Below are 57,671 nucleotides of genomic sequence, written 5' to 3'. Positions count from 1 at the left end.
CCGCTCACTCACCGCCACGCCCTCCCCTGCGCACCGATTTCACGCGGGGTGCAGTCTGTCACGTGAGTGCCGTCTCGCACACGTGCCCGAGGCAAGGATCCTTCAACCCGCGTGGGTGTGCAGGTACTTGGCGGTCGCCGGGTCCGCCGGCAGGAACGTCTCGATGGCGAGCTCGGCGACCGTGACGTCCATCGGGGTGTTGAACGTGGAGATCGAGGACACGAACGACAGGGTCCGCCCGGCGTGCTCGATGCGCAGCGGCAGCGCGAAGTACGGCACCGGCTCGGCCGGTTCGCCGCCGGCCGGCTCCTCGGGCACCGGATAGGCCGCCACCTCCTCGTACAGGGCGCGGAGCCGGTCCGAGCGGTGCAGGGCGATCTCCCGCTCCATCTGGGCCAGCAGATGCCCGCGCCACTCCCGCAGGTTCCGGATGCGCGGCGCCAGCCCCCGCGGGTGCAGGGTCAGCCGCATCGCGTTCGGCGCCGGGACCATCAGCTCCTCCGGCACGCCGTCCAGCAGCAGGGCGATGCCCCGGTTCGCGGCGACCACCGTGTACCCGGCGTCGACCACCAGCGCCGGATACGGCTCGTAGCCCCGGATGAGCCGCTCCATGCCGTCGCGCAGCGCGTCCAGCGCCGGGTCGTCCAGCGGGGTCTCCGGATAGCGTGGCGCGTAACCGGCCGCCAGCAGCAGGGCGTTGCGCTCCCGCACCGGCACGTCGAGCTGCTCGGCGAGCCGCAGCACCATCTCCTCGCTGGGCCGGGACCGGCCGGTCTCGACGAAGCTGATGTGCCGCGCGGAGGAGTCGGCGCGCAGCGCCAGGTCCAGCTGGGAGATCCGCCGCCGCTCCCGCCAGGCGCGCAACAGCGGGCCGACGCCCTTGCCCGTGACGGTGGAAGCGGTGGGGGCGGTGGGAGCGGACGCGGGGAGAGGCATGCCGCCGACCCTAGTCGAGCCCGGGGCGGGGGAACGAGCCGATCGCGCCCCGGACCGCGCCGGTGTGCCGGGCCCCGCGCCGGCGTGGCAGGCTGAACCCGTACCCGCCACGCCCCCGCAAGGGCACGCAGCGAAGGGAGCCCCGGCCATGGCCGTCGAACCGCTGTCGCAGAAGGAGATCGAGGACCGGCTGGCCGAACTGCCCGGCTGGTCGGTGGACGGCGACCGTCTCACCCGCTCCTACCGGCTGGGCTCCCACTTCGCGGCGGCGGCCCTCGTCGTGCACATCGCCGGCATCCAGGACGAGCTGGACCACCACTCCGACCTGACTCTCGCCTACAACACCGTCTCCCTCAGCGTGCACACCCACAGCGCGGGCGGCGCCGTCACCGCGAAGGACTTCGCCCTCGCCCGCAAGGTGGAGGACATCGCCCCAGGCCACGGAGCACACTGAACGATGTGCTCGACTACGACAAGGAAGCCGGCGCCTACGACGCCTCGCGCGGCGGCGAAGCCCGCGCCCACGAGGCCGCACAGGCCGTCCTCGGCCTGATACCCGAAGGTGCGGGCCGTCTCCTCGACGTCGCCTGCGGCACCGGGATCGTCACCCGGCGGCTCGCCGCCGCACGCCCGGGGCTGCGGGTGACCGGCGCGGACCTCAGCCCCGCCATGGTCCACAGGGCGTCGGCCCGGCTGCCCGGCGCGGTCGTACGGGCCGACAGCCGCCGACTGCCCTTCCGCAGCGCCGCGTTCGACGCGGTCACCAGCGTCTGGCTGCTGCACCTGCTGGACGATCCCGAGGACGTGAGCGCGGTCGTCGGCGAGTGCGCCCGCGTGCTGCGGCCCGGCGGGGTGTACGTCACCACGGTCGACAAGGCCGCCGCGCACGACGTCGGCAGCGACATCGACACCGTCCTCGCCGCCCGCCCGCGCCGTCCCGCCGCCGACGCCCCGCGAGCCGTCACCGCCCACGCCACCCGGCACGGACTCGCACCCGCCGGACACGGCTCCTTCCGCGGCGCCGGGCAGGGCCGCAGCCCCCGCACCACCATCGCGGACCTGCGCCGCGGCTGGTTCACCCTGCTGCCGCCCGGGGAGCCGCGCACCGAGGAGTTCGCCGCCCGCCTGGCCGCACTCCCCGACCAGGACCGCCCGCGCCCCGACCCGCGCTTCAGCCTGAGAGCCTTCCGCAAGCCGGCGCCGGCTTCTCCCGGGACACCGTGAACCGGACGCGCGTCCTGCCAACCTCAGCGCAACGAGCGCCCCTCGGAGCCCGGTTGACCCAGCTGCGAGGCGAGGACCGCGGCCTGGACCCGGCGCTGCACGCCCAGTTTGGCCAGCAGGCGCGAGATGTGGTTCTTGACGGTCTTCTCCGACAGGTAGAGCCGCTTGCCGATCTCACGGTTGGTCAGCCCGTCCCCGATCAGCGCCAGGATGTCCCGTTCGCGCGGTGACAGGCCCGCCAACTCGGGCGGCAGCGACGGGTTGCCGGCCGGACCGGCCCGCAGGGAGCGCATCAGCCGGGCCGTGGTCGCCGGGTCCAGCATCGACTGGCCGGAGGCCACGGTGCGGACCGCCGACACCAGGTCGGAGCCCTTGATCTGTTTGAGGACGTAACCGGAGGCCCCGGCCATGATGGCGTCCAGCAGGGCGTCCTCGTCGTCGAACGAGGTGAGCATCAGGCAGGCCAGTCCCGGCATCCGGTCGCGCAGCTCCCGGCAGACCGAGATGCCGTCGCCGTCGGGCAGACGTACGTCGAGCACGGCGACGTGCGGGCGCAGGGCGGGACCGCGGGCGAGCGCGTGCCCGGCGGTGCCCGCGTCACCGACCACACGGATGTCCGGCTCGGTGCCGAGCAGGTCGGCCAGACCGCGCCGGACCACCTCGTGGTCGTCCACCAGGAAGACCCGGATCGGGTCCTGCTCCGTGAAGGTGCGTTTCTCGGGCATGGTGACCTCTTCTTCCCGGGGCGGGCGGGCTGCGGACCGTCCCTGAGCCCGATCATGACCCGCCGGTGCCGTACGCACCAGGGCCGACCGGCCCCACTCGCCCCGGCGCGCCGTGCGGGCCCCGGAGCCGGGGCCCCACCTCGAAGACGCCCGCGAGGCCCGTCACGCGCAGCATGCGCAGGAAGCGGGCGCTGTCCGTGACCAGGCGCAGCCGGCCGCCCCGGGTGAGGACGCGGTTGCGCGCCCGGCACAGCACACCCAGCCCGGCGCAGTCGATGAACTCGGTCGGCCGCAGGTCCAGGACCAGATCGGGGCGCGGACGGGCGGTGAGCGCGTCGAGCCGTGCCGCCAGGGCGGGCGCGGTCAGCAGGTCGATCTCCCCGCGCAGGGCCACCACCGTGGGGCCGTCCTCGTGCGCCGGTGCCGCGGCGGGCCCGGCGAGGAGTGCCGGCGCGGGCGGCTCGTGGTTCTCGGGCATGACACCCAGCGAACCGGCCGCACCCGCGCCCCGGAAGGGCCGAACGGCCCTGACCCCGGCCCCCGTACCGGCCGCCACTCTCGCCGAGGGCCGTCCGTGCCGCCAGGGCCGTACGGCCCCCGACCGGCGGCCGTCGGTCCTGGTCGCGGCCGGTGGGCGGGGGCCGGAACCGCGCGCCGCCCCCGGTGCCGGACCGGATACCGTGGAGACGACCCGTCGGCGCCGGGCCGGCGCGGCGAGGGGGACCTGGAGGCATGTGGTGGACCGCCCGGAGGAGCCCCGCGTACGCCTGCCGCAGCTGAGGCTGGACGAACTGCTGGAGGAACTTCAGGCCCGGATCGACGCGGCACGGGGCACCCGCGACCGGGTGCACAGCCTCCTGGAGGCGGTCCTCTCCGTCGGCCGCGAGCTGGAGCTGGAACAGGCGCTCCGCTCCATCGTGGAGGCCGCGGCCGTGCTCGTGGACGCCGAGTACGCCGCCCTCGGCGTCATCGGACCCGACGGCAGGACCCTGTCGGCGTTCCACACCGTCGGCGTGTCCGAGGCGGAGATCGCCGTGATCGGCCCGTACCCGCAGGGCCACGGCATCCTCGGCGAGCTGATCCGCCACCCCGCACCACTGCGCCTGCCGAAGCTCTCCGAGCACCCCGCCTCGTACGGCTTCCCGCCCGGCCATCCGCCGATGAACAGCTTCCTCGGCGTCCCGATCCGCGTGCGTGACCAGGTCTTCGGCAATCTCTACCTGACCGAGAAGCGCGGGGGCGCGGACTTCGACGAGGAGGACGAGTCGGTGCTGTCGACGCTCGCCGTCGCCGCCGGCGTGGCGATCGACAACGCCCGCCTGTACGAGGAGTCCCGGCTGCGCGAGCGCTGGCTGCTGGCGCAGGCGGAGATCGGCCACCGTCTGATGTCCGGCAGCGAGCGCGCGGAGGCGCTGGAACTGATCGCGGAGCGCGCCCGGGAGATCACGGGGTCGGCCCTGGCGGCGGTGGCGCTGCCCATGGCGGGCACCGGCTCGCTCTCCGTGGAGATCGCCGTGGGCGCGGAGGCGGAGGCACACCGCGGGCTCGTGCTGCCCCCGCAGGACGGCCTGATGGGCCTGGCCTTCTCCGCCGCGGCCCCGGTCACCAGCGACCACGTCGGCCACGACACCCGGATCGCGTCCGAACCCCCGCGCTTCGGCGGTCTCGGCCCCGCCGTGGCGGTTCCCATCGGCACGGGGGAGGGCGGGGTGCGCGGGGTGGTCCTGGTGGCCCGCGAGGCGGGGCGGCCGGTCTTCCTGGCGAAGGAGACCGAGATGCTCCAGGGGTTCGCCGCCCAGGCCGCGATCGCCATGGAACTGGCCGAGCGCCGGCGGGACGCCCAGCAGATCGCGGTGCTGGAGGACCGCGACCGGATCGCCCGGGACCTGCACGACCTCGCCATCCAGCGGCTGTTCGCGACCGGGATGACCCTGCAGAGCGCGGGCCGCTTCATCGAGCACCCCGAGGCCGCCGAGCGGGTCCTGCGGGCCGTGGACGACCTCGACGAGACCATCAAGATCATCAGATCGACGATCTTCGGGCTGCGGACCCGTTCGGGCGCCGCGAGCGGCGGCGGGCTGCGGGCCAGGGTCGTGCGCACGGTGGGCGAGGCGGCCCCCGTCCTGGGCCTCACGCCCAGCCTGCGCATGGAGGGCCTGGTGGACACGGACGTACCGCCCGAGGTCGCCGACCACGTCATGGCGGTGCTCTCCGAGGCCCTCACCAACATCGCCCGGCACGCGCGCGCCGACCGCGCCCGGGTGGTCCTGACGACCGACGGCCGCGAGGTGTGCCTGACCGTCTCGGACAACGGCGTGGGCATCGCACCCGACGGCCGCCGCAGCGGGCTGCGCAACATGGCCGAGCGCGCGGCGGAGCTCGGCGGCAGCCTGGAACTGGCCCGCCCCGACGCCGGCGGCACCACGCTGAGCTGGCGGGTCCCGCTGCCCGGCCGGTGACGGCCCGCGGCCCGCGGACAGGACACCCGGGCCGTTCTCGGCCGTCCCCCGCCCCGGACGGAACGGCGGGGGTACGGCGGTCAGGCCGGACCACCGCTGCCGTACGGGGCGTAGAGATCGAGCAGCCGGACCCGGGAGGCGTGCAGCCGCTGAGCGGCCACCCGCCCCACCCAGGTCGCGATCGCCCGGCCGAACGCGGGGTCCGCCGCGCACAGCGCGCGCACGGCGCAGGCGTCGAACTCCCACGCCCGCACCGGGCTCGTCGCCTCGGCGCCGAGGTGCCAGAGGTACGGCGGGAAGTGCCAGGACCAGCCGATCAGTTCCCCGTGCCCGAGGGTCTCGATGACGGCGGGCCGGCGGCCGGGCACACGCAGGTCCAGGGCGACGGTGCCGGTGCGCACGATCCAGAAGCGGTCGGCGCGCCGGCCCTCCTCGAACAGGCGGGTGCCGGCCTCGAAGGCGGCCTCGCGGGCGAGGCGCATCAGCGGGGGGCGCTGCTCGGCCGGCAGCGCTCGGGACATGACGGTGGCGGAGGTCATCGCGGAGGCTCCCTTCCTCGCTCCCGCCTCCAGGCTGGCCGCGCCCGCCGCCCGTCACCAGGGGCCGCACGGACCCGGACGGGGGCCGTCAGGCCCCGGCACGACAGGACGGGAAGGGCGTCACCCGCTTCTCGCGGATCAGGATTGCGCGGTGCGCGGCTGCCGGCCGCTTCCCCGCGTCTGCAACGCGTCCTTCCCGTCACCACCAGGACACCACGGGAACCACCGTCGCACCAGTGCCGCGGGGTCAGCCGGTCGCGCAGGCCCGGCCGTCCAGGGTGAACGCCGTTGGACCGGTGTTCGCGCCCGACCAGTTGCCTGTGAAGCCGAAGGCGACCGAGGAGCCCGCCGTCACGGTGCCGTTCCAGCTCACGTTCTTCGCCGTCACCGCCGGCCCCGACTGCGTGTGGTCGGCGTTCCACAGGTGCGTGATCCTCTGGCCGTCCGGGAACGTCCAGCCGAGGGACCAGCCGTTCCAGGCCGTCGTGCCGGTGTTGGTCAGCCGTACGTCGGCCTGGAAGCCGCCGGCCCACTGGCCGGTGATCTCGTAGGTGACCGTGCAGGCGCCGGACGGAGGCGGATGCGTACCGCCGCCGCTCCCGCCGTCGCCGGGGCCGGAGGTGTCGCCGTAGACGACGCCCCGGCCGTTGGTCGCGACGTACACCCGGCCGAACACCCGCGGGTCGCCGGTGATCGCCGCGCCCGTCCGGCCCCACTGGTGGGCGTCGTCGTTGACGCGGGTCCAGCTCGCCCCCTGGTCCGTGGAGCGGAAGATGCCGCGCACTCCGGCGATCTTCGCGCTGGTGTAGAGCGTCTGGTACGACGCTCCCGGCGCGGCCTTGCCGAAGCCGATCGTGTCGGCCTGCTCGACGTTCGGCAGCCGGGCGAAGCTCGCGCCGCCGTCCGTGGAGTGCCACAGGCCGTACGCGCCGTCCGTCGCCCCGCCGGCCAGCCAGATGTCGCCCTTCGTGCCGGGCAGCGCCTTGAAGCGCACGCTGTCCCCGGCCGGCAGGCCCGCCGCTGAGGACGCCGTGAAGGTCGCGCCGCCGTCCGTGCTGACGTAGAACGTGCCGGACCTGAAGCCGTAGAAGGTCCTGGGGTCGACGCGGTCCGACTCGACGAGCGCGCCCGCCGGGATGCCGCTCGACGCCGACCAGGAGGTGCCGAAGCCCGTCGCGTACCGCACGCCCGTACCGGCCGGGCTCCACACGAACCGGCTGCCGTCCGCCGCCGCGGCCACCGTGCCGCCGCCCGAGACGCCCGGGGGGTCGGTCCCCGCGAACCAGTGGGCGCCGTTGTCCGTGGAGAACGCGATGTGCGGGCCCGGGGCCAGGTCACCTGCCCGGACCACCGTCGCGGGGTCCGTCTCGGCGAAGTCCAGGCTCGTGGTCGTCGTGAAGGTGGGGGAGGTGTACATCATCGACGGCACCTCGGTGAGGTCCGTGTGCCGGAAACCGCCGATGTCGCCGAGCGCGCTGAACAGCCGGGCGTCACCGGAGGGCGGCGCCGCGAGGTCGTTGACCGCCGTCTCCTCCAGGCCCCGCACCATCGGCTTCACCGTGAACCGGCCGCCGCTGTCCCATTCGGTGAGGTTCTCGGTGCCGTAGAGCGTGGCGCCCGTCCCGTACATCATCCGGGAGGAGTCGAACGGGTCGATCTCCAGGGCCTCCGTCATCCACCCCAGTTTCGGCGTCTGTTCGGGCGGGGAGGGGTTCGCACCGAAGGTCAGCCAGGGGGAGGAGGACACGTCGATGGTGTACCGGTTCGAGCGGTCCGGGTACGACGTGTAGTCCCAGGCCTTCGTCCAGGTGGCGCCGCTGTCGGTGGAGCGGAAGAGCTGGGTGTCCGGCCACCAGGAGCTGTACGCGGTCGCCATCACGGTGGACGGGTGCCGGCGGTCGACCGTCAGCCCGCTGAAGCCGTAGGAGGTGTCCGCCTCCGCGACCGGGCTGATGTCCGTCCAGGTGCCGGTGGCCGTCGCGTACCGCCACAGCCGCCCCTTGCCGCCGTCGTAGGGACCGCCCTTGTCGCTGTAGGCGAGGTACAGGAACCCGTTCTCCGCGTCCAGCACGCCCTTGTGCGCGAGGTACCCGGTCGGCTGGCCGGCCAGCCGCGTCCAGGTGGCGCCCGCGTCCGTCGAGCGGTAGACCGCGTTGTCCTGGTCGGCTACCCCGACGTAGACGGTCTTCGTCGCGCTCCCGGAGGTCCCCGTGGACTCGTCGAAGGTGACCCAGACGATGCCCTGGTTGTCGCTCGCGTACCCGCTCGTGTCGCTCGGGTCCTGCCGGTAGGTGCCGGGGTTGGGGAAGCTGGTCACCTGCGACCAGGTCGCCCCCGAGTCCGTCGACCGCCACAGGCCCCTGCCGCTGGGCGCGCCCAGGTACAGCACGCTGTCGCGGTTCGGGTCGACCGCCAGCCGCTCGCCCATGCCCCGGCCGGGCATGTTGCCGCCCAGCTTGAAGGGCAGGTCGGCCTTGCGCCAGCTCGCGCCCCGGTCGGCGGAGCGCAGCACCGCGCCGTTCGTCGGGTCCCAGCTGTTGGTGTACGTCCCGACGGCCGCGTACACCTTGTCGGGGTCGACCGGGTCGGAGGCCAGGCTCACCACGCCGGTGTGGCCCCATGCGTTCCAGCCGACCGAGTCCAGCAGCGGCGTCCACGTCTTCGTCCGCTCCTGCCAGCGGTAGGCGCCGCCGATGTCGGTGCGGGCGTAGACCAGGTCCTTCTCGGAGCGGTTGAAGACGATCCCGGGGACGAAGCCGCCGCCGTCGATCCGGGCGTTCTTCCAGGTGTAGGTGTCCGCCGCGAGGGCCGTGCGCGGGGCGGGGCCGGCGAGTGCGGGCGGGGTGCCGGACAGCAGGCCGGCGGCGAGGGCCAGCACGGCGGTGAGGATGCGGGTTCTCCGCATGGCGGGGGTCCTCTCATGACAGGGGGGCGGCCCCCGGTGCGCGTGGGGGCCGCCCCAGAAGAGGTGCCGGTCTATTCCAGGAGCTCCGCGTACGAGCCCATGGCCAGGGCGATGTCCGCCTGGGCCCAGAAGCGGTGGTACGTGAACACGGGCGCGGCGCCGCCCTTGAGGTAGGCCTCGACCTTCGACCAGTTCGGGTCGCTCTTGTAGAAGGACCGCAGCGAGGCGAACGTGGACGACGCGTTGATCGCGTCGCCGTTCGGCATCGTGCCGGTCCAGCCGTTCGGCACGTAGACGCTGTCGCCGAACCGGCTGTAGTCGGTGCGGGTCTCCGGGACGGCGATGCCGAGGCTGTCCTGGTAGTTGTTCCACATGCCGTCCAGCAGCGCCTTCGCCGTGGACTTGGCGGTGGCGTCACCGGACTTGGCGGCGTAGTACGTCAGCGTCTTGGCGTAGGCGGCGGCCACGCCCACGTCGTCGGTGTAGTCCGCGACGGTGACGTGCAGTGAGCTGTTGCTGCCGGGACTCGACGCGTTCCAGGTGTCGGGCTGTCCCGACCACTGGAGGGTGGAGGGGATGCGGTAGGTGCCGTCCGGGTTGATCGTGGTCTTGGACAGCGCCCACTTGACCCACTTGTCGAGGATCGCCTTCGCCGAGGCGTTCCCGGTCTGCTGGTAGTACTCGGCGACCCGTTCCATCGACCACGCCTGGAACCCGAACCACTGGTTGGACGGCGGGTCGTGATAGACGGGCTGCCAGTCGTAGTACATGCCGTAGAAGGTGGACGCGCCGGCCGGCGGGGCGGCGTACCGGCCCTGCCAGCTGTTGGTCGCTCCGCCCGCGATGGCGCCCTCGGACGACTGGAGCCACTGGTAGAACTCCAGCTGCCGCTGGAGGGACTTGCCCCAGTCCGTCGCGCCCGTCGCCGACTTGGGCTTCAGATCGGCGACCGAGCTGAGCGCGTACGCGGCGAGGGGGTTCTGGTAGCCCCCGTGGACATGGCTGGAGCCGATCCGCCAGGCCCAGCCGGCGGAGGTGTCGGTGGCGCCGCCCCAGGCGTAGTACCAGGACAGCAGGTAGTGCGAGGCGTCCTTGCCGGTGCCGGCCGGGCAGGACGGGCTCGTGCAGTTGCCGATCTTCTTGAAGTACTTGTCGTACATCGCGTACCGCAGGTAGTCGCCCATCTTGGCGGCCTTGGCGACCGTCGCGGACACGTCGGCGCTCCTGCCCTGCGCCTTCGCCCACACGTCCGCCCAGTACGCGGCCTGCACGGCGCGGGAGTCCGCGTCCGGGGCGTCGGTGTACTTCCACTGCCTGGCGTAGGAGGAGTCGCCGGTGAACAGGTCCAGGTAGCCGTTCTTGCCGCCGTACTTGAAGGCGTCGCAGGTCGGCTGCGGGACCGTCTCCCAGACGGACTCCTGGGAGCCGCGCTGGAAGGTGTTGATGTACGACGGCCCGGTGGCCGTCGGACCGGCCTCGCACTTGCCGGGCTCGTTGCCGTAGCCGTAGACGTTGTCCACGTCCTGGATCCAGTGCATGCCGTAGACGTCGTCCGTGCCGTACGCCGACTTCAGCTCACCGGCGATCGGGTCCGGGCCGACCGGCACCGACGAGTCGAGTTTCGCCGGGTACTCGTTCGGGGTGTCCAGCTCGGGCGCGTACGTGGCCGGCTTGGAGGCGTTGTAGGAGGAGTTCGTCGGCTGGTCGGCGTGGGTGGGGATCATGTACTTCTCCATGATGTCCCACGCGCCGTTGAACTTCGACCAGTCGCCGGTCACCTTGCCGTACATCGCCTGGAGCCACAGCAGATAGCTGTACGCCTCCGAGGTGGTCTCGTGACCCTGGTCCGGGGCCTCGACGATCAGCGTCTCCACCGAGTGGTACGGGATGCCCTCGGGGGAGAAGTAGCCGTTCGCCGGGCTGGTGATCTTCCCGTACAGGTCGAGGAAGCGGGCGTCGTACGCCTTCGACGCCGGCAGCTCCGTGACCGTGACCGTCGCCTTGGTGTGGCCGGTGGCCGACGCGGTGAAGGTCGCGCTGCCGGTGCCGGAGGAGTCCGCCGTCACGGTCACCGTCTGCGCGGTGTTCCAGTTCGACGGGGTGAAGGTCAGCGAGGAGCCACCCGTCACGGACAGGCCGGTGTTGCCGCTCGTGCGGCTCGTGCTCACCGTGACGTTCGCGCTCGGCTGCGTCGACAGCTTCACCGAGAACGTACCCGACTTGCCTTGCTGGACGCCGAGTTGGGACGGCGAGGCGACGACGGCGGGCCCGGAGGCGACCGTGATGCCGACCGGGGTGGAGGCGGCGGACGCGCCCAGGCTGTCGTACGCCTTCGCCACCAGGGAATGACTGCCCACGGTCAAACTGGAGGTCGAGAGCGAGTACGGCGCGCTGGTGTCCGTGCCCAGCAGCGTGGTGTCGTCGTAGAACTCCACCTTGTCGATGGCCGCGTTGTCGGCCGCCGCCGCGGTCGCGGCCAGCGGCACCGTCTCGCCCTGCGAGTACACCGCGCCCGCGCTCGGGCTGGTCAGCACGGTCACCGGCGGCTGGTGCGCGCCGGCGCAGGTGGTGCCGTTGACGGCGAAGGAGGTGGGGGCGGCGTTGGAGCCGCTGTAGGTGAACTGGGCGCCGGTGGAGACGGCGGCCCCCGTCGCGATCGTGCCGTTGTACGAGGCGTTCTTCACGGTGACCGTCTGGCCCGACTGGGACCAGGTGCCGTTCCAGCCGTTGGAGAGCTTCTGGTTGCCGGTGTAGGCGTACGTCAGCGTCCAGCCGTTGATGGCGTCGGTACCGCGGTTGGTGATCGTGAGGTCGGCGGTGAAGCCGGAACCCCAGTCGTTGGTCTTGTAGTCGACGCTGCACTGCACGGACGCCGCGTGCGCGGCCGGGGTGCCGGTGGCGAGCATCGTCAAAGGCAGGGCGAACGCGGCGGCCGCCGCGGTCCACAGCCGGCGCACGGCTCTTCTCTTACGTCCGGGATCCATGTGCTGGTTCCTCCTTGCGGGCGTGCGGCTCGGGGGAGGTCAAGGCTTGAACCAGTGGGAGCGCTCCCATAGTGGGGACGGGGCCCGGAGCGGTCAAGGTGTTCGAAGAGTCGAAAAGATTCGAGGGGGCCGGTCGAGGAAAAGTCGAGCGGCTCCTCTGGGCAGACCGGCCGCTTGGCGCTACCTTCACTCGCACCAGTGGGAGCGGTTCCGTTCAGTCGACGCGTCCGTCACGGCGCGCCAAGCTGCAAGGAGTCGCTCATGCGACACCCCCCGCGTTCAGTACTTTTAGCCGCCACCGGTGCGGTCGCGCTCGTCGGGAGCGTGGTCGTGCCGGTGGCGGCGGCCCAGGGAGCCACGCCCGCCTGCACGGTGGAGTACACCGTGACCAGCCAGTGGGACAGCGGCTTCCAGGGCTCGGTGAAGGTCACCAACAACCGCACCGCGCTGAGCGGTTGGAAGCTCACCTTCGACTTCGCCGGCGGTCAGAAGGTCGGCCAGGGCTGGAACGCCAGGTGGTCCCAGTCCGGCAGCACCGTCACCGCGGCCGGCGAGGACTGGAACGGCACGCTCGGCACCGGCGCGAGCGTCAGCGCCGGCTTCCTCGCCTCCTGGTCGGGGAGCAACCCCGCGCCGGCCGTGTTCCAGCTCAACGGCACGACCTGCAACGTCGACTCGGAGCCGACCACACCGCCGCCGACGACCCCGCCGCCGTCCGGCGGTACCCCGCCCGCGCTGCGGGTCCTGGGCAACAAGCTCGTGGACGCCGGCGGCAGCACCCGCCGTCTGCTCGGCGTCAACCGCTCCGGCGGCGAGCTCATGTGCGTGCAGGGCCACGGCATCTGGGACGGACCGGTGGACGACGCGGCGGTCGAGGCGATCGCCGACTGGAAGGCCGACGCGGTCCGCATCCCGCTCAACGAGGAGTGCTGGCTGGGCCTGTCCAACGTCAAGCCCGAGTACGGCGGCGCCCACTACATCGCCGCCGTCAAGGAACTGGTGGACCGCGTCGAGGCGCACGGCATGACCCCGGTCCTCGAACTGCACTGGTCCTACGGCCAGTACACCGGGAACTCGGCCGGCTGCACCGACGTGCACGCCACCTGCCAGAAGCCGATGCCCGACATGCGGTACTCCCCGTCGTTCTGGTCGTCGGTGGCCGGCACCTTCAAGGACGACCAGGCGGCGGTGTTCGACCTGTTCAACGAGCCGTATCCGGACCGGGCGGCCTCCAGTGCCACGGACGCCTGGACGTGCTGGCGGGACGGGGGCACCTGCCCCGGCATCCCCTACGAGGTCGCCGGCATGCAGGACCTCGTGGACAGCGTCCGGGCCACCGGCGCCAGGAACGTCATCATGGCCGGCGGCCTGGCGTACTCGAACGACCTCAGCCAGTGGAACGCGTACAGGCCCACCGATCCGGCGGGCAATCTCGCCGCCGCGTACCACGTCTACAACTTCAACTCCTGCGCGAGCGAGAGCTGCTGGAACTCCACCCTCGCCCCGGTGGCCGCCCAGGTGCCCCTGGTGGCCGGGGAGATCGGCGAGAACACCTGCTCGCACGGGTTCACCGACCGGGTCGTGAAGTGGTTCGACGACCACGACCTGTCCTACCTCGGCTGGACCTGGAACACCTGGGACTGCTCCTCCGGGCCGTCCCTGATCTCCGCCTACGACGGCACTCCCACCGCGTACGGCGCCGGGCTGCGCGACCACCTGCGCGCCCTCAACCCGTAGATCCCACCCGTAGATCCCACGGAACCCCGAAGGAACCCGCACTCATGAGTCGTACCAAGACAACACTGCTGGTGGCCCTGGGCCTGCTCGCCGGAGCCTCCGGAACGGCGTTCGCGGCCCTGCCCGGCGGCTCGGGCGCCGCCGTCGCCGCCGCGCCCTGCGCCGTCGACTACAAGATCCAGAGCCAGTGGGACACCGGCTTCACCGCCGCCGTGACCCTCACCAACAACGGCGCCGCCAAGTCGGCCTGGTCGCTGAAGTGGTCGTACGGCGGCACCCAGAAGGTCACGAACGGCTGGAACGCGAAGATCAGCCAGAGCGGTACCGCGGTCACCGCGGCCAACGAGAGCTACAACGGCGCGCTCGCGACCGGCGGCACGGTCAGCTTCGGCTTCAACGGCACGTTCAGCGGCACCAACTCCGTCCCCGCCACCTTCACGCTCGACGGCGTCACCTGCAACGTGGACGGCGGCAGTGGCGGCGGCACCGGCGGGGGAACCGGCGGTGACACCGGTGGCGGCACCGGTGGCGGCACCGGCGGAGACACCGGCGGGAGCACGGGCGGCGGAGGCGGTGGCGGGGACACCGGCAACCGCGTCGACAACCCCTACGCCGGGGCCAAGGGCTACGTGAACCCGGAGTGGTCGGCGCACGCCGCCGCCGAACCGGGCGGCAGCCGCGTCGCCAACCAGCCCACCGCCGTGTGGCTCGACCGGATCGCCGCCATCAACGGCGTCAACGGCGGGATGGGCCTGCGCGCCCACCTGGACGAGGCGCTGAAGCAGAAGGGTTCGGGCGAACTCGTCGTCCAGCTGGTCATCTACGACCTGCCCGGCCGCGACTGCTCCGCCCTGGCCTCCAACGGCGAACTGGGCCCGAACGACATCGACAAGTACAAGAGCCAGTACATCGACCCGATCGCGTCGATCCTCTCCGACGCCAAGTACGCGGGCCTGCGCATCGCCACCGTCATCGAACCCGACTCCCTGCCCAACCTGGTCACCAACGCGGGCGGCACCGCGGGCAGCACCGACGCCTGCGCGACCATGAAGGCCAACGGCAACTACGAGAAGGGCGTCAGCTACGCCCTCGACAAGCTGGGCGCCATCCCGAACGTCTACAACTACATCGACGCCGGCCACCACGCCTGGCTCGGCTGGGACTCCAACCTCGGGCCCACCGTCCAGGAGTTCTACAAGGTCGCCACCACCAACGGCGCGAGCGTGAACGACGTGACGGGCTTCATCGTCAACACCGCCAACTACAGCGCCACCAAGGAGCCGTACTTCAAGGTCACCGACAGCGTCAACGGGCAGACCGTGCGCCAGTCGAAGTGGGTCGACTGGAACCAGTACGTGGACGAGCAGTCCTTCGCCCAGGCACTGCACGACAAGCTCGTCGCGTCCGGGTTCAACAGCAACCTCGGCATGCTGATCGACACCTCCCGCAACGGCTGGGGCGGCTCCGCCCGGCCCACCAAGTCCGGCCCGCTGACCTCCGTCGACGACTACGTCAACGGCAGCCGTGTCGACCGGCGGCTCCACGCCGGCAACTGGTGCAACCAGAGCGGTGCCGGCCTCGGCGAACGGCCGACCGCCGCCCCGGCGGCCGGGATCGACGCCTACGTCTGGGTCAAGCCCCCGGGGGAGTCCGACGGAGCCAGCTCCGCCATCTCCAACGACGAGGGCAAGGGCTTCGACCGGATGTGCGACCCGACCTACGGCGGCAACGCCCGCAACGGCAACAACCCCACCGGCGCGCTGCCGAACTCGCCGCTGGCCGGGCACTGGTTCTCCGCCCAGTTCCAGCAGCTGATGCAGAACGCCTACCCGCCGCTGCCGTAACGGCGTGAGCGTCCGCCGGGGCCGGACCGCAGCGGTTCAGACCGCACCGGCCAGGCCCCGGCGGATCGCGCGCTCCACCGGTGAGTACGCCCCGTCCGGCCGGTCCAGTTCGTAGGGCACGGCCGGCAGCAGCGGGGGCTGCGCCAGGAAGCGGGGCCGGGTGCCGTGGTGCGGCTGGGCCGCGTGCACCAGGAACGGGTGACAGAGGTAGACGTCACCGGGGCGGCCCGTGGCGTGGGCCAGGGGGCGGTGGGCCGAGGCCGCCGCCACCCGGGGGCCCAGCTCGAGGAAGGACGCCCCCGCCTCGCCGTACGGCCGCAGCACCGCGGGCACGTCCAGATGCGACCCCACCCGGATCCGGGTCGGGGCGTCGTCCTGCGTGACCTCGCTGAACAGGAACAGCATCAGCAGCGCGCGGTCCCGGGAGCGCAGGTTCGTGTGGTAGTGCTCCTGGCCCTCGGGGAGGTAGCTGCCCTCGATGTGCCACCCGGCGTCGTCCGGTTCGCCAGGGTGCGGGAAGCGCAGCGGGAAGGTGCCCAGCGAGTAGCGCGGCTCCCAGCGCCCCGCGCCCACCAGCGCGTCGAACGCGTCGTGCAGCACCGGGGAGTTGGCCGCCGCCGCGAACGGTCCCTGGGCCATGCCGCCCACCCACACCACCGGGTCCTTCCAGGTGGCGCGGTCCTCCGGGTCGTAGCCCGTCTCCCGCCACAGCAACCGCGCGCAGTCCGCGGCGACCCTGGGCGGGACGGCTCCCTCGATCTTCACGAACCCGTCCTCGACGAAGCGCGCTGTGAGGTTGTCGTCCATGGGGCCATGGTCGTCGGTGACCTTGCCAGGACGCACCCGGTTTTTGCCGCATCGGCAACACCGCTGGCCTCCGTCCCGCGTGCCGTCGCACCCTGACCGCATCCGGAAGAGAGGCTGACCACCATGGCGCACGACCACCACCACGACACCGGGCACCGGCACGGCCACGGGCACGGCCACGGGCACCGGCACCACGGCACGGACATCGACTGGAACGGGATGGGTCCCCTGCTGGAGGCGCAGGCGGAGCTGTTCGCCCCGGTGTACGAGCGGGCCATGGCGTGGCTCGCGCGGGAGGTGACCGAGCCGGGGCTGATCGTGGACGCGGGCAGCGGGCCCGGAGTGGTCTCCTGCCTGTTCGCCGAGGCGTTCCCCGGGGCCCGGGTCGTCGCCGTCGACGCCACCGAGCCCCTGCTGGAGCGCGCCCGCGCCCGGGCCGTCCGGCGGGGCGTCGCCGACCGTTTCGACACCCTCTCCGGTGACCTGCCCGGTGTACTCGACAAGCTGGAGTACCCGGCCGACCTGCTGTGGGCCGGCCGCAGTCTGCACCACCTCGGTGACCAGCGTTCGGCGCTCGCCGCGTTCGCCGAGCGGCTCGCCCCCGGCGGCACCCTCGCCCTCCAGGAGGGCGGTCTGCCCTCCCGCTTCCTGCCCCGGGACATCGGCATCGGCCGCCCCGGACTGCAGGCACGGCTGGACGCCCTGGAGGAGGAGTGGTTCGGCCGGATGCGCGCCGGTCTGCCGGGCTCCGTCGCCGAGACCGAGGACTGGCCCGCCCTGCTGACCGCAGCCGGCCTCGAGCACGCCGGGACCCGCACCTTCCTGCTCGACCTGCCGGCCCCCGTCACCGACCGGGGCCGCGCCTACGTCGTCGCGCACCTGTCCCGGCTGCGCGAGGGCTTCGGCGACGCGCTGGACGCCGAGGACCGCGCCACCCTGGACCGGCTGCTCGACCCGTCCGACCCGGCGAGCGTGCACGTACGGCCGGACGTGTTCGTCCTTGCCGCGCACACCGTGCACACGGCGGTCCGCCGGGGATAGGGCCTTGTGGCGGGGCTTGACTTCGAGTGGTCTCCAAGTGATGGACTCCGGGCGTCTTCGACACCGCGGGACACACACGACACAGGGGGACCTCATGAACGACGCTCCGGTCGCGCTCATCACGGGCGGGGGCAGCGGTATCGGCGCCGCCGTGGCGCGGCAGCTGCTGGACGCCGGGCACCGGGTCACCGTCACCGGGCGCACAGAGCGGCGGCTGCGGGAATTCGCCGGGAGCCTGGGCGACCCCGAGGGACTGCTGACGGTCGCCGGGGACGCGTCGGCGTACGACGACGTGCGGCACGCGGTCGACCGCACGCTCACGGCGTTCGGCCGGCTGGACACCGTCGTCGCCAACGCCGGCGTCGCCACCCATGACTCCGTGGCGCAGGGCGACCCCTCCGGCTGGACCGAGATGGTCCTCACCAACGTCCTCGGCCCCGCACTCCTCGTCCGCGCCTGCGTCGAGGCGCTGAAGGAGACCCGCGGCCGAATCGTCCTCGTCGGCAGCGTCGCCGGGTTCGTGAACACCCCGGGCAATCTCTACGGCGCCACCAAGTGGGCGGTGACCGGTCTCGCCGAGAACACCCGGCGCCAGGTCACGGAGTTCGGGATCGGTGTCACCCTGGTCGCCCCCGGCCGGGTGGAGACCCCCTTCTGGGACGGCTACGGCAGCCTGCCCCCGGGGCACCTCCTCACCGCCGGCCAGATCGCCGACTCGGTGGTCTGGGCGATCCGGCAGCCGGCCGGGGTCGACGTCAACACCGTCGTCATCCGTCCGCTGGGCCAGCCCAACTGACGGATGCCCCGCCTCAGTTGTTGGCGATGAACTGCTTGGCCAGCTGGTCGCCGAGGGAGACCGCCGCGCTGTGGCTCTCGATGGGGGAGACCTTGGAGTTCTTGAACAGGATGTAGGTCACGCCCGAGTCGGCGCCGCCGGTGGCGGGGTCCGGGTCGATGCCGAGCGCCTTGGCGGTGGCGTACGACGCCTCGCCGATGATCTGCGTGGGACCGGTGTCGCCGACGACGGCGTACTCGACCTTGTTGTTGTAGATGACGGCGACCACACCGCCGCCCTTGATGCCGGCGTTCGAGTAGTTCCAGATGCTGCTGGTGCTGGGCACGACGACGTACGGCAGCGTCTCCGCCTTCAGCGGCTTGCCGTCGGACTGGTGGAAGGCGGTGTCGTCCTGGTACCAGGGGTCGCGGTCCTCGTTGCAGTTGGTGGTGCGCTGGCCGTCGCAGTCGATGTCCATGTCGGCCTTCCAGAACACCGCGCCGTTCTTGCCGCACACCGGGACCGTGGCCGACGTCTCCTCGTCCGTGCGGTACTTGCCGCTGGAGATCTGCGAACAGGACGTCACCTTGGCGAGCAGGTCGGCGGCGCTGACCGTGCCCTCCTGCGCGGACTTGGGGGAGGCGGCTGCGGAGGCGTGCGCGGGCAGGAGGCCGGCGGCGAGCAGGGCGGTGCCGGAGGCCACGGCGAGGCCGAGGGTACGGGAACGCATGTGGGGGACCCTTCTGTTAGGAAAGTTTCCTTACCGGGTGCCGTACACGGTGACCTGTTCGCCATGCCCCCGTCAACCCTGGTGTTGCGAACGGCCGAAACCTGTGCGTATTGCGGTGAGTTCCCTCGGAGGTGAGACTGGACGAGACGGATATGTCCTGCTCTGTCCGGCGCTGTCCGAGGTCCCTTCCCCGGAGGTGAGGCTCATGTTCGTCCGTGCGGTGTACGCGACCGGTGATCCGGCACTGCTGGACGCGGCCATCCGGTCGGTGAACAGCGAGGGGCGGGACCTGCTGGAGGAGCGCCCCGGATACCGGGGCGCGGGCGTGTTCGCGGACCGGGAACTCGGCAAGCTCCTCACGGTGAGCTGGTGGGAGACCGAGGAGGCGCGACGCAACAGCGACGAAGTCATGCGCGAGCGGCGCAAGGGGCTCCTGGAGCCCTTCGCCGGCACGATGGCGGTCGCCAACTACGAGGCCGCCGTGCTCCACGAGGTCAGGCACCCGCGGCACGGCGGCGGAGTGCGCGTCACCAGCATGGAGTTCGATCCGCGCGACGCCGATCTGGTCGTCGACACCTTCCGGGCCACGGTGGTGCCGAGGTCCGAGTCGCTGCCCGGACTCGCCGAGACGACCCTGTTGATCGACCGGGAACGGGGACGGGGCCTGACCGGCTCCCTGTTCGTCGACCGCGCCTCCATGGCCGCCTCGCGCGCGGCCGTCGCGGGCCTGCGGCACGCCGCGGCGGCCAAGGCGCACGTGGACGTGGTCGCCCTGGAGGAGTTCGAGGTCGTGCACGCGGACGTGCGCTACGGCTGAGCGCCAGGTCGCCGCCGGGTGCCGGGCGGCACACGGCCGTGCACCCCGCCGCGGTGCGGGGCGCACGGCCGTGCCGGGTGGTGCGGGGCGTCCGTTCGCGCCCGGTGGTCAGCCCACGTCGAAGACGGCCGGGTCGGGACCCAGGCGCCGGTCCTCGTTGAGCGCGCTGATCGCGGCGAGGTCCTCGTCGTCCAGGCTGAAGTCGAACACCTCGATGTTCTCCTTGATCCGGGACGGCGTCACGGACTTGGGGATCACGATGTTGCCGAGCTGGATGTGCCAGCGCAGCACGACCTGGGCCGGGGTGCGGCCGTGCTTCTGCGCGATGGCGACGATCGCCGGCACCTCCAGCAGGCCCTGGCCCTGGCCGAGCGGCGACCAGGCCTCGGTGGCGATGCCCTGCTCCGCGTGGAACTCGCGCGCCTCGCGCTGCTGCAGGTGCGGGTGGAGCTCGATCTGGTTCACGGCGGGGATGACCGAGGTCTCCTCGATGAGCCGCCGCAGGTGCTCGGGGAGGAAGTTGGAGACGCCGATGGCGCGGACGCGGCCGTCGGCGTGCAGCTTCTCGAACGCCTTGTAGGTGTCGATGTACGTACCCCGGGACGGCAGCGGCCAGTGGATCAGGTAGAGGTCGACGTAGTCGAGCCCCAGCTTCTCCAGCGACGTGTCGAAGGCGCGCAGGGTGGAGTCGTAACCGTGGTCGCCGTTCCAGAGCTTGGTGGTGACGAAGACGTCCTCGCGGGCCAGGCCGGAGGCGGCGATGGCCTTGCCGGTGCCCTCTTCGTTGCCGTAGATCGCAGCGGTGTCGATGCTGCGGTACCCGGCCTCCAGCGCCGTGGCGACGGCCCGCTCGGCCTCGTCGTCCGGCACCTGCCAGACGCCGAAGCCCAGCTGGGGCATCTCGACGCCGTTGTTGAGGATGATCGGGGGGACCTTGCTGCTCACGAGCCTCTTGATCCTTCGGTTGTCGACAAGGTGGTACGCATATGGTCAACGATCACGGGCCGCTCCGCATTCCTGACCGCGGAATCCGCCGCGACCGGCCGGCGCACCGCCCCGCTCAGCTGCGGTAGAGCGCCTCGACCTCGTTCGCGTACGCCTTCTCGATGGCCTTCCGCTTCAGTTTCAGCGACGGGGTCAGCAGGCCGTGCTCCTCGGTGAACGGCTGGGCCAGGATCCGGAAGGTGCGGATCGACTCGGCCTGGGAGACGAGGGTGTTGGCGGCGACCACCGCCCGCCGCACCTCCGTCTCCAGGTCCGGGTCGTGCACCAGTTCGGCCGGGGTCATCCTCGGCTTGCCGCGCATCTGGAGCCAGTGCTCGACCGCCTCCTGGTCGAGGGTGACCAGGGCCGCGATGTACGGGCGGTCGTTGCCGACGACGATGCACTGGTTGACCAGCGGGTGTTCGCGCACCCGCTCCTCCAGCACGCCCGGGGAGACGCTCTTGCCGCCGGAGGTCACCAGGATCTCCTTCTTGCGGCCGGTGATGGTCAGATAGCCGTCCTCGTCCAGGGAGCCGAGGTCGCCGGTGGCGAGCCAGCCGTCGTGCAGGGTCTGGTCGGTGGCCTTCGGGTTGTTCAGGTACCCCTGGAAGACGTTCGCGCCGCGCAGCCAGATCTCCCCGTCGTCGGCGATGTGCACGGTCATGCCGGGGATGGCCTGGCCCACGGTGCCGTAGCGGGTGCGCTCGGGCGGGTTGGCGGTCGCCGCGGCCGTCGACTCGGTCAGCCCGTACCCCTCGTAGATCTGCACGCCGGCGCCCGCGAAGAACAGCCCCAGCCGGCGGTCCATCGCCGATCCGCCCGACATCGCGTTCCGGATCCGGCCGCCCATCGCGGCCCGGACCTTCGCGTACACCAGCTTGTCGAAGAGCTGGTGCTGCATCCGCAGTCCCGCCGACGGGCCGGGCCCGGTGCCCCACGCCTTCGCCTCGACCGCCTCCGCGTACCTGACAGCGATGTCGACGGCCTTCTCGAACGGCCCCGCCTTGCCCTCCTTCTCGGCCTTGCGGCGGGCCGCGTTGAACACCTTCTCGAAGATGTACGGCACCGCGAGCACGAACGTCGGCTGGAAGGCGGCCAGGTCGGGCAGGAGGGCGGCGGCGTGCAGCTGCGGCTGGTGCCCGAAGCGGACCCGGCCGCGGATCGCGGCGACCTCCACCATCCGGCCGAAGACGTGCGCCAGCGGCAGGAACAGCAGCGTCGACGCCTCGTCGCCCTTCTTCGAGTGGAACACCGGCTCCCAGCGCTGGATCACCGTGTCCGCCTCGAACATGAAGTTGCCGTGGGAGATCACGCAGCCCTTGGGCCGGCCGGTGGTGCCGGAGGTGTAGATGACGGTGGCCACCGAGTCCGGGGTGACCGCCTCGCGGTGCCGGTGCACCACGTCGTCGTCCAGGTGCGCCCCGGCGTCGTACAGCTCCTGCACACAGCCCGCGTCCAGCTGCCACAGCCGGCGCAGCCGCGGCAGCCGGTCGATGACGGTGGCGATGGTCATCGCGTGGTCCTCGTGCTCCACGATCGCCGCGGCCACCTCGGCGTCGTAGAGCATCCAGAAGCACTGCTCGGCCGAGGACGTGGGGTAGACGGGCACCACCTGGGCGCCGATGGTCCACAGGGCGAAGTCGAACAGGGTCCACTCGTAGCGCGTGCGGGACATGATCGCGACCCGGTCGCCGAAGCGGATGCCGGACGCCAGCAGCCCCTTGGCGAGGGCCATGACCTCGTCGCGGAACTCGGCGGCCGTGACGTCCCGCCACTGCCCCGAGGCGTCCTTGCGGCCGAGCGCGATGTGCAGCGGGTCGGTCCGGGCATGGTCGAAGACGACGTCTGCCAGACCGCCCACCGGCGACGGCGACGCCAACGGAGGGTTGGTGAACTCGCGCAACCTCGCTCCCCGTGTTAGCGCCTCAGTGACGTTGGTCCACGCACCGCACAGCGCCGTGAAAGCTACCCCACCCGGTCGGTGCGCGGGAGGGGTGCGGAAACCGAGCAAACCTCACGTTCCGCCTGGGCGGCGGCCCTGAAATGCCCGCACATGGGGAAGGGCCGGACACAACTACTGACCAGTCAGTAAGTTTCGGTGCCGTAATCTCCACCGAATCTGTACGCGCCGATTACGGCCCCGCGCACGTGCCACGGCCCCGGACACGCCTCGGCCGGGGGCCGCCACGACGTGCCCTCCCGCGTCCCTGCCGGCCTGGCCGCGTGCCGGCCGGGGCCGGGCCGTGGGTCAGTCGCTCCTGCGGCGCAGTCGCTCGCCGCCCGCCAGGACCGCCGCCGCCAGGGCGTCCGCGGCGGCCTCGGCCGGGCCGCGGCGGTGGCCGTGGACGAGGACGAAGTCGACCTTGCCCAGTTCGGGCAGGCCGGCCCGGTCGGGCAGCCGGAACAGGCCGGGCGGTATCAGCCGCCGGGAGTGGGCCATCACCCCGAGACCGGCGCGGGCCGCCGCGATCAGCCCGCTGAGGCTGCCGCTCGTGCACACGATCCGCCAGTCACGGCCCTGCCGCTCCAGCACCTCCAGCGCGCGGGCCCGGGTGATGCCCGGCGGCGGGTACACGATCAGCGGAACGGGCCGGTCGGGATCCAGCCGCAGCCGCTCGGCGCCGATCCACACCAGGTCGTCCCGCCAGACCAGCTCGCCGCGCGGATCCCGTGGGAGCCGCTTGGCCAGCACCAGGTCGAGCTTCCCGGCGGCCAGCCGCTCGTGCAGGGTGCCGGACAGCTCGACCGTGAGCTCCAGGTCGACCTCCGGATGGTCGTAGCGGAACGCCTCCAGGATCTCCGGCAGCCGGGTCAGGACGAAGTCCTCCGAGGCCCCGAAGCGCAGCCGGCCACGCACGCGCGTGCCCGTGAAGAACGCCGTCGCCTGCTCGTGCACCTCCAGGATGCGGCGGGCGAACCCCAGCATCGCCTCGCCGTCCTCGGTCAGCTCCACCGCGTGGGTGTCCCGCGAGAACAGCTGCCGTCCGGCCGCGTCCTCCAGCCGCCGCACGTGCTGGCTGACCGTGGACTGGCGCAGCCCCAGCCGCCGGGCGGCCTGCGTGAAGCTCAGCGTCTGGGCGACCGCCAGGAAGGTGCGCAGGTGGGTCGGTTCGTACACGACGCCGAGCCTAGCGCGGTCATCGCGGAACATGATGACAGTCAGAGCGGTATCCGGGATTCCCGATCAACGTCCCGAGGAGGACAATCGAGAGGGGCCCCACGGGCCCGCGACCGCACGTCACCCACAGCAATCGGAGCACCGTGAAACGCCTGCGCCGGCCGACCTGGATGCCGATCGACCCGTACATCGTGCTGCTGCTCGGCACGGTCGGTCTCGCCGCGCTCCTGCCGGCCCGGGGCACCGCGGCCGACGTGACCTCGGGTGCCTCCACGGCCGCGATCGGGTTCCTCTTCTTCCTCTACGGCGCCCGGCTGTCCACCCGCGAGGCGCTGGACGGGCTCAAGCACTGGCGGCTGCACGTCACCGTGCTGACCTGCACCTTCGTCGTCTTCCCGGTGTTCGGGCTGGCCGCACGCGGACTGGTGCCGGTCCTGCTGACCCAGCCCCTCTACCAGGGCCTGCTGTTCCTGACGCTGGTGCCGTCGACCATCCAGTCGTCCATCGCGTTCACCTCGATCGCCCGGGGCAACGTGCCCGCCGCGATCTGCGCCGGCTCCTTCTCCTCCCTCGCCGGCATCGTCCTCACGCCGCTGCTCGCGGCGGGGCTGCTCGGCGGTGAGGCGGTCGGGTTCTCCGCGGACTCGGTGGTGAAGATCGTGCTCCAGCTGCTGGTGCCGTTCCTCGCCGGGCAACTGCTGCGGCGCTGGATCGGCGGGTTCGTCACCCGGCACAAGAAGGTCCTCGGGCTGGTCGACCGCGGCTCGATCCTGCTGGTCGTCTACACCGCGTTCAGCGAGGGCATGAACCAGGGCATCTGGCACCAGGTCAGCCCCGTGCGGCTGGCCGGACTGCTCGGCGTCGAGGCCGTCCTGCTGGCCGTGATGCTCGTACTGACCTGGTACGGCGCCAAGGCGCTCGGCTTCGGCCGGGAGGACCGGATCGCCATCCAGTTCGCCGGGTCGAAGAAGTCCCTCGCCTCCGGGCTGCCGATGGCGAGCGTCCTGTTCGGCAGCCACGCCTCGCTGGCCGTCCTGCCGCTGATGCTCTTCCACCAGATGCAGCTGATGGTGTGCGCGGTCATCGCCAAGCGGCGCGCCCGTGACCCGGAGGCCGCGGACACGGCCGGCGCGTCAGCCGCGGACGCGGTCGAGGGGCAGCCACAGGACCGTGTCCTGCGGTGAGCGCAGCACCTTGGGGTCGGCGAGTTCGGCGTCGGTGAGTGCCCGGTCCCAGACGCGCGCCTCGTCCAGCGCGCCGGTGAGGAAGGCCCGGCTGTCCATGCGCTGACCGAGGTGCACCCCGAAGGGGGAGTTGCGGCTGACGGAGCCCGGCACGTCGGCGGCGGACGACAGCGCACCGTCGACGGACAGCGACAGCCGGCCCCCGCCGCGGCGGAGCACGGCGTGGTGCCACCGGCCGTCGTTGTACGCGGTGTCCGTGCGCACGGCCACGGTCTGCGGCGCGGCGGCCCCGTTCCGCACGGTGATCAGCCCCCGCACCCGGTGGTCCGCCGGCTCCCCGCGCAACCACACCTGCGGCTGGCTGGTGCCGGTCCCGCCCATCCACAGCAGCGGCTGCTCCCCGGCCGTCGCCGCGTACCGGAACCACAGCGACACCGTGAAGTCCTTCGTGCCGAGCGGGAGCCCGGTGCGGTACGGCAGCCGTACGGCGTCGTCGGTGCCGTCGAACTCCAGCGCGCCCCCGGACACCCCGTCCGTCTCCTCCGGCCCGCCCAGCACCGCCGCCGGCCGGGCGTGCGGGGCGAGGTCGGCGGTGACCGGGTCGGGGCCGCGGCGCGGGGTCAGCCAGTCCTCGGTGAAGCGGGCGAAGCGGATCTCGTCGCGGGCGTCCACCGCGCCGCCCTCGTACAGCAGGCCGACCGTGCCGGAGCCGACGCGCACCAGGTCGGAGTAGCCGGACCAGTCCGTGGTGACCACCGTGCCGCGGTCGACACCGTCCCAGGTCCGGCCGCCGTCGTAGGAGGAACGGATCATCATCGTGCGCCGCCGGTCGGGATCGCCGGGGCAGGCGAGCAGGAGGCGGTCGCCCAGCCGCAGCAGCGATCCCTGCACCTGCGGGGTGTACAGATCCGGCAGGTCGCGGAAGGGCGCGGTGAAGCTGCTCCCGCCGTCGCGGCTGACGGCCTGGGTGCGGTGGCCGAGATCGGTGCCGTCCTGCTCCCGGCCGCTGACCAGGACCGAGCCGTCGCCGCGCTCGGCGAGCGTGAGCTCGGAGGGCTTCTGCCGGAAGGTGCCGTCGGCGGCGACGGGCCGGCTGTCGGTGGCGCCGGTCCGCCAGTGGCCGCCGTGGTCGTCGCTGACGATCAGGGCCGCGTGGTTGGCGGTGACCCGGCTGCCGTCCCAGGTCTCGGTGTTCACCCCGAACACAAGGCGCCCGGCGTACCGGCCGCGGGTGAGCTGGATGCCGTGCACGGGACCGGTGGCGTACCAGGAGTTCCAGTCGGCGGGCAGGATCTCGGGGCTCAGGTCGCGCGGCGGTGACCAGGTCCGGCCGTCGTCGTCGCTGTACTGCAGGTGCGGGGTGCGGTCGCAGGGGACCGTGCAGCTGGCGCTGTCCGTACGGCCCGTGTTGTACGTCTCCGCCAGCCAGACCCGGCCGGTGGCGCGGTCCACGACCGGCGCCGGGTTGCCGTGGGTGTCGCCGGCGCCCTCGTTGACCACCTGCAACGGACCCCAGGTGCGCCCGCCGTCGGTGGAGCGCTTGAGCACGATGTCGATGTCGGCCGCGTCCCCGCAGTTGAGGACCCGGCCCTCGGCGAACGCCAGCAGGGTGCCTTCGGCCGCCCTGACGACCGCCGGGATCCGGAAGCACGCGTACCCGGGGTCCTGGGCGGCCTTGAACAGCACCTGCTGCTCGAACGCCGGGGAACCGCCCGCCGGCTGGGCGTGCGCCGGATGGGCGGGGAGGAAGGGCAGGAACAGGCCGGCGGCGGTGACGAGCGTGGCCGCGAGACGGGCACGAAGACCTGACAGCACGGACGACCTGCCCTTCCACCATCGAATATGCGGACATCCGGACATCCCACGTCCGTCGTGCGTCCTCCGAACGGTAGTGGGCAGTGGCGCGGGTCACAAGAAGCGTGCGACGCTCAGGGGCGCAGGACCACCTTGCCGAGGTTGGCCCGGCCCGTGACCACCTGGTGCGCCGCCGCCGCGTCCTCCAGGGCGAACTCCCCGTGCACGGCGGGCTCGAGGGCGCCCTCGGCGAACAGCCGCCACAGCTCCCGCCGCCACCGCTCGTACAGCTCCGGCCGGCCGCGGGCGATCAGCGCCATCTGGAAGCCGATCACCGACTTGGCCCCGACCAGCAGGTCGTACGCCTGGACGGTGCCGCCACCGGAGCTGTAGGCGACCAGGCGGCCGTGCGGGGCGAGCGCGGCGAGGGCCGGGGTGAGCAGGTCGCCCCCGACGGCGTCCAGGACGCAGTCGACGGGATCGCCCCAGGAGTCGTCGCCGTACCGCACGCAGTCGTCCGCGCCGAGCGAGCGCACGAAGTCCGCCTTGGTCCGGCCGGGCACGGCCTGGGGGTCCCCCGGGCCGGACACGGCCCCCAGCACCCGCCCCGCGCCCAGCGCCCGCGCCAGCTGCACCGCGAGATGGCCCACGCCGCTCGCCGCCGCCGTGACGAGGACCGACTCTCCCGGCGCGAGCCGGCCCGCCTCCAGCGCCCCCCGGGCCACCAGGCCGCTGCGCACCAGCGCCACCGCGGTCACGGCGCCGGCGCCGTCCGGCACCGGTGAGGCCATGGCCTCGTGCAGCAGGGCGTACTCGGCGTACCCGTGCCCGAAGCACAGCCCGGTCACCCGGTCGCCGGGGTGGAAACGGGTCACGCCCTCGCCGGCCGCCACCACCTCGCCCGCGACCTCGCCCCCCAGCGGCACCGGCTTTGCGGCCTCGGTCACCTTGCGGACCATCGGCAGCGTGACGCCGACGGCCGCGCAGCGCACCAGCAGCTCACCGGGGCCGGGCACGGGGACGGGCACCTCCTCGACGAACAGGGGGCCGCCGGTGGACTCGTACCGGACGCGACGCATCGCAACCTCCTGGGCCGGGCGCACCCGGCACCGCAATCGTTGGGAGTCCCAACGGTAGGGGAAGATTCATTGGGAAGTCCAATGATTCTTCGGCTAGGCTGCCGTCATGGCCGAAGCACCCCTGCCCGCGATCCGCTCCCTGCCCAGCTGGCTCCTCGGCCGGGCCGCCGCGCGGGGCCGTGCCCTGGTCGCCGAGGCGCTCGCGGCGGAAGGGCTGAAGATGTGGCACCACGTCGTCCTCTCCGCCGTCCGCGACCTCGCACCGGTCGCCCAGGCGGACCTGGGCCGTGGCGTGCGCCTCGACCCGAAGGACGTCGTCGGCATCCTGAACGACCTGCAGTCCGCCGGTCTGGTCGAGCGCGCCCCCGACCCCCGCGACCGGCGCAAGAACGCCGTGTCCCTCACCGAGGAGGGCGCCCGTCTCCTCGTGCGCTGCGAGAAGGCCGCCCGCGAGGCCAACGACGAACTGCTCGCCCCGCTGTCGGCCGCCGAACGTGATCAGTTCATGGGCCTGTTGATCCGGATTTCCGGCACGGACGGCTGACGGCGGCTAACGTTCCGTCATGACCGCAGCTCCCGTGCTGGATCCGCAGCGCACCGCCCTCCTCCTCGTCGACCTGATGGACCGCATCGTCGCGCTGCCGCTGGAACCCCGCGCAGGCACCGCGGCGCTCGCCGCCGCGAAGGAGTTGGCGGCCACCTTCCGCCGCGCCGGCGCCCTCGTCGTCCTCGTGCGGGTCGAGCGCCCCGCGGTCGCCGAACAGCCGCCCGGCAGCGGTCTGGTGCCCGGCCTGCTCCGGGACGGCGACCTGGAGGTCGTCAAGCGGACCCTCGGCGCCTTCCAGGGCACCGGCCTGGACGAGCGGCTGCGCGAACGCGGCGTCACCACCCTGGTGCTCGGCGGCATCGCCACCAACCTGGGTGTCGAGTCCACCGCCCGCGCCGCCGCCGACCTCGGCTACGACCTGGTCTTCGCCGAGGACACCATGGCAGCGTTCACCGCGGCCGAACACGAGGCATCGGTACGCCTCGACTTCCCGAGACTGGGCACGGTGACGAGGTCGACGAACATCACCTTCGCCTGAACAGCCCCCACAAAGGGCAAGGGCCCACCGAGTGCAGCTGTCCCCACGCGTCGGCCGCGAAGAGAGCCGCAGGGGGCGCGCCGGTGTCGAGACCGCGAACGCGCGGAGGCGCGGAGCGCTGAGCACGATCGTGGTCTCGACACCGGCTGAGGCGCCCCCGGAGGCGAACGAAGCAATGGGGGCGGCCGCGGAGCGCTGAGCACGATCGTGGTCTCGATGCCGGCTGAGGCGCCCCCGGAGGCGAACGAAGCAAGTAGTGACGGAGCCCCGCGGGCGCAGGGGGCGCTCCCCGCCGGGCGGGGCCCCGCCGCCGTGTCGCGGGGGGCCGGTCAGCCCTGGGCGGCCGCCTCCCGCAGGGCGATCCGGTCCTGGCCCGCGTACACGTTCATCGAGCTGCCCCGGAGGAAGCCCACCAGGGTCAGCCCCGTCTCCGCGGCCAGGTCGACCGCCAGCGACGACGGCGCCGACACGGCCGCGAGCACCGGTATGCCCGCCATCACGGCCTTCTGCGCCAGTTCGAAGGAGGCCCGGCCGGAGACCATGAGGATGGTCCGGGACAGCGGCAGGGCGTCGTTCTGCAGGGCCCGGCCGACCAGTTTGTCGACCGCGTTGTGCCGGCCGACGTCCTCGCGGGTGTCCAGCAGTTCCCCGTCCTCGCTGAACAGGGCCGCCGCGTGCAGGCCCCCGGTCCGGTCGAACACCCGCTGGGCCGCCCGGAGCCGGTCGGGCAGGCTCGCCAGGAGTTCGGGGGTGACCCGGAGCGGGGGAGTGTCGGCGATGGGCCAGCGCGCGGTCGTGCGGACGGCGTCCAGGCTGGCCTTGCCGCACAGTCCGCACGAGGAGGAGGTGTAGACGTTCCGTTCCAGTGTGAAGTCGGGGAGCGTGACGCCCGGCGCGGTCTTCACGTCGACCACGTTGTACGTGTTCGAACCGTCCGCCGTCGCCCCGGCGCAGTAGACGATGTTCTGCAGGTCGGACGCCGTGGCGAGGACTCCTTCGCTCACCAGGAAGCCGGCCGCCAGCGGGAAGTCGTCGCCGGGGGTGCGCATGGTGATCGCGAGCGGCTTGCCGTTCAGCCGGATCTCCAGGGGTTCCTCGGCGACGAGCGTGTCCGGCCGGGTGGAGACCGCCCCGTCGCGGATGCGGAGGACCTTGCGTCGTTCCGTGACTCGTCCCATGGTGTGATCAGCCCCGGTTCTGTACGTGCTGGTAGCCGAATCGGCCCTTGATGCAGAGATTGCCGTGGGTCACCGGGTTGTCGTGCGGCGAGGTGACCTTCACGATCTCATTGTCCTGCACATGGAGGGTGAGGGTGCAGCCGACCCCGCAGTACGCGCAGACGGTGGTCGTCTCCGTCTGCCGGGACTCGTCCCAGTCGCCGGCCGCCCGCAGGTCGAACTCGCGTCTGGCGGACAGCGCCCCGGTCGGGCACACCTCGACGCAGTTGCCGCAGAAGACGCAGGCCGAGTCGGTCAGCGGCGCGTCGTGCTCCACGGCGATCCGCGCGTCGAAACCGCGCCCGGCGACCGAGATGGCGAAGGAGTTCTGCCACTGGTCGCCGCAGGCGTCGACGCACTTGTAGCACAGGATGCACTTGGCGTAGTCGCGTACGTACAGCTCGTTGTCGATCTTCGGTTCGTCGTTCAGGCGGGCCGCGCCGGGGCCGAAACGGTCCGGCTTCGCCTCGTACTCCTTGATCCACTCGGCGGCCCGGGGTGTCGTCGACAGGTCGGCCGAGGAGGCCAGCAGCTCCAGGACGATCTTGCGGCTGTGCCGGACGCGCTCGGTGTCCGTGCGCACCTCCATGCCGGGCTCGGCCCGGCGCGAGCAGGCCGGCACCAGCGTCCGCGACCCCTCGACCTCCACCACGCACACCCGGCAGGCGTTCTTGGGGCGCAGGGTGTCGCCCTGGCACAGCGTCGGGACGTCCTTGCCCGCGGCCCGGCAGGCGTCGAGGACGGTGGCGCCCTCGGGGACCCGGGCCTCCTGCCCGTCGAGCGTGAACTCGACCAGCCGGCGCGGCACCCCGACAGGTATCGCGGTCATGTGTAGGCCCCCAGACGGTCGATGGCGGATTCCACGGCGTTCCACGCGGTCTGTCCCAGGCCGCAGATCGAGGCGTCCCGCATCGCCCGGCCGACCTCCCGCAGCAGGGCGACGTCGTCCGCTGCGCCGGCGCCGGTGCGGTCCGCGATCCGGCGCAGCGCCTCCTCCTGGCGCACGGTGCCGACCCGGCAGGGCACGCACTGCCCGCAGGACTCCTCCCGGAAGAACTCGGCGATGCGCAGCAGCAGCCGGGGCAGCGGCACGGTGCCGTCGAAGGCCAGCACCACCCCGGAGCCCAGCGTGGCGCCCGCCTCCCGGGTGCCTTCGAAGGTGAGCGGAAGGTCCAGCTCGTCGGGCCGTACGAACCCGCCGGCCGCCCCGCCGAGCAGCACCGCCCGCAGCCCCGGGCGCACCCCGGCCAGGCCCAGCAGTTCGCCGAGCGTGGCACCGAACGGCAGCTCGTACACCCCGGGCCGGTCGACGCTGCCGGAGACGCAGAACAGCTTCGGCCCGGTGGAACGCGCCGTGCCGATCGCCGCGTACGCCGGGGCGCCCATGGTCAGGATCGGCAGGACGTTGACCAGTGTCTCCACGTTGTTCTCGGCGGTCGGCTTGCCGAACAGGCCCTTCTCCACGGGGAAGGGCGGTTTGCTGCGGGGTTCGCCGCGGTGGCCCTCGATGGAGTTGAACAGGGCGGTCTCCTCGCCGCAGACGTAGGCGCCGGCGCCGCGCCGGATCTCGATGTCCAGGTGGTAGCCCTGGCCGAGGATGTCGTCGCCGAGCAGCCCGCGGGCCCGGGCCTGGTCGATCGCGTGCTGGACCCGGCGGACCGCGCGCGGGTACTCACCGCGGATGTAGACGAAGGCCCGGTGCGCGGAGACCGCGTAGGAGGCGATGGTGATCGCCTCGACGAGCGCGAACGGATCGCCCTCCATCAGCACCCGGTCCTTGAAGGTGCCGGGCTCGGACTCGTCGGCGTTGCACACCAGGTAGTGCGGGTGGTCCGGCTGGGACGCCGTGGCCTGCCACTTGCGGCCGGTGGGGAAGGCCGCGCCGCCGCGCCCGACCAGGCCCGCGTCCGTCACCTCCCGGATCACCCCGGCCGGGCCGAGCGCGAAGGCCCGGCGCAGGGCCGTGTAGCCGCCGTGCGCCCGGTAGTCGTCCAGCGAGGACGGGTCCACCGCACCGATCCGGCGCAGCAGCGTCAGCGAGGGGTCTCCCGCCTGCGGCACGGCCGCCACGGCCGGCGGCTCCTCGGGTGCCGCGTCCGGCGCGCCCGCCGCGTCGACGGCCTCGGCCACGGACGCGGGCGCCGACACCGCCGTCCGCACCGGGTCGCCCGCCCGGACCGCGAGCGCGGCCGGGGCGCGTTCGCACAGGCCCAGGCAGGGACCGCGCTCGACGCCGACCGCGCCGGCGGGGCCGAGCCTTGCCTCGATCCCGGCGCACACCTCCTCGGCGCCGGCGGCCATGCAGGCGAGGTCGGTGCAGACGTGCAGGACGGTCGCGGGGCGCGGCCGGACGGAGAACAGGGCGTAGAAGGTGGCCACCCCGTACGCCTCGGCCGGTGGCACGGTGAGCCTGCGGCACAGGTAGCCGAGGCCGCCCTCGCTGATCCAGCCGACGCGGTCGTTGAGGGCGTGCAGCCCCGGCAGCAGCAGGTCGCGCCGGTCGCGGGCCGCCCGTCCGCCGCGCGCCCACCGCAGGTCGGCGTCGGTGCGGTCGGCGCCCTCCCAGGCGGACCGCGGGGGGCCCAGCAGGGCGTCCACGGCGGCGCGTTCGTCGTCCGTCGGTTCGCCGTCGCCGAAGTGCAGGTCCACGAAGGTCACCTCACATAGGTCACTGCGGGCAGCTTCTCGATCCGGATCGCCGACGCCTTGAACTCCGCCGTCCCCGCGATCGGGCAGTTCGCCTCGATGGTCAGCCGGTTGGTGTCGACCTCGTCGGGAAAGTGCATGGTCATGAAGGCGAGGCCGGGACGCAGGGCTGTGTCGATCCACACGGGGGCCACGACCGAGCCCCGCCGTGAGGACACCCGCACCTCCTCGCCGACGACGACCCCGTACCGCTCGGCGTCCTCCGGGCACAGCTCGACGTACTCGCCGCGCCGCAGCGGGGAGGCGAAACCGCCGCTCTGCACACCGGTGTTGTAGGAGTCCAGCCGCCGGCCGGTGGTGAGCCGGAGGGGGTACTCCTCGTCGGTGAGGTCCACCGGCGGATCGTGCCGCACCAGCCCGAACGGCGCCGGCCTGCCCCGCCGTCCGGGGTCCTGCTCCCACAACCGGCCGTGCAGGAAGGGGGGTTCGAGTCCCTCGGTGCTGGGGCAGGGCCACTGGATGCCCTGGTGCTCCTCCAGCCGGCGGTACGTCATCCCGTAGTGGTCCGGGGACACCGACCGCAGCTCGTTCCACACGGCCTCCGCACCGGCGTACTTCCAGTCGTGGCCCAGCCGGGCGGCCAGTTCGCAGATGATGTCGATGTCCTCGCGGGCCTCACCGGGCGGGGTGACGGCCCGCCGGACCCGCTGCACGCGCCGCTCGCTGTTGGTGGTGGTGCCCTCGGTCTCCGCCCAGCCGGCGGTCGCGGGCAGGACCACGTCCGCCAGTTCGGCGGTCCTCGTGAGGAAGATGTCCTGCACGACGAGGAAGTCCAGGGCCTTCAGACGGCGTACGGCCTGTTCGCCGTCGGCCTCCGACTGGGCCGGGTTCTCCCCGACGCAGTACACCGCGCGCAGCCTGCCGTCCTCCATCGCCTCGAACATCTCCGTCAGGTTCAGCCCGTAGTGCGGCTGGATGACGGTGTCCCAGGCCGACTCGAACTTCAGCCGGACGTCCGGATCGAGGATGTCCTGGAAGCCGGGCAGCCGGTTGGGGATGGCGCCCATGTCGCCGCCGCCCTGCACGTTGTTCTGCCCGCGCAGCGGCTGAAGCCCGGAGCCGTAGCGGCCGACGTGGCCGGTGAGCAGGGAGAGGTTGATCAGCGCGCGGACGTTGTCGGTGCCGTTGTGGTGCTCGGTGATGCCGAGGGTCCAGCACAGCTGGGCCCGCTCGGCGCGGGCGTAGGCGTGGGCCAGCTCCCGGATGGCGCGGGCCGGTACGCCGGTCACCTTCTCGGCCAGGGACGCCGTCCAGGGCTCGACCAGCTTGCGGTACTCCTCGAAGCCGGTGGTCGCCCGCGCGACGAACGCCTCGTTCACCAGTCCGGCGCGGATGATCTCCCGGCCGATCGCGTGCGCCATCGGGATGTCGGTGCCGACGTTCAGCCCGAGCCAGCTCTCCGCCCACTCGGCGGTGGAGGTCCGGCGCGGGTCGACGGCGTACATCCGGGCGCCGTTACGGATGCCCTTCAGCACGTGCTGGAAGAAGATCGGGTGCGCGAAGCGGGCGTTGGAGCCCCACATCACGATGACGTCGGTGTGCTCGATCTCCTCGTACGACGACGTGCCGCCGCCGGAGCCGAACGCGGCCGACAGCCCCGCCACGCTGGGCGCGTGACAGGTCCGGTTGCAGGAGTCGACGTTGTGGGTGCCCATCACGACCCGCGCGAACTTCTGTGCCACGTAGTTCATCTCGTTGGTGGCGCGGGCGCAGGAGAACATGCCGAACGCGCCCCGGTTGCGCTCCAGGCCCCGGGCGGCGCGGTCCAGCGCCTCCTGCCAGGTCGCCTCCCGGAACGGTTCGTCGCGGGAGTCGCGCACCAGGGGACGCGTCAGCCGGGTGTAGGTCTTCGGTTGCCGGTTCCTCATGCGGCGCTCCTCAGGGCGAGCAGGTCCGAGATGGCGTGCACGGTGCGCAGGGTGGGCACCTCCACGCCGGTGATCTCCGCGAGCTCGACCACGGCGGCGAGCAGCGCGTCCAGTTCCAGCGGCTTGCCGCGCTCCAGGTCCTGGAGGGTGGAGGTGCGGTGGTCGCCGACGCGTTCGGCACCGGCGAGCCGGCGTTCGATGGAGACGCCCACCTCGCAGCCGAGGGCCTCGGCGACACAGAGCGTCTCGCGCATCATCGTCTCGATGACCCGGCGGGTGCCGCCGTGCCGGCACATCTGCCGCATGGTGGCCCGGGCCAGGGCGCTGATGGGATTGAAGGAGATGTTCCCGAGCAGCTTCAGCCAGATGTCGTTGCGCAGGTCGGGCTCCACGGGACACTTCAGCCCGCCGGACCGCATCGCCCCGCTCAGCTCCAGACAGCGCGCCGAGACACTGCGGTCCGGCTCGCCGAGGGAGAACCGGGTGCCCTCCACGTGCCGCACCACGCCGGGGGCCTCTAGTTCCGTGGCCGCGTAGACGACACAGCCGACGGCCCGTTCGGGGGCGAGGACCGCGCTGACGGCGCCGCCCGGGTCGACGCTCTCCAGGCGGCGGCCGTCGTAGGGGCCGCCGTGCCGGTGGAAGTACCACCAGGGGATGCCGTTCTGCGCGGCCACCACCGTGGTGCGCTCGTGCAGCAGGGGTGCGATCAGCGGCCCGCACGCCGCGTACGCGGTGGCCTTCAGGCCCAGGAAGACGTGGTCGACCGGGCCGACCTCGGCCGGGTCGCCGGTGGCGTGGGGGTGCGCGGTGAAGTCGCCGCGCGGGCTGATCACCTTGACGCCGTGCCGCCTCATGGCCGCGAGATTCGGTCCACGGGCGATGAGGTGCACGTCGGCGCCGGCGCGGTGGAGCGCGGCACCGACGTAGGCGCCGATGGCACCGGCGCCGAGGACTGCGACTTTCACAGGGACGCTCCGTTCGGTTCGAGGGATACCGCGGAGGTGACGACGGGAGCCGGTGACACATCGGCTGAATGCTGTCGACGAAATATTGTCTACAGTATGGAGTCGTCGTCAGCAAGGGTTCCCGCGGCGGCCGTTGCCGGAACCGCGCGGCCGCCGACCGCTGGGCGCAGCCTGCATACCGTTCACCGCATACGGTCGACGGCCGCCTTCTCAACTCCCGTGCCCCGCCCTACCGTCCGGCGTCATGAGCAGCCCCCCTGTCGCACCCCCGGGCTGGAGCCGCTGGCTCGTCCCGCCCGCCGCCCTCTCCGTCCACCTCTCCATCGGCCAGGCCTACGCCTGGAGCGTCTTCAAACCGCCGCTCGAATCCGCGCTCGGCCTCGACGGCACCCAGAGCGCGCTGCCCTTCCAGGTGGCGATCGTGATGCTCGGCCTGTCGGCCGCGTTCGGCGGCACCCTCGTCGAGCGCAACGGCCCGCGCTGGGCGATGACCGTGGCGCTCGTCTGCTTCTCCTCCGGCTTCCTGATCTCCGCCCTCGGCGCCAGGACGGAGCAGTACTGGCTGATCGTCCTCGGCTACGGCTTCGTCGGCGGGATCGGCCTCGGCATCGGCTACATCTCGCCCGTCTCCACCCTGATCAAGTGGTTCCCGGACCGGCCGGGCATGGCCACCGGCATCGCCATCATGGGCTTCGGCGGCGGCGCCCTGATCGCCTCGCCCTGGTCGGCCCAGATGCTCGCGTCCTTCGGCTCCGACAACGATGGCATCGCCCTCGCCTTCCTGGTGCACGGGCTGTCGTACGCCGCCTTCATGACCCTCGGCGTCCTCCTGATCCGTGTGCCGCGCACCGAGAAGCCCGTAGAGAGCGGGCCGAGCGCCGTCGACGGCGTGCAGGTATCGGCCCGCGAGGCCGTGCGCACCCCGCAGTTCTGGTGCCTGTGGGTCGTGCTGTGCATGAACGTGACCGCCGGCATCGGCATCCTGGAGAAGGCCGCGCCGATGATCACGGACTTCTTCGCGGACAGCTCCACCCCCGTGTCGGCCTCGGCCGCGGCCGGCTTCGTCGCGCTGCTGTCGGCCGCCAACATGGCCGGCCGCATCGGCTGGTCCTCCACCTCCGACAGGGTCGGCCGCAAGAACATCTACCGTGTCTACCTCGGCGTCGGCGCGCTGATGTACCTGCTGATCGCGTTGTTCGGGGACACCTCGAAACCGCTGTTCGTGCTGTGCGCGCTGGTGATCCTCTCCTTCTACGGCGGCGGCTTCGCGACGATCCCCGCCTATCTGAAGGACCTCTTCGGCACCTACCAGGTCGGCGCCATCCACGGCCGGCTGCTGACCGCCTGGTCCACGGCCGGCGTCCTCGGGCCGCTGATCGTCAACTGGATCGCCGACCGGCAGGAGGCGGCCGGCAAGCACGGGCCGTCGCTGTACGGGCTGTCGTTCGGCATCATGATCGGCCTGCTCGTCGTCGGCTTCGTCGCCGGCGAACTCGTCCGCCCCGTCCACCCCCGCCACCACGTCCCCGCCCCGAGGGAGGCCGCAGATGCCCAGCGACAGCAGCCCGCCTAGCCGCAGGGGCCTGATCGCCCTCGCCTGGCTGTGGGTGGGCACACCCCTCGCCTACGGCCTGTACGAGCTGGTGCGCAAGGCGACACAGCTGTTCACCGGGTGAGATGCCGGGCGTCCGGGTGCCTGGGCGAAGCCGACAACCCGGGCGCCCGATTCCTGTGGCTTCACCTGCCGCCGTACTCGCGAGTCACTGATCAGACTGTGGATCCCGCAACCCACGGCACGAGGGGATACCCGGCATGAACGGCTCGCGCATCGCCGCCATCGGTCACTACCAGCCCGCCAAGGTGCTCACCAACGACGACCTGGCGGGCATGGTCGACACCAGTGACGCGTGGATCCGCAGCCGGGTCGGCATCCGGACCCGGCACATCGCCGGTCCCGACGAACCGGTCGACGAACTGGCCGCGCACGCCGCCGCCAAGGCCCTCGCCGCGGCCGGACTCGCCCCCGCCGACATCGACCTGGTGCTGGTGGCCACGTCCACCGCGATCGACCGCTCCCCGAACACCGCCGCCCGGGTGGCCGCCCGCCTCGGCATCCCGCGGCCCGCCGCGATGGACGTCAACGTCGTCTGCGCCGGCTTCACCCACGCCCTCGCCACCGCCGACCACACCGTCCGGGCGGGCGCCGCGACCCGGGCGCTCGTCATCGGCGCCGACAAGATGTCCGACGTCACCGACTGGACCGACCGCAGCACCTGCGTCCTCGTCGGTGACGGCGCCGGGGCGGCCGTGGTGGAGGCGTGCGGTCCGGACCGTGAGCCCGGGATCGGGCCGGTGCTGTGGGGGTCGGTGCCCGAGATGGGGCACGCCGTGCGGATCGAGGGCACGCCGCCCCGGTTCGCGCAGGAGGGGCAGAGCGTCTACCGCTGGGCCACCACCCAGCTGCCTGCCATCGCCCGCCAGGCCTGCGAGAAGGCCGGAGTGGCCCCCGAGGACCTCGCCGGGGTCGTGCTGCACCAGGCCAACCTGCGGATCATCGAGCCGCTGGCCGAGAAGATCGGCGCCGTGGGCGCGGTGGTCGCCCGCGACGTCACCGAGTCCGGCAACACCTCGGCCGCCAGCATCCCGCTCGCCTTCTCCAAGCTGGCCGAACGCGGAGCGCTCAGCACCGGCGATCCGGTGCTGCTGTTCGGCTTCGGCGGCAACCTGTCGTACGCCGGCCAGGTCGTGCGGTGCCCCTAGCGGTGGTGCCCATACGAGCCGCGGAGGGCTCATATGCGGTACTCGGCTGGATTGCCCCGTGCTTCCGTACGCCGGGTGCTGAATACTGTGCACCGTAGACTGTAGACGAAAGACAATCGATACTGAGCCGAAGCGAGCGTAGGGCCCACGCGTCAGACCTGCCCAGGAGGGGACCGCGATGTTGTCGACCGGACTGCCGCAGGGGGCGGTGCCCAAGCTGGAACGGCCCGGCCCGCTGCGCGAGCGCGTCTACGAGGCGCTGCTGGAACTCATCACCACCCGCGCTCTCCAGCCCGGCCAGCACCTCGTGGAGAGCGAACTCGCCGGACACCTCGGGGTCTCCCGGCAGCCCGTGCGCGAGGCCCTGCAGCGGCTCAACACCGAGGGCTGGGTCGATCTGCGGCCCGCCCAGGGCGCGTTCGTGCACGAGCCCACCGAGGAGGAGGCCGACCAGCTCCTGACGGTCCGCACCCTGCTGGAGGCGGAGGCCGCCCGGCTGGCCGCCGCGCACGCGGACAACGCCGGCATCACCGTGTTGGAGGAGCTGTGCGCCGAGGGCGAGACGGCGGTGGCGGCAGAGGACGTGGACCGTGCGGTCGCCCTCAACGCGGCCTTCCACGCCAAGGTGATGGAACTGGCCGGCAACACCGTCCTCGCCGGGCTCGCCGCCCAGGTGGACCGGCGGGTCCGCTGGTACTACACGCCGGTGGCCCGGCAGCGCGGCCGGCAGTCGTGGCGCGAGCACCGCGAACTGATCACCGCGATCGCCGCCCGTGACGAGCAGCGCGCCACCGAGCTGATGCGCGCGCACACCGAGCACACCCGGCGCTCGTACCACGAGCGGAACGCGACCTGACCGTCCGTCTCCCGCGTAGGGCGACCACGGTGGTACGCGGAGCGGCTCGCGAGTTGGGCGGCGTCCTCGCCGAGGGGTCGCGCTTGGGGCGCGGGCGTGGTGCGACCTGAGCGTGCGTCTGCGTGGTGGGCCGGCCGCGGTGGCAGTGGAAGCGGATCGCGAGTTGGGTGGTCTCCTCGCCGAGGGGTGGCCGCGCTTGGGGGGCGAGCGCGTTGCGACCTGAGCGTGCGTCTGCGTGGTGGGCCGGCCGCGGTGGCAGTGGCGGGGAGGTGACGCCTCCGCCGAGGGGCGGCTGTGGTCGTGCGGGGGCGGCTCGCGAGTTGGGCGGCGTCCTCGCCGAGGGGTGGCCGCGCTTGGGGGGCGAGCGCGTTGCGACCTGAGCGTGCGTCTGCGTGGTGGGCCGGCTGCGGTGGCAGTGGAAGCGGATCGCGAGTTGGGTGGTCTCCTCGCCGAGGGGTCGCGCCTGGGGCGCGAGCGCGTTGCGACCTGAGCGTGCGTCTGCGTGGTGGGCCGGCCGCGGTGGCAGTGGCGGGGAAGTGACGCCTCCGCCGAGGGGTGGCTGTGGTCGTGCGGGGGTGGCTCGCGAGTTGGGTGGCGTCCTCGCCGAGGGGTGCCCGCGTTTGTGGCGCGAGCAGGGTGCGAGCTGGGCGGCGTCTTCGCCGGAAGTCGGACGTACCACGGGCGGGACGCGAGCCGGGTGACGGGCGGCTGTCCGGGGTCCGTCGGCCCGGCGGGCAGCCGTACGCGCAGTTCCCCCTCCGGCGGCCGACGAGCGGGCCGGGGAGGGGGAACACCGGTTGCGCCGTACAGGAGGGGAGCCGCGCCGTCAGGTGGCCGGGTGCGGCTTCGCGGCCGGAACCGGCTCGCCGCCGGTGCGGCCCGGCTGGCGCAGCAGGAGCGCGAGCGCCGCCGCCACCATCGAGACGCCCCCGGCCAGCGCGTAGGCGCCGTTGTAGCCCCAGGCGCCGACCACCATCGAGCCGAGACCGCCGCCGAACAGGCCGCTGACCAGCTTGCCGCTGTACACCAGGCCGTAGTTGGTGGCGTTGTAGTTCTCGCCGAAGTAGTCCGGGGTCAGCGCGGCGAACATCGGGTAGAACGCGCCGCCGCCGAAGCCGGAGAGGAAGGCGAAGAACAGGAACAGCCACTCGCTGCGGACGTCACCGGCCCAGATGACTCCGAACTGGGCCAGCCCGAGGACGACGATGACGAGGACGAGGGTCGTCCTGCGCCCCCAGCGGTCCGACAGCCAGCCCACGACACCGCGGCCGATGCCGTTGATGACCGCCATCAGCCCCATCGAGGACGCCGCCACCAGCGGGCCGAAACCCACTTCCTTGGCGAAGTCGACCTGGAAGGAGATCCCGAAGATCGACACACCGGCGGTCATCACGATGGAGATCCACATCAGGGGCAGCATCCCGGTGCGGATGGCCTCCTTGGGCGTGAACTGCCGCACCGCCGGCGGGTTCTTCGCCAGCGACCGGGCGTTCTCGCTGTCGCCGGAGAAGGCGAGCGGGTCGATGTCCGCCGGCCACCAGTTCTTCGGCGGGTCCTTGAAGAAGAACGCCGAGGCGAACACGATGATCATCACGTAGACGCCGATCAGGTCCAGGACCCGGTGGTAGTTCTCCGTGTCGAAGGCGTAGTTGAAGATGAAGATGAACGGCAGCGAGCCGTACGCGAAGCCGCCGTTGACGAAGCCCGTGCGGGCGCCGCGCCGTTCGGGGAACCATTTGCCGACCATGTTGATGCACGTCGCGTACACCAGTCCGGCGCCGATGCCGCCGACCACGCCGAAGCCGAGGATCGCCAGCCACACGTCGTCCAGGTGCGACAGGGCGAGGAACCCCACCAGACACAGCCCGGACCCCGTGTACATCGCGCGGCGGGCGGTCAGGACGCCCCGCTCGCGCAGCCAGCCCGCCGGGAAGGCGATGCCGGCCTGGAAGAACACCCAGACGCTGAGGATCCAGAAGGTGTTGGACTGGGTCCAGCCGTGCGCGTGCGAGAGGGTGTCCTCCGCGGAGCCGTACGCGTACTCGAAGACGCTGATCGCCATCATGGCGATCCACGGCAGGTAGACCATGAGCTTGCGGGAGTGGCCGAGGATGTCCCGGTCGGTCTCGCCCACGCGGTAGACGCGGCCGTGCGAGTCGGTCACCTCGCGATAGGGACGTGGTGCGGCGTGCAGGTCGGCCGAGAGTGGATCTGCCGTCATGCTTATGCCATCTCCTCACCGAGGGGGTGCGGGTTGGGGACGATGCGCCGGGCCTTCGGCCTGCCCGGGGCCTTCAGGAAGAGCGCCAGCACCGCGGAGGCCAGTCCTACGGAGCCCGCGAGGACGAACGCGCCGTGGTAGTCCCACGCGTCGACGACGACCGCGCCCAGGCCCGAACCGACGAGCCCGGAGACGAGCTTCGAGCTGTAGACCATCCCGTAGTTGGAGGCGTTGTTGTTCTCGCCGAAGTAGTCCGCCGTCATGGCCGCGAACAGCGGGAAGATCGCCCCGCCGCCGAAACCGGAGACCATGGAGCACAGCAGGAAGAACGGCATGCTGCCCGTCTGGCCGGACACCAGCACACCGAACTGCGCCGAACCGAGCACGACGCACACGATGATCAGCGTGTGCCGGCGCCCGTAGCGGTCCGATATCCAGCCGATGACCCCGCGCCCGGTGCCGTTGACGATGGCCTTCAGGGACATCGCCGTCGCCACGATCCCGCCCGCGAAGCCCATGTCCTTGCCGAACGGCACCTGGAAGGCGATGCCGAAGATGTTGATCCCGGCCGTGCACAGCAGACAGAACCACATCATCCACAGAACAGGGGTACGGGCGGCCTCCTTGGGGGTGTACTGCCTCACCGCCGGCGGGTTCTTCTCCAGCGCCCGGCGGATCTTCGGGTCGTGGGTCACCATGAGCGGGTCGACGTGCGCGGGCCACCAGTTCTTCGGCGGGTCCTTGAAGAACCAGCCGGCGGACGCCACCACGAGGCACAGTCCGATGCCGACCGTGACCAGCACGTTCCGGTAGTTGCCCAGGTCCATGTACGACGTGAACAGGAACACGAACGGCACCGAGCCGTAGGCGAACCCGCCGTTGACGAAGCCGGTCTTGCCGCCCTTGCGCTCCGGATACCACTTGCCGACCATGTTCACGCAGGTCGCGTAGACCAGGCCGGCGCCGATGCCGCTGCACATGCCGAAGCCGAGGTAGGCGACGGCGACATGCGGCGCGTACGCCAGTGACAGATAGCCCAGCAGCGTGCCGACCGCGCCGAGCAGCATCGCCGTACGGGCGGACAGCCGGCCGCTCTCCCGCAGCCGCCCCGCCGGGAAGGCCACGGCCGCCTGGAAGAACACCCAGACGCCCATCAGCCAGAAGATGTGCCCGCTGCTCCACAGATGCGCCTCGTGCAGCGTGTCCTCCGCCGACGTGAACGCGTACTCGGCGGAGCTGATGCCCATCATGCCCACCCACGGCAGGACGACCATCCAGGTGCGTCCGCGGCCCATGATGTCGAGGTCGGACTCGCCGACCCGGTACACGCGTCCGTTGCGGTCCGTCACTTCCCGGTACGGCACGGACATCGGGTAATCGGTCGTTCTCATCGCTCACCCCTTGCGTCGAAAGTTCTGGCCAGCGCCCCCTGTCCCATGCCTTTCGTGCGCAGACGGGTCCCGGGGCCGGCCCACGCGCACCGCCGGCCGGCCCCGTTCCGCTCAGCTCATGAACCGCCCCCCAGGAGTCCGGCCGCCCGTGCCCACCGGTACTTCGCGCCGAGCACCGCCACCGGCTTCTCGGTCGTGTACGGGTACGCGACGACCCCCCGCTCGAACAGGTACTGGCAGGCCTCCTCGACCTCGACGTCTCCGGCCAGCGACGCCACGACCGGCTTCTCGACGCCCCGCTCGCGGAACTCGGCGACCACGCGCGCGGTGAGTTCGGCGAACACCATCGGCGGGGTGACGATGGTGTGCCAGTAGCCGAGCACCAGGGCGTGGATGCGCGGGTCCGCAAGGCCCAGCCGGATCGTCGCCTCGTACGTCGACGGCGGCTCGCCCCCGGTGATGTCGACCGGGTTGCCGGCCGCGCCGAACGGCGGGATGAAGCGGCGGAACGCCTCGTCCAGGTCGGGCGGGATCTCCATCAGGGACAGCCCGTTGTCCGTCACCGCGTCCGACAGCAGCACACCGCTGCCGCCCGCGCCGGTGATGATCACGACGTTGTCCCCCCGAGGGGTGGGCAGCACCGGCAACGCGCGCGCGTACTCCAGCATGTCGTTCAGGCCCGGCGCCCGGATCACCCCGGCCTGCCGGAGGATGTCGTCGTACACCGCGTCGTCGCCCGCGAGCGCGCCGGTGTGCGAACCGGCCGCCTTGGCGCCCGCCGCCGTACGGCCCGCCTTCAGCACCACGACCGGCTTCTTCGGCACGGTCGCGCGGGCCGCCTCCACGAACGCCCGCCCGTCCTTGAGGTCCTCCAGGTGCATCGCGATGCACTCGGTGTGCGGGTCCTCCCCGAACCAGGTCAGCAGGTCGTCCTCGTCCAGGTCCGACTTGTTGCCGAGGCCGACGATCGCCGACACACCCGTCCTGGTGGTGCGGGCGAAACCGAGGATGGCCATGCCGATGCCACCGGACTGCGAGGTCAGCGCCACCCCGCCCTTGACGTCGTACGGCGTGCAGAACGTGGCGCACAGGTCCTGCCAGGTGGAGTAGTAGCCGTAGATGTTCGGTCCGAGCAGGCGGACGCCGTGCCGCTCGGCGATCTCCACGATCTCCGCCTGGAGCGCGTGTTCGCCGGTCTCCGCGAAACCGGAGGGGATCAGGACGGCGTTGGGGACGCCCTTGCGCCCCACCTCCTCCAGCGCGGCGGCGACGAACCGGGCGGGGATGGCGAAGACGGCCACGTCCACCTCGCCGGGCACGTCCGTGACGCTCTTGTACGCCTTGCGGCCCAGGATGTCGTCGGCCTTGGGGTTCACCGGGTGGATGTCCCCGGCGAAGCCGCCGTCGACCAGGTTGCGCATCACCGAGTTCCCGATCTTCCCGGGCTCGTTGGAGGCGCCGATCACGACGACGGAGGAGGGCTGCATCAGCCGCCGCACGGAGGCGAGGATCTCCTCGCGGGTGTACTTCCTCCTCGGTGCCGGCTGCCGCTCGGCGAGGAGGATCCGGATGTCGGCGGCGACCGCGCCGTGCGCCGTCGCGATCACCGGATTGAGGTCCACCTCGGCGATCTCGGGGAAGTCCGCGACGAGTTGGGACACCCGGCGGATCTGCTCGGCCACCGCCCACCGGTCCACACCGGCCTGTCCGCGGACCCCGCGCAGGATCTCCGCCGACCGGATGGAGTCCAGCATCGACAGCGCCTCGTCGGCGGAGACCGGCGCGAGGCGGAACGTGACGTCCTTGAGCACCTCGACCAGCACCCCGCCGAGCCCGAACGCCACCACCTTCCCGAAGGTCGGATCGGTGACCGCGCCGACGATGACCTCCTGGCCCACCGGCAGCAACTCCTGCACCAGCACGCCCTCGATGCGGGCTCCGGCGTCGTGGGCGCGCGCGTTCTCCACGATCCGGTGGAACGCGGCGCGTACGCCGGCCGCGCCCTCCACCCCGACGACGACCCCGCCGGCCTCGGTCTTGTGCAGGATGTCCGGCGAGACGATCTTCATCACCACCGGCCCGCCGAGCCGCGCCGCCGCGGCCACCGCCTCGTCCACGTCGGTCGCCAGTTCCTCGCCCGGTACGGCGATCCCGTACGCGTCGGCGACCAGCCGGCCCTCGGGCGCGGTCAGCGCCGTACGGCCCCCGGCCCGCACCGACTCCAGCAGGGACCGCACCCGCAGTACCCGGTCCTCGGCCATCACCTCAGATCACCCCGTTCGACTTCAGCAGGCGCAGTTCCTCGTCGCCGAGGCCCAGTTCGCCGACGTAGACCTCTTCGTTGTGCTCGCCGAGCAGGGGAGAGCCGGTGACCTCCACGGGGGAGTCGGAGAGCTTGAGCGGGCTGCCGACGGTCACGAACTCGCCGCGCTCGGGGTGCGGGACGCGGACCACCATCTCGTTGGCCACGAGCGAGGCGTCCTCGATGATCTCCTTGGTGGACAGGATCGGGCCGCAGGGGATGTTGTGCGCGTTAAGCCGTTCCAGCACCTCCCACTTGGGGAGCGTCGCCGACCACTCCTCGATCAGCTGGAACATCTTGTTCAGCTTCGGCAGCCGGGCCTCGGGGGTCGCCCACTCGGGGTCCTCGGCGAGTTCGGGCCGGCCGATGAGCTCGGTGATCGGCTTCCAGCCGACGGGCTGGACGATGACGTACACGTAGTCGTTCGGGCCGCCCGGCGCGCACCGCACCGCCCAGCCCGGCTGACCGCCGCCGGACGCGTTCCCCGAGCGCGGCACCTCCTCGCCGAAGTCCTCGTTGGGGTACTCGGCGAGCGGCCCGCGGGCCAGGCGCTGCTGGTCGCGCAGCTTCACCCGGCACAGGTTGAGCACCGCGTGCTGCATGGCCACGTTGACCCGCTGCCCGCGCCCGGTCCGCTCGCGCTGGAAGAGCGCCGCGAGAATGCCCGCCACGGCGTGCACACCCGTCCCGGAGTCCCCGATCTGGGCCCCCGTCGCCAGCGGCGGTCCGTCCTCGAAGCCGGTGGTCGCCATCGACCCGCCCATGGCCTGCGCGACGACCTCGTACGCCTTGAAGTTGGTGTACGGGCCGTCCCCGAACCCCTTGATGGAGGCGTAGACGATCCGCGGGTTGATCTCCTTGACGCGGTCCCAGGTGAACCCCATCCGGTCGACCGCGCCCGGCCCGAAGTTCTCCACCATGACGTCCGAGCGCCGGATCAGCTCGGTGAGGATCTCCTTGCCGCGCTCGGTCTTGGTGTTCAGCGTGATGCTCCGCTTGTTGCAGTTGAGCATCGTGAAGTACAGGGAGTCGACGTCCGGCAGGTCCCGCAGCTGCTTGCGGGTGATGTCGCCGGTCGGTGCCTCCAGCTTGACGACGTCGGCGCCGAGCCAGGCGAGCAGCTGGGTGGCGGACGGCCCGGACTGGACGTGGGTCATGTCCAGGACGCGGATGCCGGCCAGGGCCTTGGTGGGCGTTCCAGTCATGCGGGCCACCTCACTTGTACATGGTCTGGTTCATGGTTCCGGGGGCGTACGCGTCCGGGTCGACCCAGACGTTGATCAGCGACGGCTTGCCGGACTCGCGGGCCCGGCGCAGGGCGGGGCCGATGTCGGCGGGGTCGCGGACCTCCTCGCCGTAACCGCCGAGGATCTGCGCGAACTTGTCGTACGGGACGTCGCCGAGGGTGTTGCCGACCCGCTCGCGGTCCTTGCCGTACTTGGCGGCCTGGCCGTAGCGGATCTGGTTCATCGAGGAGTTGTTGCCGACGATCCCGACGAACGGCAGGTCGTAGCGAACGAGGGTCTCGAAGTCCCAGCCGGTGAGGGAGAAGGCGCCGTCCCCGAAGAGGGCGACCACCTCCTTGTCGGGGCGGGCCTGCTTGGCGGCGAGCACGAAGGGGATGCCGACGCCGAGGGTGCCGAGCGGGCCCGGGTCCATCCAGTGGCCGGGCGACTTGGGCTGGACGACCTGTCCGGAGAAGGTGACGATGTCGCCGCCGTCGCCGATGTAGACCGAGTCCTCGGTCAGGAAGTCGTTGATCTCGCTGACCAGCCGGTACGGGTGGATCGGGGAGGCGTCGGACCGCAGCTGCGGCAGCCGCTTCTCGATCGCCGTCTGCTCGGCCGCGCGCAGTTCGTCCAGCCACTCCTTGCGCCTGGCCGCGCTGCCGTTGAGCCGGCCGGCGGCGGCCTCCGTCACCGACTTCAGGACCAGGCCCGCGTCGCCGACGATGCCGAGGCCGATGTCGCGGTTCTTGCCGACGGTGCGGTAGTCGAGGTCGATCTGCACGACCGTGGCGTCGGGGGAGAGACGTTTGCCGTAGCCCATGCGGAAGTCGAACGGGGTGCCGACGATGACGATGACGTCGGCGTGGGAGAAGGCGTACCGGCGGGAGAGCTGGAAGTGGTGGGGGTCGCCGGGCGGGAGCGTGCCGCGTCCGGCGCCGTTCATGTACGCCGGGACGTCCAGGGTGCGCACCAGCTCGACGGCGGCCTCGGTGCCCCGGGTCGTCCACACCTGGCTGCCCAGCAGGATCGCCGGCTTCTCGGCGTGGACGAGCAGGTCGGCGAGCTTCTCGACGGCCTCCGGGTCGCCGGCCGAGCGGGTCGAGGCCCGGTAGGCACCCGGCCGCGGGACACGGGCCCTGGCGACCGGCACCTTCGCGTCAAGGACGTCCCGGGGGATCTCCAGGAAGGAGGGGCCGGGCGCGCCGTGGTAGCACTCGCGGAAGGCCATCGACACCATGTCCGCCGCGCGGGCCGTGTCCGGCACGGCCGCCGCGAACTTGGTGATCGGCGTCATCATGTCGACGTGCGGCAGGTCCTGGAGGGACCCCATCTTGTGCTGGGTGAGCGCGCCCTGGCCGCCGATCAGCAGCATCGGGGACTCGGCGCGGAAGGCGTTGGCGACCCCGGTGACGGCGTCGGTCGTCCCGGGCCCCGCGGTGACCACCGCGCAGCCCGGCTTGCCGGTGATCCGGGCGTAGCCGTCGGCGGCGTGCGCGGCGACCTGCTCGTGGCGGACGTCGACGACTTCTATTCCCTCGTCCACGCAGCCGTCGTAGATGTCGATGATGTGGCCGCCGCACAGGGTGTAGATGCGGTCGACGCCTTCGGCCTTCAGCGCCTTGGCCACGAGATGGCCACCGGAGATCACGTCCTGGGTGTCGTCGGGCATGGCGAAGTCCCGTCCCTTTCGTAGGAGTCTGTGCGGCTCGCGGGGCATGGGGTGTGCGCGGGGGGTGCGTACGGCGATGCGTGCGGCGGTGCGTACAGAGAGCGTCTGTATGCAGTAGATTGCATACAGTCGACGAATACTGTATGAAGCTTGTTATCCCGCATCCAGTGAGCGGTGTCCAGGGGGCGAACACAGTTTTCGGTCATCGGTGTCCGGTCGGTTCGAGTCACCGGAGCGCACCGGTGATCCCCGCAGACAGGAGCCGGCATGGACCTGTACGAACACCAGGCACGACAGCTCTTCCAGGACCACGGAATCCCGGTGCCACGGGCCGAGGTGACCCGGTCGCCCAAGGAGGCGCGGGAGATCGCCCGGCGGCTCGGCGGCCGGGCCGTGGTCAAGGCACAGGTGAAGACGGGCGGGCGCGGCAAGGCGGGCGGAGTCCGGCTCGTCGCCGACCCGGCCGCCGCCGAACTGACGGCCCGCCAGATGCTCGGCAGGGACGTCAACGGCCACCGGGTCCGCACCCTGATGCTGGCCGAACCGGTCGACATCGCCGAGGAGTTCTACGTCTCCTACGTCCTGGACCGCGCGGCCGGCGGCTTCCTCGCCATCGCCTCCGCACGGGGCGGGGTCGACATCGAGGAGGTGGCCGCCCACCACCCGGAGGCCGTGGCGCGCGTCCCGGTCGACCGGGCCGAGGGTGTCACCTCCGCCAAGGCCGGCGAGATCGCGAGCGCCGCCGGGCTGCCACCGCGGACCGCCGACGTCCTGATCCGGCTGTGGCAGGTGCTCGTCGCCGAGGACGCCCTGCTGGTCGAGGTCAACCCCCTGGTGCGCACGACACGGGGACACGTCCTCGCCCTCGACGGCAAGGTCACCCTGGACGACAACGCCCGCTTCCGGCAGACCCGTTGGGGTGCGGAGGACACCGAGCACCGCGATCCGCTGGAGGCCGAGGCGGCCGCCCGCGGGCTCCACTACGTCAAGCTCGACGGCGAGGTCGGGATCATCGGCAACGGCGCCGGCCTCGTCATGTCGACCCTGGACGTGGTCGCCGGCTGCGGCGCCCGCCCCGCCGACTTCCTCGACATCGGCGGCGGCGCCTCGGCGGAGGTCATGGCCGACGCGCTCTCGGTGGTCCTCGCCGACCCCGCCGTGCGCAGCGTCCTCGTCAACGTCTTCGGCGGGATCACCGCGTGCGACACCGTCGCCGAGGGCATCCTGGCGGCGGTCGACCGGATCCGGCCCACCAAGCCGCTCGTCGTGCGCCTCGACGGCAACAACGCCGCCCGCGGCCGGGCGATCCTCGACGCACGCGCGCATCCGCTGGTCGAACAGGTCGCCACCATGGACGGCGCCGCCCGTCGCGCCGCCGAACTCGCCCACACCGCCTGAGGAGCCCGGACATGGCCATCCACCTCACCACGGAGAGCAGGATCCTCGTCCAGGGCATGACCGGTGCCGAGGGCATGAAGCACACCCGGCGGATGCTCGCGGCCGGTACGAACGTCGTCGGCGGGGTCAACCCGCGCAAGGCCGGCCGTACCGTCGACGTCGACGGGCACCCGCTGCCCGTCTTCGGCTCGGTCGCCGACGGCGTGCGCGCGACCGGCGCCGACGTCAGCGTCGTGTTCGTGCCGCCCGCCTTCGCCAAGGCGGCCGTCACCGAGGCCGCCGACGCCCGGATCCCGCTGGCCGTCGTCATCACCGAGGGCGTCCCGGTCCACGACACCGTCGTCTTCACCGCGTACGCGCGGCAGCGGGGCACGCGGATCATCGGACCCAACTGCCCCGGCCTGATCTCCCCGGGCCAGTCGAACGCGGGCATCATCCCCGCCGACATCGCCAAACCCGGCCGCATCGGCCTGGTCTCCAAATCGGGCACCCTCACCTACCAGCTCATGCACGAACTGCGCGACACCGGCTTCTCCACCTGTGTCGGCATCGGCGGCGACCCCGTCGTCGGCACCAGTCACATCGACTGCCTGGCCGCGTTCCAGGACGACCCCGACACCGAACTGATCGTCCTGATCGGGGAGATCGGCGGCGACGCGGAGGAACGGGCCGCCGCCTACATCCGCGACCACGTCACCAAGCCCGTCGTCGGCTACATCGCCGGGTTCACCGCACCCGAGGGCCGGACCATGGGCCACGCCGGCGCCATCGTCGCCGGTTCCACCGGCACCGCCCGCGCCAAGCGGGAGGCCCTGGAGGCGGCCGGGGTACGGGTGGGCCGCACCCCGACGGAGACGGCCCGGGCCGTGCTGGAGACGTTGCGGCGGGGCTGAACCGGACACCTCACGGCAGATTCCGAGCCGGGGCGCGCCACTCGCACCGCCGGCCCGCGGGAGAAGGCAGCCACCCTCAGCCCCCTCCCCGCACGCCCCGCACCCTCCATCCCCGCCCAGCGAGAGCGGAGACCACGTATGTCACCCACCCTCACCCCGCAGCCCCCGACCCCTCCTCCCGTCGCACTCCTCAAACCCGGCACCTCCTACGCCGACGCCTGGCAGCGCTGTCTCGCGGCCGCTCCCGAGGCCTTCCGGGAGCAGGGCGCAGGCAACCTGTGGGCCGGTGCCTGGCGACCCGACGGCCGGACCCTGCCCGCCACCACCCCGGTCGACGGCACCCCCATCGCCGGTGCGCCCCGCCTGGACGGCGACACCGCTCAGCAGGCCGTACGCGCCGCCCTGGACCAGCACCGCGCCTGGCGGCACATCCCGCTGCCCGAACGGCGGGCCCGCGTCGCCGCCACCCTGGACGCGCTCGCCGGGCACCGCGAACTGCTCGCCCTGCTGCTCGTCTGGGAGATCGGCAAGCCCTGGCGGCTCGCCCTCGCGGACGTGGACCGGGCGATCGACGGCGTGCGCTGGTACGTCGACCGGATCGAACCGATGCTCGTGGGCCGGGCCCCGCTGGAGGGACCCGTGTCCAACATCGCGAGCTGGAACTACCCGATGAGCGTGCTCGTGCACGCCGCCCTCGTCCAGGCGCTCGCCGGCAACGCGGTCATCGCCAAGACCCCGACCGACGGCGGTGTGGCGTGCCTCACCCTGGCCGCGGCGCTGGCCGCCCGCGAGGGGGTGCCCCTGACCCTGCTCGGAGGCAGCGGGCGCGAGCTGAACCAGGCGCTGGTGCGGGCGCCGGAGATCGGCTGCGTGTCCTTCGTCGGGGGCCGCGACACCGGCGCGGCCGTCGCCACCGCCGTCGCCGACCTGGGCAAACGGCACATCCTGGAGCAGGAGGGGCTGAACACCTGGGGCATCTGGGAGTTCTCCGACTGGGCCGCGCTCACCGCCGTCGTCCCCCGTCTCTTCGACTACGGCAAACAGCGCTGCACCGCCTACCCGCGCTTCGTCGTCCAGCGCTCCCTCTTCGACGCGTTCCTCGCCGCCTACCTGCCGGCGGTCCGGGCCGTCCGCGTGGGCCACCCGCTCGCCGTGGCGGACCCGGCCGATCCGCTCCCCGAGCCGGACTTCGGACCGCTGATCAGCGCGGCCAAGGCCAAGGAGCTGACCGACCAGGTGGCGGAGGCCGTCGACCGGGGTGCCGTACCGCTGTACCGGGGCCGGCCGGACGAGGGGCGTTTCCTGCCGGGCCAGGACACCTCCGCCTACGTCCACCCGGTCACCCTGCTGGGTCCGCCGCCGTCCTCCCCGCTGCACCACGCCGAGCCCTTCGGGCCGGTCGACACGATCGTCCTCGTCGACACCGAGGCAGAGCTGCTGGCCGCGATGAACGCGTCCAACGGCGCGCTGGTGGCCACGCTCGCCACGGACGACCGCGCCGCCTACGACCGGCTCGCCCCGCAGATCCGCGCCTTCAAGACCGGGCACGGCGTCCCCCGCTCCCGCGGCGACCGGGACGAGCTGTTCGGCGGCTTCGGCGCGTCCTGGCGCGGCGCCTTCGTCGGCGGCGAGCTCCTCGTCCGGGCGGTGACCCGGGGCCCGGCGGGGGAGCGGCTGCCCGGGAACTTCCCGGAGTACCAGCTCATGCCCTGATTCTCACGCTCGGCGCACACGGCCTCGCGGACCGTAGACTGTCGGCGATCCGGCGTCCTGCCTCGTCCCCGCGGACGGATACGCAGGTGAAACGCACTCCGAAACCTTGGTATTGTTGTCCGTGTCGCCGCGCGGAACACAGCCCGCAAGGCGGCAGACACCTGGTCCGGGTGGCGGAATGGCAGACGCGCTAGCTTGAGGTGCTAGTGCCCTTTATCGGGCGTGGGGGTTCAAGTCCCCCCTCGGACACAAAATTGCCCTAGGTATCCTCATTTTCAGGGCAGGGGAAATCGGCACCCGCTTCCGGCCACCGGCCGGGGCGGGTGTTCGGCTTTTCGGTGTCTTCGGCCTGGCTTTTCCTTCCGTCGACGTTTCGGACTGGCGGTGGCTACCGTGCTGTGCTGGCCGCCCGCGCATGGCAGAAGTGCAAGAGCGTGATCGCGCCCTGTTGAGGCCGAGGACTTGATACGGCCGCCGGAGCAGGCCCCTGGCGAGAGCAGCCGACCGAACCTACCGGGCGACTTTCCAAGGCCAAGTGGCGACGAGTGCAGGAGGTGCCGGAAGCCCTCCAGCTGGTCCCGCACGCGCAGCGAGGAACGGGCGAGCGCTCGTCCATCGGGTTCGCTTCCTCGTTACTTCGGCTCCTCGGCTTGCAGGGTGTCGCCGCGCAAGGCCTTGTCCGTGGCCCGTCCGATGACGGCAGTGGCTCCTGCGTCCACAGCCCCTCCGACAATGCCCCCCAAGATCGGCACGCCCTTGGCGAGAGTGATCGCCGCGCGCTTGGTTCCGTACTTCGCGACGAGGTGAAACCCGGCCTTCTTGTTGATCGCGTGGAGTACAGCCATCGGGATCTTCTTGATCATCTGCTCGCCGAGCTTCTGGCCGACCTTCACGCCGAAAGCCGCCAGGACGTTCTGCGCGCTCATCCCGATCGCGAGCATCATCACCACGGTCCGCACCTGGGGGTCACGGATGTCCCAGCCCCGGAGGTGCGCTATGGCGCCGGCCATCCGCAAGTTGATGGCGAGGGACGCGGCCACGTTCGCAGGGATCGTCACGCCGGCAGTGATCAGACCTCCGAGTCCGGTCACGAACCCCTGGGTCCCGGCCGCGGCCACGGACTCCTTGATGAGGCGGGCGATGACAGCATCGACGTCGTCCTTCATGTCCTCGGGAGGACGACGCTCATTGTCATCGGGTGCCCTGTAGTCGGCACCCTGCCGACGCGAAAGACGGTCCTCGGCCCAGGCCGCCGACCCCGTGACCGGCCCCACCCCGTGCACCATGACCTTCTCCGCGAGCTCGGCGACCCACCGCCCGGCCTTCTCGACCGCTCCCTCATCGGGTGTCTTCTCGTCGGCCATCGCATACCCCTCCCGCGAGCGCCCCACCCGGGGTCTCTCGCCTGCTGTCGGCGGCAGCAGAGGTTGGGGTCTCGGACATCGCCTGCGTACTGGCAGGCGGTCGAAACCGCGTCCCCCCAGGCACCGCCTCTCCACCCCTTCGCCGCGCGGCGCCCCTCGCCGCGCTGCCTTTCACGATTTCACGCGGGTGTAGCGTTCCACGTGAGTGAAAGCGTTGTCAAACCATCTGGTGGTGACTGGCAGCCGCTACCCTGCCCCGCACCCGGCCTCGATCAGGAAGCGGCTGGGCTGCCCGGCCCACGAGACGTACAACCCGTCCCTCGCCCGCGTGCAGGCGACGAACAACAGACAGCGTTCGGCCGCGAGGTCGGCCTCGTGCTGAAGCCGGTCGATCTCCTCCGGCGTGACGGCCGAGGGATTCGGCAGGGCGCGGTCGTTGACGCCGACGACTGCGGTAAAGCGGTACTCGAGGCCCTTGAAAGCGTGCATGGTGCCGACGTTCACCGCGTCGTCGGTGCGGGCGGCTCCCGCGCGGACCCGGCTGGCCGGGATCCCGGCCTTGTTCAGACGGTGCTTGACCTTTTCGCAGGTCTTGTTGAACCGTGCGCAGACCCCGATCTCTCCGTACGCGGCGCCGCTGTTCACCCACTCACCCACCTGCTCGACCAGGGCGTCGAGTTCGGCCTCCTCCGTCTCCGAGGCGTGGACGCGCGGCCCGGAGCCGTGCAGGGCGGAGCTGTAGCCGATGAGGGTGTCATGCCGTCCGCTGTCGGCCAGTTCGGCGTAGGGACGGCCGAGCAGGAGCCCCGTCGCCCAGCTGAGGATCTCCTGGGTGGAGCGGTAGTTCTTGCGCAGTTTGGTGGAACGGCCGGCGACATTGATGCCGAGGGACTTCAGCGACACCCGGTTGTCGTAGATCCGCTGGTGCGGATCGCCCGCGATGAACAGGTCGTCGGGACGCCGCGGCGCGGCCGCCCGCAGCATCCGCCACTGGGCCGGGTGGAGGTCCTGGGCCTCGTCGACGACGACGTGTCTGTATGCGGGCCCCTGCTCGGTCAGTAGGTCGGTGGCCTCCACACAGGTGCCGAGATAAGTGCGCAGCCCGTCCTCGGCCAGCTGCCGGGTGAACTCCTCCATCGTCCGCCACACCACGGGTCGGGCGGAGGCCGGCAGCGCGCTGCCGCGGCCCCGACGCTCGCAGGCCTCGTACTCCTCGCGGCTGCGGATGTCCTGGGCGAGGACGACGTGCTTGTACTCCTGGGCGAGGAACTGCGGGGTGCCCGTGAAGCCGGTGGCTTCCGCGGCCTGCTCCCACCGGGCGGTCTCCTCGTACCCGGCGATCGGTCGGCGCGAGGTGTTGACCACGCGCCCGGCGAAGGCGTCGACGGTCATGACGTCGACCCGGTCGCGCAGGTCGGGATCGTCGACGAGCAGCGAGAGCCCTTCGGCGAGGGAGTCCACGAGGGCGTTGGTGAACGTGGTGAGGAGGATACGGTCGCCGTCGCGCAGGTGCCGCAACAGATGCCGCACCCGGTGGAGGGCGACGACGGACTTTCCGGTGCCGGGCCCGCCGGTGACCTGCGACGGGCCGGAGTACGACGGACGGTAGGCGACCTTGTGCTGGGCGGGATGGAGGAAGATCCGCCAGGCGGCGAACGGCTTGTCGAGGATGTCGCGCAGTTCGTCGGCGTCCGTGACGACGGCGATCCGGGTGCGAGTGTGCGCGATGGCGGTCGCGTAGTCGGTGGTGTCCACGGGCTCCCGGGAGGCCGCGTCGGCCAGCGCCGGCACCACGACCTCGTGCCAGGTCTGCTCGACACTCGCACCGAGGGCCAGGTGTTCCAGCACCTTGTACTGGTCCGGCGGGAAGAACCGCCCGAAGACGTCGAGCTGTTCCAGACTGGTCAGCACGCGTGCCTGCGCGAGGGTGGTCGCGTCGATGCCGAGCGCGGCCATCTCCCCGTCGGAGACCTTCGCGAAGAGCCGCTGCTCGTCGGCGGGCGCGATCCGCTCGTAGGCGGGGGCCAGTTCCTCCAGGGTGGCGATCTCGCGCAGTTCCACGGCGCCGGTGACGGCGTTGATGGTCGCCTTCTGCCGCACGGCCCACTCGGTGGCCTCGTCGTGCGGGCCGACCCGCAGCAGCACGAAGGTGTCGCCCGTCTCGGGCGCCAGGACCACTCCCCGATACCCCTGGGTGATCCGGATGGTCCGGATCTGCCGGTCCCTGGCGCCCTTGAGCGATTCCAGCTTCAGGCCCGGGTCCTTGAATAGCTGGTCGAGGGTGAGCCGCTCGAACTTCTCCCAGGCGTCGAACACGCCGTTCCTGACGTGCTTCTCGAGCTTCTCCAGCTGCTGGCAAAAGGCCTTGTCGAGGGCGAGGTGCGGCATGGTGGGATTTTAGGCTTCCACGGCGTTGCCACGGGCCGTTCGGTCGTCAGTCCACCGGCGAACCGGCGGGGACCGGCGGACCGCGTCGGTCACCCGCCGTCGAGTTCCCGGCGGAGCATGGCCAGGACCTCCGCGGCCTCGACGGCCACGTCGTGGCGCGGGCCGTGGACGAGCACGACGTCCTCGTACAGAGCCTCCAGATTGGCCCGGGCCTCGTGCGGGTTGCCCTGGCTGAGCAGCAGCATGCCGATGTCACGGCGCAGCTCTACGGCCGCGTCGCTGACGTCGCTCTCCACAGCCCGTTCCACCTCCAGGACCGCCTGCAGCTCCGCCAGCGCCTCGGTCACCTGGCCGAGTTCCCCGCGGCAGCGGGCGGCCTGAGCGCGGCAGTCGCGGGCGGCCTCGTCGGTCGGCCCGTTGATGCGCCCGTAAGCCTCGGCCAGTGCCTCGAACTCGGGCAGGGCCGCCCGGTGGTCGCCTGCCAGCTGCCGGCTGTATGCACGGCGCCGCCGCAGCCGCAGGACGGCCTTGTTCTCGGCGCCCAGGGCCCGTGCGAGCGGCTCGATCATCTCACCCGCAACTTCGGCGGCCTGCGTGTAGCGCTCCTCCTCCATGAGGGCGATGTAGTGCTCGTCGACCTCCCGCAACTGGGCCCTGAGCAGCCCCCGTTCGAGCGGCGAGACCACGTGCTCGGCAACCTGGCCGGGAGCCGCCGCGTCCGGGGCGACACGGGGACGGCTGTCTGCTCGGGCGCGAGGCGCGTAGGGACGGCGGAAGAGTCCGGTCGGATCGGGCACACCGGGCGGCCCTGCCTCCCCGAGGGCGGAGGACTCACCGGGCGCGGGAAGGAACGGCATCAGTCGCTCGTACACGTCCTGCACGTCCACCGGACGGCTTTCCGGCGTCTTGCGGAGCAGGTGCAGGACCAGCGCTTCCAGCTCCTCCGGAACGTCGGCGCGCAGCCGTCGCAGGGGGGTGGGCGCGGCCCGGACGTGCTGGTCCATCAGCTCGAAGTCGCTCTGTGCACGGAACAGCGGTCTGCCACAGAGGAGTTCGTGGAGCACGCAGCCTAGGGCGTAGAGATCGGTGCGTGGGGTGACGTGGGTGCCGCGCACCTGCTCGGGAGACATGTACTGGTGCGTGCCAATGGGCCGGCCGGAGGCTGTCAGCCGGGTGACGTCGGTCTGCAGGATCGCCGCGACACCGAAGTCGAGGACCTTCACCGTGCCGTCCCGCGCCACCAGGATGTTGGACGGCTTGAGGTCGCGGTGCACCACGGGCACGTCGTGTGCGTACGACAGCACGGTGGCGACCTGCGCGGCCACCGCCACCGCCCAGCTGACCGGGAGAGGCCGCTCCTCGTGCACGTACCGGGTGAGGGGGACGCCCTCCACCAACTCCATGACGAGGAACAGGTGCTCGTGAGTGCTGTCGAGGACGGCGTCGTACACCTGCGGCACGCCCGGGTGCTGGATGCGCGCGGTGATCCGCGCCTCGCGGCGGAAGCGCCGCTCGAACTCCTCGGCCATCTGCGGCGTGGCGGCGACGGCCTGGGGCCGGATCCGCTTCACGGCGACGGGCCGGTCGAGCACCGCGTCGTAACCCCGCCACACGTCACCCATACCGCCGTTGCCGAGCCGCTCCAGCAACTCGTAGCGCCCCGCGATCGGTCTGTCCGGCACCTGTCCCCGCCCCGCGTCGTGCACTCGCGCTCGCCCGTTCCTCCGAGCCCCTCGGTTCGCGGTCAGTTTCCCCGGAAAACGATCTGTGCGTCCAGCCGCGTCCTACGAGGGTGCGGCGGGACGGGCGGTATGCCGCCATCATGCCCACCGTGTACGACCGGGGGCAGGCCGCATGCGCCGGTGCGGGGGGGGGGGGGGGGGCGGCGGCGTGAGATGTACAGCCGAACGCGAAAGAGAGGGGTCGGGAGCGCGACTGTGTGGGGTGGTGTTGGTATGAGT

44 protein-coding genes and 1 tRNA gene (1 of these 45 running past the window's edge) are annotated in these 57,671 nt (G+C 72.0%); 18 read left to right on the top strand and 27 right to left on the bottom strand.

Annotation, left to right across the window (positions count from 1 at the left end; genetic code table 11):
• On the bottom strand, positions 1-12 hold the beginning of the coding sequence (locus AB0946_RS35385) for a helix-turn-helix transcriptional regulator (RefSeq protein ID WP_366764805.1). Its footprint begins 852 nt before the window's first position; the window shows 12 of its 864 coding nt (coding positions 1-12); its start codon is at positions 10-12; its stop codon lies beyond the left edge, outside the window.
• 90 nt (positions 13-102) lie between these two features.
• Positions 103-936, bottom strand: a complete 834-nt coding sequence (locus tag AB0946_RS35380; protein ID WP_366764804.1) for a helix-turn-helix transcriptional regulator — start codon at positions 934-936, stop codon at positions 103-105.
• 148 nt (positions 937-1,084) lie between these two features.
• Here AB0946_RS35380 and AB0946_RS35375 point away from each other — a divergent pair, with 148 nt between their 5' ends.
• Positions 1,085-1,390: a 4a-hydroxytetrahydrobiopterin dehydratase gene (locus AB0946_RS35375; RefSeq protein ID WP_366764803.1), complete on the top strand. Its 306-nt coding sequence runs from the start codon at positions 1,085-1,087 to the stop codon at positions 1,388-1,390.
• A 5-nt stretch (positions 1,391-1,395) separates the two neighbouring features.
• On the top strand, positions 1,396-2,160 hold the full coding sequence (locus AB0946_RS35370) for a class I SAM-dependent methyltransferase (RefSeq protein WP_366764802.1): 765 nt from the start codon (positions 1,396-1,398) through the stop codon (positions 2,158-2,160).
• 23 nt (positions 2,161-2,183) lie between these two features.
• Here AB0946_RS35370 and AB0946_RS35365 read toward each other — a convergent pair whose 3' ends face one another.
• Both AB0946_RS35365 and AB0946_RS35360 read right to left on the bottom strand, forming a co-directional pair.
• Positions 2,184-2,885: a response regulator transcription factor gene (locus AB0946_RS35365; protein WP_366764801.1), complete on the bottom strand. Its 702-nt coding sequence runs from the start codon at positions 2,883-2,885 to the stop codon at positions 2,184-2,186.
• 52 nt (positions 2,886-2,937) lie between these two features.
• A complete protein-coding gene (locus tag AB0946_RS35360; RefSeq protein WP_366764800.1) occupies positions 2,938-3,363 on the bottom strand; it encodes an STAS domain-containing protein in 426 nt (141 codons plus the stop codon).
• 259 nt (positions 3,364-3,622) lie between these two features.
• On the opposite strand from AB0946_RS35360, the gene AB0946_RS35355 reads away from it, so the two are divergent.
• Positions 3,623-5,344, top strand: coding sequence for a GAF domain-containing protein (locus tag AB0946_RS35355; RefSeq protein WP_366764799.1), 1,722 nt, complete (start codon positions 3,623-3,625; stop codon positions 5,342-5,344).
• 80 nt (positions 5,345-5,424) lie between these two features.
• Here the strand turns inward: AB0946_RS35355 and AB0946_RS35350 are convergent, their stop codons facing one another.
• The 3 genes from AB0946_RS35350 to AB0946_RS35340 all read right to left on the bottom strand — a co-directional run bounded on the left by AB0946_RS35350 (position 5,425) and on the right by AB0946_RS35340 (position 11,772).
• Positions 5,425-5,883, bottom strand: coding sequence for a cyclic nucleotide-binding domain-containing protein (locus AB0946_RS35350; RefSeq protein WP_366764798.1), 459 nt, complete (start codon positions 5,881-5,883; stop codon positions 5,425-5,427).
• Positions 5,884-6,130: 247 nt separating this feature from the next.
• The gene (locus AB0946_RS35345) at positions 6,131-8,788 is read right to left on the bottom strand and encodes a cellulose binding domain-containing protein (protein ID WP_366764797.1); all 2,658 of its coding nucleotides are present in this window, start codon (positions 8,786-8,788) and stop codon (positions 6,131-6,133) included.
• A gap of 71 nt (positions 8,789-8,859) precedes the next feature.
• A complete protein-coding gene (locus AB0946_RS35340) occupies positions 8,860-11,772 on the bottom strand; it encodes a glycoside hydrolase family 48 protein (RefSeq protein ID WP_366764796.1) in 2,913 nt (970 codons plus the stop codon).
• A 261-nt stretch (positions 11,773-12,033) separates the two neighbouring features.
• Here AB0946_RS35340 and AB0946_RS35335 point away from each other — a divergent pair, with 261 nt between their 5' ends.
• Both AB0946_RS35335 and AB0946_RS35330 read left to right on the top strand, forming a co-directional pair.
• On the top strand, positions 12,034-13,509 hold the full coding sequence (locus AB0946_RS35335) for a cellulose binding domain-containing protein (protein WP_366764795.1): 1,476 nt from the start codon (positions 12,034-12,036) through the stop codon (positions 13,507-13,509).
• Positions 13,510-13,553: 44 nt separating this feature from the next.
• A complete protein-coding gene (locus tag AB0946_RS35330) occupies positions 13,554-15,353 on the top strand; it encodes a glycoside hydrolase family 6 protein (protein WP_366764794.1) in 1,800 nt (599 codons plus the stop codon).
• Between the two features lie 36 nt (positions 15,354-15,389).
• On the opposite strand, the gene AB0946_RS35325 is transcribed toward AB0946_RS35330, so the two are convergent.
• Entirely contained in the window at positions 15,390-16,160 is a 771-nt protein-coding gene (locus AB0946_RS35325) for a phytanoyl-CoA dioxygenase family protein (protein WP_366764793.1), read from the bottom strand.
• 123 nt (positions 16,161-16,283) lie between these two features.
• Here AB0946_RS35325 and AB0946_RS35320 point away from each other — a divergent pair, with 123 nt between their 5' ends.
• Complete coding sequence (locus tag AB0946_RS35320; protein ID WP_366764792.1) at positions 16,284-17,201, top strand: class I SAM-dependent methyltransferase; 918 nt, start codon at positions 16,284-16,286, stop codon at positions 17,199-17,201.
• A 94-nt stretch (positions 17,202-17,295) separates the two neighbouring features.
• Positions 17,296-17,997 (top strand): SDR family NAD(P)-dependent oxidoreductase, encoded by a 702-nt coding sequence (locus tag AB0946_RS35315; RefSeq protein WP_366764791.1) that lies wholly within the window; start codon positions 17,296-17,298, stop codon positions 17,995-17,997.
• 13 nt (positions 17,998-18,010) lie between these two features.
• On the opposite strand, the gene AB0946_RS35310 is transcribed toward AB0946_RS35315, so the two are convergent.
• Complete coding sequence (locus tag AB0946_RS35310) at positions 18,011-18,706, bottom strand: glycoside hydrolase family 75 protein (RefSeq protein WP_366764789.1); 696 nt, start codon at positions 18,704-18,706, stop codon at positions 18,011-18,013.
• A gap of 205 nt (positions 18,707-18,911) precedes the next feature.
• Here AB0946_RS35310 and AB0946_RS35305 point away from each other — a divergent pair, with 205 nt between their 5' ends.
• Entirely contained in the window at positions 18,912-19,523 is a 612-nt protein-coding gene (locus AB0946_RS35305; protein ID WP_366764788.1) for a hypothetical protein, read from the top strand.
• 108 nt (positions 19,524-19,631) lie between these two features.
• Here the strand turns inward: AB0946_RS35305 and AB0946_RS35300 are convergent, their stop codons facing one another.
• From AB0946_RS35300 to AB0946_RS35290, 3 genes are all read right to left on the bottom strand, one after another.
• Positions 19,632-20,468 carry an aldo/keto reductase gene (locus AB0946_RS35300; protein ID WP_366764787.1) on the bottom strand — a complete coding sequence of 279 codons (837 nt, stop codon included), beginning with the start codon at positions 20,466-20,468 and terminating at the stop codon, positions 19,632-19,634.
• Between the two features lie 115 nt (positions 20,469-20,583).
• Complete coding sequence (locus AB0946_RS35295; protein ID WP_366764786.1) at positions 20,584-22,410, bottom strand: AMP-dependent synthetase/ligase; 1,827 nt, start codon at positions 22,408-22,410, stop codon at positions 20,584-20,586.
• A 345-nt stretch (positions 22,411-22,755) separates the two neighbouring features.
• Positions 22,756-23,625, bottom strand: coding sequence for a LysR substrate-binding domain-containing protein (locus AB0946_RS35290; RefSeq protein WP_366764785.1), 870 nt, complete (start codon positions 23,623-23,625; stop codon positions 22,756-22,758).
• A gap of 170 nt (positions 23,626-23,795) precedes the next feature.
• Here AB0946_RS35290 and AB0946_RS35285 point away from each other — a divergent pair, with 170 nt between their 5' ends.
• Positions 23,796-24,809, top strand: coding sequence for a bile acid:sodium symporter family protein (locus AB0946_RS35285; protein WP_366764850.1), 1,014 nt, complete (start codon positions 23,796-23,798; stop codon positions 24,807-24,809).
• On the opposite strand, the gene AB0946_RS35280 is transcribed toward AB0946_RS35285, so the two are convergent.
• The gene (locus tag AB0946_RS35280; protein WP_366764784.1) at positions 24,759-26,624 is read right to left on the bottom strand and encodes a sialidase family protein; all 1,866 of its coding nucleotides are present in this window, start codon (positions 26,622-26,624) and stop codon (positions 24,759-24,761) included. The genes AB0946_RS35285 and AB0946_RS35280 overlap by 51 nt on opposite strands.
• A gap of 113 nt (positions 26,625-26,737) precedes the next feature.
• A complete protein-coding gene (locus tag AB0946_RS35275) occupies positions 26,738-27,682 on the bottom strand; it encodes a zinc-binding dehydrogenase (protein ID WP_366764783.1) in 945 nt (314 codons plus the stop codon).
• Between the two features lie 106 nt (positions 27,683-27,788).
• Between AB0946_RS35275 and AB0946_RS35270 the strand changes: the two genes are divergently transcribed.
• Together AB0946_RS35270 and AB0946_RS35265 are read left to right on the top strand one after the other, a co-directional pair.
• On the top strand, positions 27,789-28,226 hold the full coding sequence (locus tag AB0946_RS35270) for a MarR family transcriptional regulator (protein WP_189886858.1): 438 nt from the start codon (positions 27,789-27,791) through the stop codon (positions 28,224-28,226).
• A gap of 19 nt (positions 28,227-28,245) precedes the next feature.
• Positions 28,246-28,767, top strand: a complete 522-nt coding sequence (locus AB0946_RS35265) for an isochorismatase family protein (RefSeq protein ID WP_366764782.1) — start codon at positions 28,246-28,248, stop codon at positions 28,765-28,767.
• A 329-nt stretch (positions 28,768-29,096) separates the two neighbouring features.
• Here AB0946_RS35265 and fdhD read toward each other — a convergent pair whose 3' ends face one another.
• From fdhD to AB0946_RS35240, 5 genes are read right to left on the bottom strand one after another with little or no spacing between them, the layout of a single operon-like run.
• Complete coding sequence (gene fdhD, locus AB0946_RS35260) at positions 29,097-29,945, bottom strand: formate dehydrogenase accessory sulfurtransferase FdhD (RefSeq protein WP_366764781.1); 849 nt, start codon at positions 29,943-29,945, stop codon at positions 29,097-29,099.
• 7 nt (positions 29,946-29,952) lie between these two features.
• Positions 29,953-30,813, bottom strand: a complete 861-nt coding sequence (locus AB0946_RS35255) for a 2Fe-2S iron-sulfur cluster-binding protein (RefSeq protein ID WP_366764780.1) — start codon at positions 30,811-30,813, stop codon at positions 29,953-29,955.
• The gene (locus AB0946_RS35250; RefSeq protein WP_366764849.1) at positions 30,810-32,633 is read right to left on the bottom strand and encodes an NADH-ubiquinone oxidoreductase-F iron-sulfur binding region domain-containing protein; all 1,824 of its coding nucleotides are present in this window, start codon (positions 32,631-32,633) and stop codon (positions 30,810-30,812) included. Before AB0946_RS35250 ends, AB0946_RS35255 begins: the two co-directional genes overlap by 4 nt.
• A gap of 5 nt (positions 32,634-32,638) precedes the next feature.
• On the bottom strand, positions 32,639-34,558 hold the full coding sequence (locus AB0946_RS35245; protein ID WP_366764779.1) for a molybdopterin-dependent oxidoreductase: 1,920 nt from the start codon (positions 34,556-34,558) through the stop codon (positions 32,639-32,641).
• Positions 34,555-35,526, bottom strand: a complete 972-nt coding sequence (locus AB0946_RS35240) for a 2-dehydropantoate 2-reductase (protein ID WP_366764778.1) — start codon at positions 35,524-35,526, stop codon at positions 34,555-34,557. The genes AB0946_RS35245 and AB0946_RS35240 overlap by 4 nt, the downstream gene beginning before the upstream one ends.
• Positions 35,527-35,770: 244 nt before the next feature.
• On the opposite strand from AB0946_RS35240, the gene AB0946_RS35235 reads away from it, so the two are divergent.
• From AB0946_RS35235 to AB0946_RS35225, 3 genes are all read left to right on the top strand, one after another.
• The gene (locus tag AB0946_RS35235; RefSeq protein ID WP_366764777.1) at positions 35,771-37,099 is read left to right on the top strand and encodes an OFA family MFS transporter; all 1,329 of its coding nucleotides are present in this window, start codon (positions 35,771-35,773) and stop codon (positions 37,097-37,099) included.
• Between the two features lie 239 nt (positions 37,100-37,338).
• A complete protein-coding gene (locus AB0946_RS35230) occupies positions 37,339-38,286 on the top strand; it encodes a beta-ketoacyl-ACP synthase III (RefSeq protein WP_366764776.1) in 948 nt (315 codons plus the stop codon).
• 178 nt (positions 38,287-38,464) lie between these two features.
• Complete coding sequence (locus AB0946_RS35225) at positions 38,465-39,142, top strand: GntR family transcriptional regulator (protein ID WP_366764775.1); 678 nt, start codon at positions 38,465-38,467, stop codon at positions 39,140-39,142.
• 826 nt (positions 39,143-39,968) lie between these two features.
• On the opposite strand, the gene AB0946_RS35220 is transcribed toward AB0946_RS35225, so the two are convergent.
• From AB0946_RS35220 to AB0946_RS35200, 5 genes are all read right to left on the bottom strand, one after another.
• Complete coding sequence (locus AB0946_RS35220) at positions 39,969-41,363, bottom strand: OFA family MFS transporter (RefSeq protein ID WP_366764774.1); 1,395 nt, start codon at positions 41,361-41,363, stop codon at positions 39,969-39,971.
• Between the two features lie 2 nt (positions 41,364-41,365).
• On the bottom strand, positions 41,366-42,754 hold the full coding sequence (locus AB0946_RS35215) for an OFA family MFS transporter (RefSeq protein WP_366764773.1): 1,389 nt from the start codon (positions 42,752-42,754) through the stop codon (positions 41,366-41,368).
• A 116-nt stretch (positions 42,755-42,870) separates the two neighbouring features.
• Positions 42,871-45,015 carry an acetate--CoA ligase family protein gene (locus tag AB0946_RS35210; RefSeq protein WP_366764772.1) on the bottom strand — a complete coding sequence of 715 codons (2,145 nt, stop codon included), beginning with the start codon at positions 45,013-45,015 and terminating at the stop codon, positions 42,871-42,873.
• Positions 45,016-45,019: 4 nt separating this feature from the next.
• Complete coding sequence (frc, locus tag AB0946_RS35205; protein ID WP_366764771.1) at positions 45,020-46,261, bottom strand: formyl-CoA transferase; 1,242 nt, start codon at positions 46,259-46,261, stop codon at positions 45,020-45,022.
• 10 nt (positions 46,262-46,271) lie between these two features.
• Positions 46,272-47,954 (bottom strand): thiamine pyrophosphate-binding protein, encoded by a 1,683-nt coding sequence (locus tag AB0946_RS35200; protein ID WP_366764770.1) that lies wholly within the window; start codon positions 47,952-47,954, stop codon positions 46,272-46,274.
• Positions 47,955-48,221: 267 nt separating this feature from the next.
• Between AB0946_RS35200 and sucC the strand changes: the two genes are divergently transcribed.
• The 4 genes from sucC to AB0946_RS35180 all read left to right on the top strand — a co-directional run bounded on the left by sucC (position 48,222) and on the right by AB0946_RS35180 (position 52,207).
• Positions 48,222-49,352 carry an ADP-forming succinate--CoA ligase subunit beta gene (gene sucC, locus AB0946_RS35195; RefSeq protein ID WP_366764769.1) on the top strand — a complete coding sequence of 377 codons (1,131 nt, stop codon included), beginning with the start codon at positions 48,222-48,224 and terminating at the stop codon, positions 49,350-49,352.
• A gap of 11 nt (positions 49,353-49,363) precedes the next feature.
• Entirely contained in the window at positions 49,364-50,245 is an 882-nt protein-coding gene (sucD, locus tag AB0946_RS35190) for a succinate--CoA ligase subunit alpha (protein ID WP_366764768.1), read from the top strand.
• 138 nt (positions 50,246-50,383) lie between these two features.
• Positions 50,384-51,958: an aldehyde dehydrogenase family protein gene (locus tag AB0946_RS35185; RefSeq protein WP_366764767.1), complete on the top strand. Its 1,575-nt coding sequence runs from the start codon at positions 50,384-50,386 to the stop codon at positions 51,956-51,958.
• 164 nt (positions 51,959-52,122) lie between these two features.
• Positions 52,123-52,207, top strand: a tRNA-Leu gene (locus tag AB0946_RS35180).
• Between the two features lie 383 nt (positions 52,208-52,590).
• Here AB0946_RS35180 and AB0946_RS35175 read toward each other — a convergent pair.
• The 3 genes from AB0946_RS35175 to AB0946_RS35165 form a co-directional block, all read right to left on the bottom strand.
• Positions 52,591-53,322: an EcsC family protein gene (locus tag AB0946_RS35175; protein ID WP_366764766.1), complete on the bottom strand. Its 732-nt coding sequence runs from the start codon at positions 53,320-53,322 to the stop codon at positions 52,591-52,593.
• A 246-nt stretch (positions 53,323-53,568) separates the two neighbouring features.
• Positions 53,569-55,710: a UvrD-helicase domain-containing protein gene (locus tag AB0946_RS35170; RefSeq protein ID WP_366764765.1), complete on the bottom strand. Its 2,142-nt coding sequence runs from the start codon at positions 55,708-55,710 to the stop codon at positions 53,569-53,571.
• An 89-nt stretch (positions 55,711-55,799) separates the two neighbouring features.
• Positions 55,800-57,392, bottom strand: a complete 1,593-nt coding sequence (locus tag AB0946_RS35165; RefSeq protein ID WP_366764764.1) for a serine/threonine-protein kinase — start codon at positions 57,390-57,392, stop codon at positions 55,800-55,802.
• Positions 57,393-57,671: the final 279 nt, after the last annotated feature.

This window comes from Streptomyces sp. NPDC046870 (genome assembly GCF_040704595.1).
Taxonomy (GTDB): domain Bacteria; phylum Actinomycetota; class Actinomycetes; order Streptomycetales; family Streptomycetaceae; genus Streptomyces; species Streptomyces argyrophylli.
The sequence above is the reverse complement of the archived record's forward strand: the minus strand, read 5'-3'. Positions and strand labels throughout refer to the sequence as shown.

What these genes read in the sequence shown, in the direction of transcription:
- AB0946_RS35380 (WP_366764804.1), bottom strand. Translation starts at nt 936, where the DNA reads ATGCCTCTCCCCGCGTCCGCTCCCACCGCCCCCACCGCTTCCACCGTC.
- AB0946_RS35375 (WP_366764803.1), top strand. Translation starts at nt 1,085, where the DNA reads ATGGCCGTCGAACCGCTGTCGCAGAAGGAGATCGAGGACCGGCTGGCC.
- AB0946_RS35365 (WP_366764801.1), bottom strand. Translation starts at nt 2,885, where the DNA reads ATGCCCGAGAAACGCACCTTCACGGAGCAGGACCCGATCCGGGTCTTC.
- AB0946_RS35360 (WP_366764800.1), bottom strand. Translation starts at nt 3,363, where the DNA reads ATGCCCGAGAACCACGAGCCGCCCGCGCCGGCACTCCTCGCCGGGCCC.
- AB0946_RS35350 (WP_366764798.1), bottom strand. Translation starts at nt 5,883, where the DNA reads ATGACCTCCGCCACCGTCATGTCCCGAGCGCTGCCGGCCGAGCAGCGC.
- AB0946_RS35345 (WP_366764797.1), bottom strand. Translation starts at nt 8,788, where the DNA reads ATGCGGAGAACCCGCATCCTCACCGCCGTGCTGGCCCTCGCCGCCGGC.
- AB0946_RS35340 (WP_366764796.1), bottom strand. Translation starts at nt 11,772, where the DNA reads ATGGATCCCGGACGTAAGAGAAGAGCCGTGCGCCGGCTGTGGACCGCG.
- AB0946_RS35335 (WP_366764795.1), top strand. Translation starts at nt 12,034, where the DNA reads ATGCGACACCCCCCGCGTTCAGTACTTTTAGCCGCCACCGGTGCGGTC.
- AB0946_RS35330 (WP_366764794.1), top strand. Translation starts at nt 13,554, where the DNA reads ATGAGTCGTACCAAGACAACACTGCTGGTGGCCCTGGGCCTGCTCGCC.
- AB0946_RS35325 (WP_366764793.1), bottom strand. Translation starts at nt 16,160, where the DNA reads ATGGACGACAACCTCACAGCGCGCTTCGTCGAGGACGGGTTCGTGAAG.
- AB0946_RS35320 (WP_366764792.1), top strand. Translation starts at nt 16,284, where the DNA reads ATGGCGCACGACCACCACCACGACACCGGGCACCGGCACGGCCACGGG.
- AB0946_RS35315 (WP_366764791.1), top strand. Translation starts at nt 17,296, where the DNA reads ATGAACGACGCTCCGGTCGCGCTCATCACGGGCGGGGGCAGCGGTATC.
- AB0946_RS35310 (WP_366764789.1), bottom strand. Translation starts at nt 18,706, where the DNA reads ATGCGTTCCCGTACCCTCGGCCTCGCCGTGGCCTCCGGCACCGCCCTG.
- AB0946_RS35305 (WP_366764788.1), top strand. Translation starts at nt 18,912, where the DNA reads ATGTTCGTCCGTGCGGTGTACGCGACCGGTGATCCGGCACTGCTGGAC.
- AB0946_RS35285 (WP_366764850.1), top strand. Translation starts at nt 23,796, where the DNA reads ATGCCGATCGACCCGTACATCGTGCTGCTGCTCGGCACGGTCGGTCTC.
- AB0946_RS35275 (WP_366764783.1), bottom strand. Translation starts at nt 27,682, where the DNA reads ATGCGTCGCGTCCGGTACGAGTCCACCGGCGGCCCCCTGTTCGTCGAG.
- AB0946_RS35270 (WP_189886858.1), top strand. Translation starts at nt 27,789, where the DNA reads ATGGCCGAAGCACCCCTGCCCGCGATCCGCTCCCTGCCCAGCTGGCTC.
- AB0946_RS35265 (WP_366764782.1), top strand. Translation starts at nt 28,246, where the DNA reads ATGACCGCAGCTCCCGTGCTGGATCCGCAGCGCACCGCCCTCCTCCTC.
- fdhD (WP_366764781.1), bottom strand. Translation starts at nt 29,945, where the DNA reads ATGGGACGAGTCACGGAACGACGCAAGGTCCTCCGCATCCGCGACGGG.
- AB0946_RS35255 (WP_366764780.1), bottom strand. Translation starts at nt 30,813, where the DNA reads ATGACCGCGATACCTGTCGGGGTGCCGCGCCGGCTGGTCGAGTTCACG.
- AB0946_RS35245 (WP_366764779.1), bottom strand. Translation starts at nt 34,558, where the DNA reads ATGAGGAACCGGCAACCGAAGACCTACACCCGGCTGACGCGTCCCCTG.
- AB0946_RS35235 (WP_366764777.1), top strand. Translation starts at nt 35,771, where the DNA reads ATGAGCAGCCCCCCTGTCGCACCCCCGGGCTGGAGCCGCTGGCTCGTC.
- AB0946_RS35230 (WP_366764776.1), top strand. Translation starts at nt 37,339, where the DNA reads ATGAACGGCTCGCGCATCGCCGCCATCGGTCACTACCAGCCCGCCAAG.
- AB0946_RS35225 (WP_366764775.1), top strand. Translation starts at nt 38,465, where the DNA reads ATGTTGTCGACCGGACTGCCGCAGGGGGCGGTGCCCAAGCTGGAACGG.
- AB0946_RS35220 (WP_366764774.1), bottom strand. Translation starts at nt 41,363, where the DNA reads ATGACGGCAGATCCACTCTCGGCCGACCTGCACGCCGCACCACGTCCC.
- AB0946_RS35215 (WP_366764773.1), bottom strand. Translation starts at nt 42,754, where the DNA reads ATGAGAACGACCGATTACCCGATGTCCGTGCCGTACCGGGAAGTGACG.
- AB0946_RS35210 (WP_366764772.1), bottom strand. Translation starts at nt 45,015, where the DNA reads ATGGCCGAGGACCGGGTACTGCGGGTGCGGTCCCTGCTGGAGTCGGTG.
- frc (WP_366764771.1), bottom strand. Translation starts at nt 46,261, where the DNA reads ATGACTGGAACGCCCACCAAGGCCCTGGCCGGCATCCGCGTCCTGGAC.
- AB0946_RS35200 (WP_366764770.1), bottom strand. Translation starts at nt 47,954, where the DNA reads ATGCCCGACGACACCCAGGACGTGATCTCCGGTGGCCATCTCGTGGCC.
- sucC (WP_366764769.1), top strand. Translation starts at nt 48,222, where the DNA reads ATGGACCTGTACGAACACCAGGCACGACAGCTCTTCCAGGACCACGGA.
- sucD (WP_366764768.1), top strand. Translation starts at nt 49,364, where the DNA reads ATGGCCATCCACCTCACCACGGAGAGCAGGATCCTCGTCCAGGGCATG.
- AB0946_RS35185 (WP_366764767.1), top strand. Translation starts at nt 50,384, where the DNA reads ATGTCACCCACCCTCACCCCGCAGCCCCCGACCCCTCCTCCCGTCGCA.
- AB0946_RS35175 (WP_366764766.1), bottom strand. Translation starts at nt 53,322, where the DNA reads ATGGCCGACGAGAAGACACCCGATGAGGGAGCGGTCGAGAAGGCCGGG.
- AB0946_RS35170 (WP_366764765.1), bottom strand. Translation starts at nt 55,710, where the DNA reads ATGCCGCACCTCGCCCTCGACAAGGCCTTTTGCCAGCAGCTGGAGAAG.